This is a genomic window from Geothermobacter hydrogeniphilus (assembly GCF_002093115.1).
Classification (GTDB): Bacteria; Desulfobacterota; Desulfuromonadia; order Desulfuromonadales; family Geothermobacteraceae; genus Geothermobacter_A; species Geothermobacter_A hydrogeniphilus.
This window is the reverse complement of record NZ_NAAD01000005.1, coordinates 1-57,516: the sequence shown is the minus strand read 5'-3', so window position 1 is coordinate 57,516 and position 57,516 is coordinate 1. Positions and strand designations below refer to the sequence as shown.

Below are 57,516 nucleotides of genomic sequence, written 5' to 3'. Positions count from 1 at the left end.
GCGGCCAGTTCACAGGCCTTCCCCAGGGCGACGATAGAGGCGACATTATGGGTCCCGGCGCGCCGGTTGCGTTCCTGGTGACCACCATGCAGCAGCGGCGAAAGACGGGTCCCGTTCTTGATATAAACAGCGCCGACGCCCTTGGGGGCACCGATCTTATGCCCGGACAGGACCAGCAGATCAATACCGGCGGCCCTGACATCGATCGCCAGTTTACCGGCTGCCTGCACGGCATCGCTGTGCAGACAGACCTTGTGCCGCGCGGCAATGGCCCCGATTTCGGCAAGGGGGAAAAGATTGCCGGTTTCGTTGTTGCCCCACATCACCGAAATCAGGATGGTCTGATCGGTGATGGCGGACTCAAGCTGCTCAAGGTCAAGGGCTCCCCGCCTGTCGACCGGCAGAAAGGTTACCCGGCAGCCACGCTCCTGCAGATAGCGGCAGGTCTCTAGCACCGCAGGATGCTCGACCTCGGTGGTAATAATATGGTTTCCCTGACCGCGAAGCGCGTCGACCGTCCCCTTGATGGCCAGATTGTCACCCTCACTGCCGCAGGAGGTAAAGACGATTTCAGCGGCCCGGCAGCCAAGCAGTGACGCCACCTGCTCACGCGCCTGCTCGATGGCGCCGGCCACGGCGCGCCCGGCCCAGTGAATGCTGGACGGGTTGCCGAAATGGTCGCGCAGAAAAGGAAGCATCGCCTCCAGGACCTCGGGATGAATCGGCGTGGTGGCGTTATGGTCAAGATAGATCTGTTTCACCCGTATCCTCCGGGATAGACTTGACGGGAAAGGCTTTCAGGAAAAATTACCGGCGGATCTTTTCCCGGGCTTCGCGGGTGAGGTCCTCAAGAGTGATCGAGGAAAGAAAGGAACGGATGCGTTCACCCAGCCCCTGCCAGACATTGTGCGTGACACATTGTTCATCACACTGGCAGCTGCCATCGGCATCCATACAGGAAACCGGGACCAGAGTCTCTTCAACGCTGTCGATGATCTGATCAACCCGGATCTCGTCCGCCGGACGCGCCAGGCGGTAACCACCGCCGGGACCACGAACGCTGGTAACAATTTCTCCACGACGCAACTTGACGAAGAGCTGTTCGAGGTAAGGGAGTGAAATCGCCTCGCGGGCGGAAATATCCTTGATCGATACCGGGCCCTCTTCATGATGCAGGCTGAGGCTGACCATGGCGCGCACCGCGTACTGGGCTTTGGTCGAAAGTCGCATCCGGTTAAGACTCCATCATGAATTCTGCACCTGCCCGGCGGGATCAACGACCGCCTTGAGACGCTCCTGCTCAGCCGTCAAATCCTTGATCCGCTGTTCGAGAGTCCGGATCTGATCGAACAGGCAGGAAATCGCCTTGGCCTCGGGGTCGGGCAGTTGACCATGCTCCAGATCAAGCTTCGGCTCGGTCTTCTTGCCTTCTGAAATAACGATCTTGCCGGGGATTCCGACAACCGTGGAATTTTCCGGCACCTCTTTGACGACCACGGAATTCGAACCGATTTTGCTGTCGTCACCAACCTTGAAGGGACCCAGAACCTTGGCCCCGGAGCCGATGATCACGTTGTTGCCGAGAGTCGGGTGACGCTTCTCCTTGGCCCAGGAGGTTCCGCCAAGAGTAACCTGATGATACAGGGTGCAGTTCTCGCCGATCTCGGCGGTCTCACCGATCACCACCCCCATGCCGTGGTCGATAAAAAACCCCTTGCCGATCTGCGCACCGGGATGAATTTCAATCCCGGTGAAGAAGCGACCGAGATGCGAAATAAAACGGCCCGCCAGGTAGAACTTGCGTGTCCAGAACCAGTGGGCCAGACGATAGAAAAGAACGGCATGAAAACCGGGATAACAAAGCAGGATCTCAAGAACGCTCCTGACAGCCGGATCCCGCTCAAAAACAACCCGAAAGTCTTCTCGCAGAGTCTGAAACACGACGACCTCCCCTTCTGGCAATAAACGCGTGGCCAACCATTTGCGGAGACTGATAACATACCTGAGCGAAACTGTCAATTATTTAAAGGATGATGCGGGTGAAATTGGAAACAACCAACCGGAAACGATGAAATTCAGTCTTCGCAGCCAGGGAGGGTAAAAGAGAATCGGCTGCCGGCCCCGGGCCTGCTCTCCGCCCAGATACGGCCGCCATGCGACTCGATGATCTTTTTGCAGATCGCCAGGCCGAGACCGGTACCACGCCGGGCATCATCCTTGCCGACCTGGGTGAATTCTTCGAACAACCGCGGCAGCACCTGGCGCGGAATGCCTTTGCCGGTATCCTCGACAGAGACCCGAATCCCATCCGGTGCCTCACCAAAACTGACGCGCACCTCGCCGCCGTCCGGCGTGAATTTGATGGCATTGCCGAGCAGGTTGGTCAGCACCCGTTGAATATTATGTTCATCATAGCGGGCCCGACAGGACGGCAGGTCATTGAAATGAAGGGTCAGCCCTTCCCGATCGGCAATCGATGCCAGGTCACTGCAGACCTGAACAACGGTTTCACGCAGGTCACCGCTGCTCAGATCAAGGGCCATCTTTCCCGCCTGGAAACGGGACAGATCAAGCATATTGTTGATCAGATCGACCAGCCGCTCGCTGCTTTCATAGGCTGCCGCCAGAAATTCCCGCTGCTGCTCAGTCAGGTTGGCGCTTCCCATCTCCATCAGCAATGAACAGTAGCCATGCACAATGGTCACCGGGATACGCAATTCATGGGTCGCGGTATTTAAAAACTCGGCCCTTACCTGATCCATCTGCTGCAGCCTGTTGTTGGCTTTTTCAAGAATCGTTTTGGTTTCCTGCAGCTCTTTCTCAACCTTGCGTTTTTCAGTAACGTCCCGAAAGGCGACAATGACCAGGTCATCCAGCACCAACTGCTGCCGGGCGCTGACAGACAACAGGCGCTCAGCACCGTCACGCCGCCGGATGGAGACATCCATCCGCACCCGCCCATCCTTGACCCTGCCATTTTTCCAGGCCCCCAGGGCAAGCAGCAGAGTCCTTCTGTCAAGCAGGCTCTCCAGGCGGGCGCCCTGCAGTTCGTCCCGCGAATAACCAACGATTTCAAGGGCGCAACGATTGGCGAAAACCACGTCGCCGGCGGTATTGACGGCAACCAGCCCCTCGGAGGCATTTTCGAACAGCTGCTCATAGACCGCCTTGAGCTGCAATTCGTCTTCGAGCCCCTGCTTGGCGTTGCGCAACAGTTCCGATTCACTGCGCAGTTGCCTGAAGAACCGGGCGTTACGCAACGGGCCCGACGCGACATCGGCAATCAGTTGACAGAACTCGACTTCCTTGTCACTGAGTTCCCCTCCCTTGCGGTCAACCCGCAGGATCATCACCCCGATCACCCGGTTGCGGCTGTGGATGGGCAAGACCAGGATGGCGTTGAAACCGCGTCCCTTGAGTAGGGGACGAACCTTCTCAAGCAACGGATCATGATCAACATCCCTGATCAGCAGCGTCTGACCGCTCTGCATCACCTGTCCGATTTCGGGATACCTGGAGAGATCGATACGCAATTCACCTAGGCTGTCATCGTCACTGGAGGCGAGAATAAAACCGGCACTGCCGTCTTCCTGGATCACGGCTATGGAACAGCGGACCACGTTGGCGATGTGCCTGGCGATCTTGGTGACGATCCGCTGCAGGATCTGCGAAGTTTCAAGACTGGAGGTGATCGATTCGGATATGTCGAGCAGGGCCTGGTAGTCACGGGCCTGCTCTTCGAGGGCGTCAAGGGTACGCTTCTTGACCAGGTTCCCCTGCAGGCGAGCCAGCAGGTCACCGGTGTCAAAGGGCTTGGAGAGATAATCATCGGCGCCGACCTGAAAAGGATTGACAGCTCCCTGACGATCAGTCCGCGAGGTCAGCATCAGTATCGGCGTGGTACGGAATTGCGGCAGGGCACGCAACCGGCGACAGGCCTCGGCTCCATCAAGAACCGGCATCACCAGATCCATGACGATAGCGTCCGGCATCTCGGCCAGCGCAACGTCACAGGCCTGAATGCCGTTCTCGGCTTCAACCGTGACAAATCCGCTCTCTGCAAGCAGATCCGCCAACACACGGCGCATGAAGCGGTCGTCATCGACCACAAGCACCTTCGTCAACATCGCCATACCCCCCACTCCGTTCAGTCACATGGAACACGTCTACAACGATCAATTGATTATGCATTCTTCATACCAGTGCCAACCATGAAGAATACCTTAATTCATCAACAGTTAGCCTCCCTGCTCCGACCCGTCAAAAATAACAGTGACAATCTGCGACAAATGATAATGCATTTTTTGCTTAAGTACCCTGAATCAGTGAACTCCGGTTGGATGGAGAGTGCAGGTGCTTGGTCTGGATGAGGTTTCCAAAAATCTGAAGCGCACCCAAAGGTTCGCTGGTGATTATTGGAAAACTCAGACAGATCAATGACTTGTGCTATCCGCCGACAAGGGGTTCACTGATTCAGGTATATAACCGGGTTGGCATTTAAGGAAAAATTCAGAACATGAAATGATTCTGGTTGACGGCGCCCTGTCTCGAAGAACAGTAAAGAAAGATTTTTCTCCAACCACAAAGAATGTGCCGCGGCCATTCACTTCTGAATGGCCGCCGAATACCCGGACGGGAAAAAGCGAAAAGACGGCACCACGGTTAAATGGTGGTGAGAGAATAGAACAACCTACAGGAAAAGACGGTAAGCGGGATTGTTGCTTTCGTCAATGTAATGATAACCGAGATTGTCAAGAAAAGAATGGAAGGCGTCCTGCTCACCGGCCGGAATTTCCAGGCCGATCAAAACCCGGCCGTAGTCCCCCCCCTGGGTCCGATAGTGAAACAGGGAGATGTTCCAGTTGGCTCCCATCGCCGCCAGAAAACGACTGAGGGCCCCGGGAACCTCAGGAAACCAGAAGCGATAGAGAACTTCATCCCGAACCTGGTCGGAACGGCCACCGACCATGTAACGGACGTGGGTCTTGGCAAGTTCGTTGTCGGTCAGATCAAGGCCTGAGAAACCGGCCCCGGCCAGATCCCGGGCAAAGGAATCACGCTCTGCCAGATCACGCATCGAAAGGCCGACGAAAATCTGCGCCGCCTCCCTTCCGGCAAGACGGTAATTGAATTCGGTGATATTGCGTTCCCCGAGGACTTCGCTGCAGAAACGCTTCAATGCTCCCGGTTGTTCCGGAATCGAAACGGCAAAAATCGCCTCCTGGTTCTCCCCGATCAGGGTTCGTTCGGCGACATAGCGCAGACGTTCGAAATTCATGTTGGCGCCGGAATTGACAGCCACCAGGGTGGCTCCCCGCAGCTTCCGTTCGCGCACATATTTCATCAATCCGGTCAGGGCCAGCCCACCAGCCGGCTCGACGATGGAACGGGTTGCCTGGTAGACCGCCTTGATGCCGCTGCACAATTCGTCGGTATCGACTTCGATGATTTCATCGACATACTTGCGGCAGCAGTCGAAGGTCAGGTCACCGACTTCGCGTACCGCGACACCGTCGGCAAAGATCCCGACCGAATCAAGAGACACCTTGCGACCGGCCTCAAGGGAGCGGGCCATGGCGGCGCTGTCCACCGGCTCGACGCCGATAACACGGATTTCCGGTCGCAACGCCTTGATATAAGCCGCCATCCCGGCAATCAGGCCGCCACCACCGACCGGTACAAAGACCGCATCAAGACGCCCCGGATTCTGCCGCAACAGTTCATCGGCCACGGTTCCCTGGCCGGCAATGACCAGTTCATCGTCAAAGGGATGGATATACATCCGGCCGGTTTCAGAAATAAGCTGTCGGCAGTAATCGGCGGCTTCGGAATAGTTGTTGCCGTGCAGCACAACCTCACCGCCGAGGCGCTCAACCGCGTCAATCTTGATCTGCGGGGTCGTGGCCGGCATCACGATCAGGGCGGAAACGCCCAGTTTTCTCGCCGAATAGGCAACCCCCTGGGCATGATTCCCGGCCGAAGCGGCAATCACTCCCCGCTCACGCTGGTGTTCGTCAAGGTTCGCCATGCGGTTGTAGGCCCCCCGCAATTTGAACGAAAAGACCGGCTGCAGGTCTTCCCGCTTGAGCAGGACCGTGTTACCGAGCCGCCGCGACAGTTCGGGAGCCTCATCCAGAGGAGTCTCGATGGCGGCTTCGTAGACGCGCGAAGTAAGAATCTGTTTGAGAATTTTCTGCATGACAGCACCGCCGGGAATCAGGATAGCCTGAATTCACGGATTCAGGGTTAGCTCAAACTATCTGAAAACACCGCGAAATGCAAAATTTCCGCACCGATTGACGGCTTACGGAAACCGCTGCGGTTATTTTTTGCGCTTTCCAAGTGTATACAATTCTTTTATACTAGCGCCCCGTGCGGTTCATCCTGCCTTCCCATTCTGGCCCTTTTGGCTGTGCTCTGCGTTTCGCCTCCTCGGCTTAACTCCGGCCAGGCCGTCGTCGGCGCGCCTTGACCACAACCAAAATGACTCAGAATGGATTGACATGATGAACCACACGGGACACTTGCGCCACTTAAACGTCGGCAGCGGTCTCCTCTTCCGCTGCCTTTTCCAATGACCTCGACTCCGGGGACTATTCACGGTTTTGAGGAGTCACCTCGCAAAGGAGAGCAGCCATGCCGGATTTCTTCTATCAAGACCCCTTCCCTCTTGCCAAAGACGAGACCAGCTACTACAAGATCCCCGATTCAGAGAAATATGTTTCGGTTGAAAAATTCGCCGGGAAAGAGGTGCTCAAGGTCGACCCCGAAGCCCTGACCGTTCTGGCCAATACCGCCATGCGCGATGTCGCCCACCTGCTGCGCCCCGAACACAATGAAAGCGTGGCGAAGATCCTCCGGGACCCGGAAGCCTCCCGAAACGACAAGGGAGTGGCGATGGCCTTCCTGCGCAATGCCATGGTGGCCGCCCGGTTCGAGCTGCCGACCTGCCAGGACACCGGCACCGCCACCGTCGTCGCCAAAAAAGGCCAACAGGTCTGGACCGGAGCCAATGACGAGGAGATGATTTCCCGAGGCGTTTTCAAGACCTATACTGAAAACAACCTGCGCTACAGCCAGACCGTCGCCCTCGACATGTACAGCGAGAAAAACACCGGCACCAACCTGCCGGCGCAGATCGACCTCTACGCCACCGAGGGGGATGCCTACAAGTTTCTCTTCATCGCCAAGGGGGGCGGCAGCGCCAACAAGACCATGCTTTACCAGGAGACCAAGGCCCTGCTCAACCCCGAGAAGCTGGAAAAATTCCTGGTCGAGAAAATGAAAACCCTCGGTACCGCGGCCTGCCCGCCCTACCATATCGCCTTCGTCATCGGCGGCACCTCGGCCGATGCCTGCATGAAAACCGTCAAACTGGCAACCGCCAAGTACCTCGACGGACTGCCGACCGAGGGCAACGAGCACGGGCAGGCCTTCCGTGACACCGCCCTGGAAGCGAAACTGCTGCAGGCCGCCTATGATCTCGGTATCGGCGCCCAGTTCGGCGGCAAGTACTTCGCCCACGACGTTCGTGTCATCCGTCTGCCGCGCCACGGCGCCTCCTGCCCGGTCGGCATGGCGGTCTCCTGCTCGGCCGATCGCAACATCAAGGCCAAGATCACCCGTGAGGGTCTGTTCGTCGAACAGCTTGACCGCGATCCGGGCCGCCTGCTTCCCGAAGAAATGCGGCTGGCCAAACACGAACACGGCACCAAAATCGACCTCAACCAACCGATGACGGAGATCCTCGCCCAGCTGACCAAACTCAAAGTTGGTGACGCGCTGCTGCTCAACGGTACCATCGTGGTCGGCCGCGACATCGCCCACGCCAAGTTCAAGGAGATTCTCGATGCCGGGAAACCGCTGCCCGACTACCTGAAAAAACACCCGATCTACTACGCCGGTCCGGCCAAGACTCCCGAGGGACGCCCCTCCGGTTCCTTCGGACCGACTACCGCCGGTCGCATGGACTCCTACGTCGGTCTGCTGCAGGAGAACGGCGGCTCGCTGGTGATGATCGCCAAGGGCAACCGCAGCCAGCAGGTTACCGACGCCTGCAAAAAGCACGGTGGCTTCTACCTCGGTTCCATCGGCGGTCCGGCCGCCCTGCTGGCCGATCAGAACATCAAGAAAGTTGAATGCCTCGATTTCCCGGAGCTCGGCATGGAGGCGGTCTGGAAAATCGAGGTGGAGAACTTCCCCGCCTTTGTCCTGGTCGATGACAAGGGAAATGATTTCTTCAAACAACTCGGCCTGTAACCGACCGCTAGCATCCAAAGCTGAAGCAGAGGGGGACAGCATCCGCTGTCCCCCTCTTTTCTTTCCCGCCTTTCCCACCGGATTTTTACTTGCCCTGCCCCCTCTTCTGGTTTAGGGTTCGGTCAAACAGAATGGCTTAGCCAACACTCCTGATGCTTTTTTGCGAAAGCATCAAACAGGATGGTCAAAAGGTTCAAGAAAGGACAATTAAGTATGAGCCAGGTCAAAACCGGCGATCGGGTCAAATTTCAGTTCGTCGCCAAACTCAAGGACGGCACCATCTTCGATTCTTCGGATGAATGCCACGATGACGACTGCGACTGCGGCGGCGGGCCGCTGGAATTTACCGTCGGCGATGATGAAGTTTTTCCGGCCCTGGAAAAAGCAATTCTCGGCATGCAGGTCGGTGAACAGAAGACCGTGACCCTGAGCCCCTCGGATGCCTATGGTGAACGTGATGAACGCGGCGTCATCGCCGTGCCGCGAAGTGAATTTCCGGATGATTTCGAGATTGAAGAGTCGATGATGCTCGAACTGCTCGGCGAGGACGATGAAGCCTACCCGGCCTGGGTGGCGGAAATCGGCGAGTCGACCATTTCTCTCGACACCAATCACCCGCTGGCGGGAGAAGAACTGACCTACGAACTGACCCTGGTGGAAATCAGCCAGGCGCACTGACTGACAGGCCAACCGCCCGGATTGAATCGACAAAGGACGGATTCCACAACGGAATCCGTCCTTTGTCATTCTTGCGGCAAACCTTCCATCTGCCGCACCGCGGCAACGAATTTATCCGGCAGCCGAACCGGTTTTCTCCGAACATAATCGAAGGCAACAAGGTTGGTCGTCCCTTCGGCGGTCACCTCGCCGTCCCGTTCGATCCGGCAGGCCATGACCATTGAGGATCTGCCCAGTCTGGAGATCCGCACTCCGATGATCAGCTCGTCACCGAGAAACATTTCCGCCCGGTACAGCACATGGGCCTCCGGCAGAATGATGCCGCAGCCGCCGATATCCATTTCGCTGAATCCGCCGAGGCGGTCGAGGTAAGCGATGCGGCCATCCTGAAAATAATTCAGGACCACGGCATTGGAAACATGGCCGCCGTAATTGATATCGGCGACCCGGACCTTGTAGGGCATGGTGAAATGAAAATCGTGCATGGCAGCCTCCCGCTTCAACGCTGGCAATGACGGCAGAAAAAGGTCGAACGCTGTCCAATCCTGCAGGACTGGATATCCCCGCCGCATTCACGGCACTTTTCCCCGGCCCGCCCGTAAACCATGAGCTTCTGTCTGAAATATCCGGGACGGCCGTCGACCTGCTGAAAATCCTGCAGGGTGGTGCCGCCGGCGGCGATCGCCTCGGCTAAAACATCCCTGACAGCTTCCGCCAACCGGTCATAGCGGACCGCAGCGATGCTGCCGGCGGTACGGTCGGGTCGAATTCCAGCCCGGAACAGGGCCTCGCTGGCATAGATATTTCCGACTCCGACCACCACCTTCTGATCCATGATCAAAGTCTTGACGGCAATCTGCCGGCGACGTGACCGCTGATGAAGATAGCGGCCGTTGAAGTCAGCAGCAAAGGGTTCGGGACCGAGTCGGACCAGCAGCGGATGATCGGCAACCGGACCGTCACTCCAGAGAACAGCCCCGAATTTCCGCGGATCGGTCAGGCGCAGGCTGTTGCCGTCAGAAAAGAGGATATCGACATGGTCATGCCTGCCCGCCGCCAGACCGGCGGGAACAACCCGCAGCGAACCGGACATGCCGAGATGAAGCAGCAATGTGCCGGATGGAAAGGAAAAGATCAGGTACTTGGCGCGACGCGTTACCGCCTGCAGGGTCTGTCCGGCAAGATGTTCGGACAATTCCGGATCGATCGGCCAGCGGAGCCGGGCGGTTCGCAAGATGACATCGCTGACTGTTTTGCCGCACAGCAATGGCGCGATGCCGCGCCTGGTGGTTTCGACTTCCGGCAGCTCAGGCATGACCGTTTCGTCGCCGCAGGACACAAGGAAGGTCAGAAGAAAAACCGGTTCGGGACACGTTCAAAATCCTTCGGCCGCAAATCTTCGGGTCGGCCCTGAAAATCTTTTCGTTCAATGCGTTCACTGCCGAGATACTTCCAGCCTCCGGCGACCATCCCAAGCCGCACCAGCTCAAAAGACTCCTGGTACCCCGCGGCGGTTTTCAACAGTTGCTGAATCACGACCTCGGCCCGGGCATCCTGCTGCCGCTCATAAAGAATGGTCATCCGCTCGATGGTGCAACTGCCGGCGATCTCTTCGGCGGCATAGGAAAGATACTCTTCCCGGTCGGGGAACTGTTCGAGAAAAGGCGCATCCGGATGATAACTGTCATAGATAAATCCGAAGTTACCCTCCCTGAAGGCCTCGACCCGTTCTTCAACCAGCCTGCGCGGCAGGCTGTGGCAACCCCTCATAGTCATCCCTTTCTCGTCACGTTCCCCCGGGCTGAGCAAAAATGCCCGGATGCAAGGCATCCGCACCCACGCGGAATAAGGCATACCGGAAGGTACGTCGTTGGCGCGGGAGAAGGACAACGCTGCAGATGGACGTTTTGGCTCGGCCTGCTGTCTATTCCCGGATGCGGGGGTCCAGCGCGTCGCGGATCCCCTCGCCGAGCAGATTGTAGCCGAGAACCGTGATCAGAATCGCCAGCCCCGGAAAAACGGACAGCCACCAGGCGGTTCCCAGGGTCTGCTTGCCGGCAATCAGCATATTGCCCCAGGAGGGTGTCGGCGGCTGAACGCCGATACCGAGAAAAGAAAGTGCACTTTCTGTGAGGATGGCGCCGGCCACACCGAGGGTGGCCGAAACCAGCACCGGAGACAGGGCGTTGGGCATGACATGGCGGAAAATGACGCGGAAATCAGAGGCTCCGAGGGCCCGGGCGGCCTGAACGAATTCACGTTCCCGCAGAGAGAGGAATTCAGCCCGCACCAGTCTCGCCACCCCCATCCAGCCGGTCAGACCGATGATAATCATGATGTTCCAGATCGAAGGTTCCAGAAAGGCGATCACCGCCAGAATCAGAAAAAAGGATGGAAAACAGAGCATGATGTCGACAAAACGCATGATCACGGCATCCCACCAGCCGCCGTAATACCCCGCCAGCGCCCCGAGAGCAGTGCCGATCAGGGACGCGATCCCGACCGCCACAAAACCGACCAGCAGGGAAATACGGGCACCATAGAAGATACGGGCAAGCACATCACGCCCCAGGTCATCGGTCCCGAACCAGTGCTGCAGGCTCGGGCCCTGGAGACGCTCCGAGATCTGGATGGCGCCCGGCTCATAGCCGGTCAGCGGCGCGACAGCGGCCATGACGAACATCGCCAGGACAATCGCGGCCCCCAGCATCGCCATCCGATTGCGCCCCAGTCGGCGCCACATGATATCCTGAAAAAATCCATGAGCCATGGTTTGTATCCATTCACGTGAATCAGTGATTTCCTGTTGGATGGAGAGTCCGCCGACAAGGTACTCACTGATTCAGGGTTCAGTCAAAGCAGTACCGGCGGGCGGACTACTTCAATTCCTCATATTCTCGGGGGGTCAGAATCCCCAGCGCCTTCAGCTTCTCCAGCAACGCCTGTAATTTTTCTTCGGTTGTCCGTTGCCTGGCCGGCGGCGACACCGGAGAAGACTTATGCAGAGTCTCCGTGGATTCGACCAGCACCTCAGCCTCTGCCAACTCTTCGTCCTCGCTGTCGGATGCGCCATAAAATCGGTTGAGGGCCTCACGGATCGCTTCTTCGGACGCAATCGCCGGTCGAATTCTGCAACCGGTCATGAACTGCAGCGAATCGATGACCATCAGGTTGGTCGGATCACTCATGGCCACCAGCAGGTAAACGGTCCCGGACATCTCACCACGACGCACCGGCAGCACATTGAACTGACGCGCCTTCTCCTCGGGCAGCATGGCCACCAGTTCAGGCGGGATCTGCTCCTTCGCCAAATCGATGCGGGGGCAGTTGAGTTGATCGGCCAGAAAGGAAAGAAGGCGATTTTCGCTGATATAGCCGAGCTTGACCAGTGAGTTGCCAAGCCTTCCACCAAGATTGCGTTGATGAGAAAGGGCTGAGTTGAGCTGGAATTCATCGATAATTCCCGCGCGAATCAGCATTTCTCCAAGTTTGAGATTCTTTTTCGGCATGCAGACAACTCCTGCGATGGGCAACAGACCCGTTACGGATTCAGGTATTCCGCGATACGAATGACGACGCGACGGTTACGGGCCCGGCCCTGCTGGCTTGAGTTCTCGGCCAGGGGGTGATCTTCTCCGACTCCGATCACCTCCATCGGCGGAGCGGAGGCACCAAGCCGGTCCACAAGCGCCTGGCGCACAACCTCGGCACGTCGTTGCGACAGACGCCTGTTATAGGCGGCCGGACCGACACTGTCGGTGTGCCCTTCGATAATCACTCTTCTGTGCGGATAGTGGCGGATAAATGCGACACCACGCTCAAATTCCCGTTCGCTCCCCTCCTGCAGAACGCTTTCACCGGTACGAAAAAGTACCTGCAATTCGAGTTGCGGCGATACCTTGCGGGCAGAAACGGCCGTTTCCGGTACCGGCGGGCACCCACGGTCATCGACGTTGCTGTCATTGACGGTCCCCGGGCATCTGTCAGTGCCGTCAGGAACCCCGTCGCCATCACCATCAGGCGGACAGCCGTCGAGACCGACCGGCAGCCCCGGCGGGGTGTCGGGACAGCGGTCGAAGTGATCAAAAACCCCGTCACGGTCGGCATCCAGGGGACAGCCGTCAGCCCCGATCCTGACGGTGGAGGGGGAATCGGGGCAACGATCCACACTGTCGGGAACCCCGTCTCCGTCACGGTCGGCGACAGGAACTGTTGGCGATGTCACCGAAGCGGCACATCCGCTGACCAGAAACACCAGCAACAGCGATAGAAGCAATCGCGGCAAAACAGTTTCCTCCTCACTCCATTCATGAACGGCGGATGCGTGGATCCGCCATGGCATAACTGATATCGGCCAGTAGGTTGCCGACCAGGGTCAAAATCGCGCCAATAACCAGAACACCCATAATCAACGGGTAATCGCGCATCATCACCCCGTCATAAAAGAGCTTTCCCATCCCCGGGATGGCAAAGATCGTTTCAAAAATGACACTGCCGCCGATCAGCCCGGGAACGGACAACCCGAGGAGGGTGATCACCGGCAACAGGGCGTTGCGCAGGGCATGACGGTAAATCACCACCCGTTCGGAAAGACCCTTGGCCCGGGCGGTGAGGATATAGTCCTGCCGGACCACTTCAAGCATATTGGATCGCATGTAGCGTGAAAATCCCGCCAGGCCGCCGAACGCTGAAACAAAAACCGGCAGAATCAGATGATGAACCAGGTCCCAGATACGGGCGGAGAAGCTGAGATATTCATGGCCGAGGGAACGGATACCGGCAATCGGAAAGAGGCCGAGGCGAACACCGCCGTAATCCATCAGCAGCAGGGCCAGCCAGAAAGACGGCATGGCGAAACCGATGAAGACAAAGACCGTTGTCGCCCGATCAAACAGTGAATTTCGCCTGGTCGCCGACAGGATGCCGATGGGGATGGCAACGGCCAGGATCAGGATGATCGACAGCAGGTTGATGATAATGGTGATCGGCAGACGTTCCCTGATCTTCTCCATCACCGGTCGGTGATCGAGGGAAAAGGATTCACCGAAGTCGAGACGTGACAGGCGCCCGAGCCACTGACCGTACTGAACATAGAGCGGCTGGTCGAGACCGTACTGGGCCCGCAGCCTCTCCTGCAGCTCGGCACTGGCGTCGGGGTTGAGATCGGTCTGCATATCGGTCGGCTCACCCGGTGCCAGGTGGATGACGACAAAGGAGATCAGGGTAATGCCGATCAGCAGCGGGATCATCATCAGCAGGCGCTTGGCAAGAAATCTCAGCATCGGCGGTTCCCTTGAAGGCGGCGGTTGTCAGCGGGCATATTTCTGCTCCTCTTCAGGAACATACCAGCGAATGAAATTGTAGGTGATGCCGGCCGGCGCGGGCTCGATTCCACGCAGTCGGCGCGCCACCACCGGCAACGACTCGGCCACATAAAGAAACGTGTAGGGCTGCTCTTCGGCAAGGATTTCCTGGAAGCGGTCGTAGATCTTTTTCCGTTTTTCCTGGTCAAAGGTGCGTCTCCCCTCCTCCAGCAACCGATCCACTTCGGCGTTCCTGAAGTGGATGAAGTTCAACTCCCGTCCGCCGGTTTTGCTGGAATGCCAGATATTGTACTGGTCGGGTTCCGGGCCTCCGGCCCAGCCGAGGATACAGGCGTCGAAATTGCCGGCATGGATGAAATCCTTCAGAAAGGCAGCCCATTCGATCACCCGCAGCTTGACCGAGACACCGACCTCCCGGAAACGCTGCTGCATGATCTCACCCGTCTTGATGCGCAGATCGTTGCCCTGATTGGTGATGATGGTAAACTGCAGCGGCTGGCCGTCCTTGTCGAGAATGCCGTCACCGTCACTGTCATGCCATCCCGCCTCGGCCAGCAACGCCCGCGCTTTATCAGGATCATAGGGGTAGCGTTTTACATTGGGATTGTAAACCCAGGTATCCGGTTTATAGGGCCCGGTCGCGGCCTGACCGAGTCCCAGCAGGACCCCTTCGATGATTTCCTGTTTATTGATGGCGTAGGAAAGCGCCTGGCGCACCCGGCGATCCTTAAACAGCGGCCTTTCAAGATTATAGCCAAGATAGGTGTAGCTGAAAGCGAGATAGCGATATTTGTTGAAACGTCGCTCGAAGGCGAGAGTGTCTGTCTGGGTCTGGTACTGGATGGGAGACAGATCCATGTAATCGAGGTCCCCGTTGCGCAACAGCAGAAACTGGGTGGTCTGATCCGGGATGACCCGGTAGACAACGCGCTTCAGGAAGGGACGGCCTTCGAAATAATCGGGATTGGCCTCCACCACAACCTTCTCCCCCGGTTGCCACTCGGTGAAAACAAAGGGACCGGTTCCGATCGGATGTCGCGACAGGGGACTCTTGGTGATCGGCACCCCATCAAGCAGATGCTTCGGCAGAATCCTCATGGCCCAGCTGCCGAGCGCCGGAGCATAAGGCTTGTCGTAGGTGACCCGGAACGTGTAATCGTCGGGAGCCTCGGCATGTTTGACCTGTTTGTAGGATTCCGCGTAAGCGGTCGGCGTGTCGGGATCAATGTAAAGCCGGTAGGTGAACATCACGTCGGCCGAGGTGAACGGGGCCCCGTCGTGCCACTTCACCCCCTTGCGCAAATGAAAGGTGATAGTCAGGTTGTCGGGTGAGATATCCCAGGATTCAGCCAGTTCGCCTTCGAGTTTCAGATTTTTGTCGTAGCGCACCAGGCCGTTGTAGACCAGACCGTTGATTTCCGATGAGGCACTGTCGGTCGCCAGAATCGGCAACAGGTTGCTGGGCTCGCCGATCGATGCCTCGATGAAGGTGTCGCCATAGGCCGGTTTGGCATCCGCGTCCGACGCGGGGACAATACCTTCGTCTGGCTGACAGCCGGAAAGCATCGCCATCATCAGCAACGCCAGTAACACAGGTACTGATTTACGGATCATAAAATCAGTCTCCAGGCAACGCGATCAGCTTCGCTCCGGCCGGGCGGACAAGGACGAAACGCCGCGGATCAAGCTGCGGGTTGATTTCAAGCTGTCGGAACTGGACCTCCAGCAGAATATCACGCTGCGGCAATCGCAGGGAGATGCTGCGCGGGAAATTCTGCTCAGCTGAAAAATCTCCATAACCTATATCGAGCCAGACAGCACCGCCGCGCGACAGGCGGCAACGCACCAGCCGCAGTTGATTGTCGAACTGCAGTTCCTGCCGGCGGTCTCCGTCCCCTGACAGAAACAGCAACGGTCCCGCGGCATCAGCCTCCAACCGTTCAACATCCGCCAACAGAGGAACCTGGTAAAGAAGCAGATGCACCAGGTCTTCCAGACGCAACGGCAGATTGGTGAAACGCTGCAGGTTGCGACCGCTGGCCGCGCCCTGGTAAAAACGGTTCTGTCCCGGCACCAGCACCTGCAGCTGGCGTCCGTCACTGCTCAACAGCAGCATCGGCGTACCGAAAAGACTCAGGGTTTCAGCCCGCAGCCGGTTCGGCTTGCTGACCAGCAGAACCTGGGTCGCGCCGAAATTTCGCTGCGGACTTTCAACCCGCACCCTGGCCAGCCCCCGCAGGCTCTGCAGCCTGCGGGCACTGCTTTCAAGGTGTTGCAGCAATTCCCGGGCGCCGACATCAACAACCGGCGGAGCCGCCGGCCGGGGAACCGCACAGGCCTGCAGCAGAATCGGAACAAGACAGATCAGAACCAGGCGCACTCTGTCGGCCGAACTCATTGCGGCCTCACCTGCTGCAATTTCTCTCTCAGACCCGAAGTTTCCGGCGCTGCCTTGAGCGCGCGGGAATACATATCGGCAGCCTGATCTTTCAACCCGAGAGCGCGGTACACGTCCCCCAGATGCTCAAGAACAACCGGATCAGCGGCAAGTCCCTGCACCGCCTCCTCAAGACTCTGCCGGGCCTCCTGTAATTGTCCGAGACGGTAATAGACCCAGCCGAGAGTATCCAGGATATGAGGTGCCCGCTTGAGTTGCAACGCCTTCTGCACCAGGCGGAGAGCCTGCGGCAGGTTGCGATTTTCTTCAGCAAAACCGTAAGCGACAAAATTCATCGCCTCGACATGATCGGGGTCGACGGTGATAAGCTGCTGCATGGTCAGCATCGCCGCGGCGCGGTCTCCGCTCTGTTCTTCGAGTACACCACGATGATAGAGCAGATCAACGTCATCCGGAAATTTTTTCAGCCCCTCGTTGACAACCCTGAGCGCAGCGGCCCTGTCTCCGGCATCATTCTGGAGGGAGGCGAGATAATCGTAGAATTCAGCCCGCGCGCCACCTCGGTCAATCAGCTCCCTGAGCAGCTTGACAGCCCGGTCATTATGTCCCAGCTGATGATTCAGGTAACTGCGGTGATAAAGAGCATCTCCGAAAAGGTTCGAATCATCGGGCACCGCGTTGAAAGCCTCAAGGGCATCGGGCCATTCTTCCTGCTGCTCAAGCGCGGTGCCGAGATAGTAATGAATCTGCGGCAGGTCGGAGCGACGCTTGAGAATATAACGGAAGCTTTTCGCCGCCAGATCCCATTTCTTCTGTTCAAGATAGATCAGTCCGGCCTTTCTCCAGGCTTCGAGGTCATCCGGCTGGGCGACCTGTTGCCGGCGGAGAAATTCAAGAGCTTCGTTGAAACGTTGCTGTTTTACCAGGAGCCGGGCCAGCCGGTGATAAAGCGGCCCCTTGCGGGTGACCTCTCCCAGACCGGTCCGGTAGAGATCTTCGGCCCGTCCGTCATCTCGTTGTTTCTCCAGCAGATCACCATATTCGAGATAAACAACCAACAGGTGCGGGGCGATACGCAGGACATCCCGGTAATAATCACCGGCACGACTGCCGAGTTCCAGCTGCCGATAGGCACGAGCCAGATTGAGCCGCGCCGGAATGGAATCGGGCGCGACCTTGAGCATCTGCTCGAAGGTATCAATAGCCCGCTGCAGTTCACCGTTGCCGATATAGGCAAGGCCCAGGTGGAGATAGGACAGTTCCCGCTCGGGGGCGAGACGAACCGCTTCAGAAAGCGGCTTGATGGCCTGTTCGAACTGCCGTTGGGAGTAATAGATGCCGCCGAGCAGCAGATAGGCATCAACCAGGGAGGCATCCTTGACAAGAGCACTCTCAAGCGCCTGGATCGCCCCCTTCACATTCCTCTGTTCCAGGCGCAATCGCGCCAGGGAAACCGACAGGTAGGCATCATCGGGATCAAATTCCATCGCCTTGTCCAGAGAAGCTTCGGCCTGTTCCAGGGCTCCATCATCGCCGAGCAGGCGACTCTGGGCGAAGTAATAATAGGACCAGGCTTCGGGATGATGCAGGCGGGCCGCAAAGGGGATCGGCGTCGGACTTTCAGGGCTGGGACTGTCGATTCCGGCGGTGCATCCGGCCAGCAGGCAGAGAGAGGTGAACAGGCCGAGGAACAGAAGTTGTATGGGCATAACAGCAATGAGTCCGGAAAGTGGGGGGTGACAAGATTCGGGTGGCCAACGGCAGTCACTCCGGAACAGGCCTGAATCTAGCACGACAGATCGCTTTCGGTCAATTTATCAGGGTCCCGGAAAATCCCCTTTACAGGGACAGGAACTATGTTAACGTTTTAACAATATCAAGAGTTTATGCCATGTCTGCCGATTGTCCAGCCGATATCGGCAGATGATGCCGATGAACCGGACATAAAACAAAAGCAAGGGCATTGTTCTCCATCGGCTGCCCTTTCGGATTTTTTCGCGACAGGCAGAAAGAATCAGCTATAATTTCAAAATTGTTCAACTATTTCCAACCATCACGAGACCGGCCATGAAGAAAATGCAGCAACCGTCACAACTGAAAGAAGCCTGGGTGCTCTGTTTCCTGCTCGGCGTGGTCATGCTCAACTACCCGTTTATCCATATCTTCAATAAAGACGCCACCCTGTTCGGTATCCCCATCCTGATTCTCTATCTGATGGTCGGCTGGCCGCTGTCGATCATGGTGATCTTTCTCTTCACCCGACTGCTCGACCGCAACAGCAGCCAACCGGACAACAGGGACCAACCATGAGCTCTTTCGAACTGGTGGCCCTGGTATCACTTCTTTACCTGGCCCTGCTCTTCATGGTTGCCTACTATGCCGACCGCAAGCGGGAGCAGGGACAGAGCATCATTTCCAATGCCAACATCTATTCCCTCTCTCTGGCGGTCTACTGTACCTCATGGACCTTCTACGGCAGCGTCGGGCGCGCCGCTACCAGCGGACTCGACTTCCTGACCATCTATCTCGGCCCGACCCTGATCGCTTTTTCCTGGTGGTTCCTGTTGCGCCGCATGGTGCGCATCAGCAAAGAACAGAATATCGTCAGTATCGCCGACTTCATCTCCTGCCGTTATGGGAAATCGGCGTTCATGGGCGCCATCGTCACCATTTTCGCCGTGGTCGGCATCATGCCCTATATCGCCCTGCAGCTCAAAGCGGTTTCACAAACCTTCGACATCCTGACCATTCCAGCCTCCCAGCTCAGTCACGGATTCAATCATTTCCTGCCGCGCCTGCCCTCCTACATCGACACCGCCTTTGTCGTCGCTCTCTTTCTCGGCCTGTTCGGCGTCCTGTTCGGCGCCCGGCACCTCGATGCCTCGGAACGCCATGAAGGCCTGGTGGCAGCTATCGCGCTTGAATCATTGATCAAGATTGTCGCCTTTCTGGCTGTCGGAATTTTCATCACCTATGGCGCTTTTGACGGTTTCACCGATATCTTCACCCGTTTCGCCGAAAGGTTTCCAGATCGCCACCAACTGCTGCTGATCGACACCGAACAGATTCCCTATGTCAAATGGTTCAGCCTGACCTTCATTTCGATGATGGCCTTCATGTTCCTGCCGCGCCAATTTCACATCATGGTGATCGAAAACTCGGATGAAGAACACATCAAGAAAGCCATGTGGCGTTTCCCGGCCTACATTTTCGCTATCAACCTGTTCGTTATTCCCATCGCCCTCGGCGGCCTGCTGCTCAATAACGGGGACGCCACCAATGCCGATTACTTCGTCATCAACCTGCCGCTGCAGACCGGTCACCACTGGCTCGGCATGCTCGCCTACCTTGGCGGCTTTTCAGCGGCGGCCGGGATGGTCATGGTCTCCTCGGTAGCGTTGGCGACCATGATCCTCAATCACCTGATCATGCCGCTGATCCTGAAGTTCCAGATCGAAACCCGTGATTTCTCGGTAATGCTGATCAACATCAAGCGTTTCGCCATCCTCGCGGTAATCTTTCTCGGCTATCTCTACTACCGGATCATCGGCGAGTCCTATGCGCTGGTGAATATCGGCCTGATTTCCTTTATCGCCTCCACCCAGTTCGCCCCGGCTCTGATCGGCGGTCTTTACTGGAAACGGGCAACCCGCCGCGGCGCGGCTCTCGGACTGATCCTCGGTTTCCTGGTCTGGTTCTACACCCTGCTGATCCCTTCCTTCGTCCGGTCCGGCTGGCTGCACAGCGACATTCTCGAGAACGGGCTGCTTGGACTGAAATTTCTTCGTCCCCTGGAGCTGTTCGGCCTGTCCGGGTTCGATATCTGGTCCCATTCCCTCTTCTGGACCATGTTCTTCAATGTCGGCGCCTTCCTGACCCTCTCACTCTTTTCGCAACCGACCGAAAGTGAAGAAGAACAGATCGGCAAATTCGTTGATGTCTTCGATAAACGCCTGGAACCCCAGGAACGGCAGCGGATCAGCAAGGCACCGACCGTGGTCGAATTCATTGACCTGATGACCAAGTTCATCGGTGAGAAACAGGCGCATACGGCCATTTCAGAATATCTCGGCAATCGTGAAATCGATCTGCGCGGCAGCCTTTCGGAATTTGAGCTGCCGGGGTTGAAACATTTCACCGAGCGTACCCTGGCCGGTTCCGTCGGAGCCGCCCCGGCGCGCATCATTGTTGAAAACTACCTGGCAACCCGCGGCAGCGAGATGGAAGATGTTTTTGACATCTTCGGCTCGGTGACCATCAGCCGAACGGCCAGTCGCGAACAATTATCCATCCTCTATGAATCGGCCCGGGTGGTCGCCAGCGGAGCGCCACTGAAGAAAATCCTGGATGAAATCCTCGACCTGCTCGGCGATCAGTTCAAGTTCGACCTCTGCGTCATCCGGATCATCGACCATGAGAGCATGACCCTGACAGTGCGCAGTCAAAGGGGAATGAGTTCGGAACACCTCGGCCAGTCAGAACGGGAACTGACCATGGAGACCTGCATCGGCCAGACTTTCCTGACCAATTCCCCGGTGGTGGTCAACGACAGTGACTTCATGGATAAACAGGCAACAGCAGAGATCATCCACCGGGAGGGGATCAAAGCCTTCGCCCACGCGCCGATCACCATCGAAGGAGAACCGATCGGAGTACTGTCAGCCTTCAGCAAACAGGTCAAAGGCATTTTCACCGATGAATTCGTCGAGCTTTTCACCAGCCTTGCCGGCCAGGTCGGTGTTGCCTGGCGCAACAACCAGCAGACCGAGCGACTGATCGAAGCCCATGAGCAGCAGAAAGAGATGGAAATCGCCAAAACCATTCAGCTCGGCCTGCTGCCCTCCACCGTTCCGCAGCTGCCGGGAATTGTCCTGGCCGGCATCTGCGTTCCGGCCAAGGAAGTTGGTGGCGATTATTACGATTACCTGGTGCGCGACGATGGCTCCCTCGACCTGGTGATTGCCGATGTTTCCGGGCACAATATCGGCTCAGCCCTGTTGATGGCCGAAACCCGAACCTTCATACGCGCCCAGTCCGTCAGCCTGGCAAGCACCGACATGGTTCTGGAAGCGTTGAACGAATTTTTCTACGAGGATCTGGGACAGGCGGAACTTTTCATCACCATGGTGTTTCTCAAATACCAGCCGCAGACCCGTCTGCTCGAATATTCCAGTGCCGGCCACAATCCCCCGATCGTCTACCGGGCTGCCAATGGTGAAATCGAACGGCTTGACGCCGAAGGACTGATCCTCGGCGTGATCCAGGAGATACGTTTTGAACGCAAACGCCTGGAACTTCAGCCGGGCGACCTGCTGCTGCTGTACACCGACGGGATTACCGAGGCGGAAAACAGCCATGGGGATTTTTTCGGTGACGAACGCCTCTGCGCCATCATTCCCGAACTTGTAGACCTTGAACCGCAGCAGATCATCGATCAGCTCCTGGAACAGGTCAGGCTCTTTACCGGGGTGCATAATTTCCGCGACGATATTTCCCTGGTGGTGATGAAGGTCGAAGAAGACACGGGTACCGACTGACGGCATACAGCTGAAACAGCCCTTACCCGCTGAAGCAAAGCACAAATGAAAGCTTTGTGGTATGCTAGGTGGAGTGCGAAATGCGAGAGATAACCATTGAACAATACTACCTGAATCAGTGGGTTCCTGTTGGATGGAGAGTGCAGGTGCCTGGGCTGAATGAGATTTCCAGAAATCTGAAGCGCACCCACAGGTTCGCTGGTGATTTTGGGGAAGCTCAGGCAGATCAGTGACTTGTACTCACCGCCGACAAGGGACGCACTGAATTCAGGTACTAAGCAAGGAGAGATGCAATGATCGTTCAGATTGAAGAAAAAGACAATGTTGTGCTGATCCAGGTCAAGGAAGAACGCCTCGATGCCCACAACAGCGGTGAGTTGAAGAACCAGATGCTCAACCTCTTCGAGGAAGGCAAAAACAACCTGGTGGTCAACCTGGTCGACGTCCGTTTTGTTGATTCCTCAGGGCTTGGATCGCTGGTTTCCGGCTTCAAGAACGCCAGCGCCCGCAACGGCAGTCTCAAACTCTGCGGACTGCAACCCCAGGTCAAGTCGATGTTCGAACTGACCCGGCTTCACCGGGTGTTCGAAATTTTTCCGGACAGTGAAGAAGCACTGGCCAGTTTTGAATAGACCATTGACGGGCGGATCGACCGCAAAAACCGCTCCGCCCTTTTCCAGGCAATCATGACTGACAAGCTCGAAGTCGACATCAAGGTTCCCAACCAGACCCGCTACCTGGGGCTGATCGGCAAGATCGGCGAGGATATCGCCCGTACCCTGAAACGCTTCAAGGGGGACCGGGAGGAGCTTGCCTATCATATCAACCTGGTTCTGACCGAGGCGATCAGCAATGCCATCCGTCATGCCAACGACGATGATCCCGACAAGGAAATCCACATCTCCATCTACATCAAAGACCAGAAACTGCACATCAGAGTCTACGATCAGGGAGAAGGGTTCGACATCACCAGACTGCCGAGTCCGGAGCTGAAATACCTGGATGAGCACGGACGAGGGGTCTATATCATCCGCTCACTGATGGATGAAGTCACCTACAAACGATTGAAGGACGGTCACGTTCTGGAGATGATCAAATCCCTGCACTGACCCCCGGCAAAGAACGACATGCCACTCCCAGACCGGAGACGATCTCAATCAATCGGCTGAGGCAGTCGATGTTCCAGTCCCCTTCGGCCGGATTACGGTAGGCGACGAAACGAACTCCGGCGGCGACAGCCGCCTGCTGATCAAGCGACGAATCCCCGACAAACAACAGCCGTCGTGGCGGTGTCGCGAGCCGGTCGGCGGCCAGATGCAGCATGTCCGGCGCCGGTTTGGGCCGAGCGACATCCCGACTGGTCACAACCACCTGAAAATAATCCTCCAGGCCGAAATGACGCAGAATTTCAGGCATGCTGTTCCCCCGGTTGGTCGCAATGGCCAACGGCAGCCTTGCCGCCAGCAGCCGCACTGTTTCGACCATGTCCGGTTCCGGATGCATCAAATGCAGAAACTGCCGATAATCAACCCGCGAAGCCAGGGAAAGGGCCTCTTCCACCCGGTCCTCCCCCAGCAACTGCCGAAAAACTTCGGGACTCGCGGCCGTATGACAAAGGCGGGCACGCTCTTCCTGGTCAGGCAGCACCGGGGCCGCGCCAAGCTGCTGCAATACGAGATTGTAATAGGCCAGGTTGGCGTCATGACTGGAAAAAAGCACCCCGTCACAATCGAAGATGACCCCGTCAACCGCACTCATGCATTGTTCCTTCGCAGCACCATGATCAGTCCGACCAGCCCGAAGACAATCATCGGCAGCGACAACAGCTGGCCCATGGTGGCACCGCCCCAGAGAAACCCGAGCTGCTCATCCGGCTGCCGAAAAAACTCCACCAGAAAACGGAAACAGCCATAGCCGAGAAAAAACGTAAAGAAGGGAACCCCGGCGGGAGCATGTCTCCGGTGCAGCCACCACAGCAGACAGAAAAGCAGCACCCCTTCAAGCAGAAATTCATAAAGCTGACTCGGATGACGAGGCATCGGACCGGCCTGGGGAAACACCATGCCCCAGGGAACATCGGTCACCCGCCCCCAGAGTTCACCGTTGATAAAATTGCCGAGCCGTCCCAACCCGAGTCCGACGGTGGCGCTGGTGGTCAGGATATCGCCGGTCAGCAATATCGGCAACTTGCGTCGACGACAGAACAGCACCGCGGCGCAGATCACACCAAGCAGGCCACCGTGAAAACTCATCCCCCCCTGCCAGACGGCAAAGACCTGCAACGGGTGGTGCAGAAAATAGGGGGCGTTGTAGAAAAGCACATAGCCGAAACGGCCGCCCAGAATCACTCCGATCACAGCATAAAAGAGCAGGTCCGAAACGGCATCGGCATCCAGGTCAAGGCCGCGGCGTCGTGCCAGGGTCCGAATCAGGACGTAGGATGCCAGAAAACCAAGCAGGTACATCAATCCGTACCAACGCACCGCCAGCGGGCCGATGTGAACCAGCACGGGATCGATTTCAGGATAACGCAGCATGTCGACTCCGAGAGATGTGGGAAAAGGTGAAACCTGAATCAGTGAGTCCCGGGTGGATGAAGAGTGCAAGTGCTTGGCCTGAATGAGATTTTCAAAAATCTGAAGCGCACCCACAGGTTCGCTGGTGATTTTTGGGAAGCTCAGGCAGATCAATGACTTGTGCTGTCCGCCGACAAGGGACTCACGGATTCAGGTGAAAGCTATACTAGCGATTCACGATGCCGCGCGCAACGACTCAATCGGAGGCCACAAGGTTGCGCAGCATCGCGGCAGGAAAACCACAGGCTTCAAGCAGGGGCAACCAGTCGCGAGGGAGAGGCGCCTTCAGGTCGAGGGCCTGCCCTGTCACGGGGTGCGCCAGACTCAGCTTCCAGGAGTGAAGCAACTGCCCGGGGATATCGAGACCATGGAGACGGCCAACACCGTCGTAGCGGATGTCTCCGCAAAGAGGATGGCCCGCTTCGGAAAAATGGGCCCGGATCTGATGCATGCGACCGGTAACCAGTTCCACCTCCACCAGGGAAACCCCACCGGCAGCGAGGACCAGGCGATAGCGGGTCAGGGCCGGCTTGCCGCCGCGCGCAACCGAGCGCACCCTGTTGATGGCCCTGATTTTAGCGAGGTTGGATTTGAATTCACCCTGTTCATTTTCAAGCTTGCCGGAAACCAGGGCGAGGTAGGTTTTGCGGATTTTGTGATGCCGGAACTGCTCGCTGAGAGACCGGTGAGCCCGGGGATGAATCGAAAAAGCGATGACTCCGGACGTGTCACGGTCAAGACGCTGCACCATGCCGATCTCGGGTCGGCGGCCGGCCCCCTTGCCGCGACCGAGATAATCAAGAATGCCCTGGTAGAGAGTGCCCTGAAACCGGGACGGAGTCGGCTGGGTATCAAGCCCCGCCGGCTTGTTGAGAACCAGCAGGTTTTCATCTTCAAACAGGACCTGTCGCGCATCAATCAGGTGCTTTTCAAGCGGCAGGCCGTCCAGGAAAACCTCAACCCGCTGCCCGGTCCGGACAGATCGTGAACACTGGCTGACCCTGCGACCATCGACATGGACGGAACCGGTGGTCAGCACCTTTTTCCAGAAACCGCGACTGAATTGCGGCAGGACCGCCGACAGGTACTGGTCGATCCGCAGGCTGTCTTCCGCAACGGAAACAATACGCTTGAAATGCTGCCGTTGCCGCTCGCCCGGAACATCATTCTCTGAAAAATTCATGGCCACGAAAACTCCAGCGGATCATCGTTTCTGGATGCCGAGATTCTTTTTCGCATGCAGGCTTTGACAACCATCAACCCTGTGATAGATTAGGTACACATGATCAGCATATTCTGGGATGTACGACACGCTGTCTGAGGCCATGACCAACGAACAGTTCGGCAACCGCTCTGTCGGTTCGTGGTGAGCAAACCCATAACAATCGATGGGCAGCCTGAAGCGGATCGCGAGCCCGGCCAGTCAGTACAGGCTCATAGCCTGGGCGCGATCGGCATCCCGGAAAACAACAGAGGCCCCGTGGTCTGACCACGGAGCCTCTGCTGCGTTTGACTGCGAAACGGCACCAGCTATCTCAGACCGAGCCGTTATTAACCCGGGCGCGAAGCTCCTTGCCGGTTTTGAAAAACGGCGTCTTCTTGGCGGGAATTGAAACCACCTCGCCACTTTTCGGATTGCGTGCTTCGCGGGCTTCACGCTCGCGGACGGTAAATGACCCGAAGCCGCGAATCTCCACCCGGTCTCCCTTTACCAGGGCATTGCCGATGCTGTCGAAAATCGTATTGACGACCACTTCGGCTTCCTTCTTGTTCAGATCTCCGGCATTATAAGACAACCTTTCAATCAATTCACTCTTGGTCATGAAAACCTCCTATTCAATTCCAGTCCAAAGAAACTGCAGGCCGGACAGGCTGGAACGCGACAAGACCCGCCGCACCTGGGACGTACCTTCTTCGAAAAGATAATTCAGAACCCCTGATTGGACCCGGGGGGGATAGATAACTTGCGGCTTACCCTCAATACCGCCGAGCTTGCCGGCAATGGCAATGGCATCCTGGAGATTGCCGAGTTCATCAACCAGACCGGCCTGAAGAGCCTGGCGACCGGTGAAAATCCGACCATCGGCCAGAGCTTTGACCTTTTTCAGATCCATTTTCCGGCCTTCGGCAACCGCCGTCATAAACTGCTGGTGAACATCGTCGATCAATCCCTGCAGGACCTGTCGATCCTGCTCAGTCATCGGGCGGGTCGAAGAACCGATATCCTTCAGGCTTCCGCTTTTGACCACCTCACTCTTGAGGCCGATTTTTGCCAGCAGTTCCTCAAAATTGGTGAACTGCATAATGACGCCGATGCTACCGGTAATGGTCCCGGGATTGGCCAGAATGCGTTGTGCCGGAACCGCCACATAATAACCGCCGGAAGCCGCCACGGACCCCATGGAGACAACAACCGGCTTGACCTTGGCTGCTTTTTTGATCTCCTCGTAAACCTCCTGGGCAGGACCGACAGCCCCTCCTGGAGAGTTGATGCGAAGCACAATGGCCTTCACCGAGTCGTCGTCGCGGAAATCGACAATGGTCTCCATCAACTCACGGGAAGAGTCAATGACACCCTGCAGTTCGACCACCGCCACTTTTTCTCCAACCGGGAAGGCCGTCGGCCGACCGAGGAAACTGGCGATAACCAGCACCGAGATAAAAAAGAAAACAAAAACACAGCCGACCAGGAGAAGGGCCATTAAAAACGGATGTTTTTTCATACCGCCTCCCGGAAGAAATGGTTTGTTGTGATCATGACGCGCATTGCGCTTTCGGAATAAAAGATTCCAGAATCGGGACCCGGCGTACCGGCCTGATTTCGGCGAAGAACGCCATATTCACCATGCGAAAACATGATGGAGAAAGGGTTGTCCGCTCCCGCGGTAAAAACACCGCGGGAGCGGACAGGAGAATCAGTCTTCCTGATCCTTGTTGGATTTAAACGCCCCCTGCAGCAGGTCACCGAGATTGGAAGTCGCATTCTTCTGCGCGCCGAGGAACTCGTTGACCTCGGCTTTTTCCTTCTGCTCGTCAAGCTGCTTGATCGACAGGGCGATTTTACGATCCACCGTGTCAACATTGAGGACACAGGTTTCGATCTCGTCACCGACCTTGGCAAAGTCCTTCGGCGAATCGATCTTCTCGTGACTGATTTCGGAAACATGGATCAGTCCTTCGATCCCTTCCTCGACCTCGAGGAAGATGCCGAAATCGGTCACCGAGGTCACCTTGCCCCTGATGATGGTTCCCGGAGCGTAACGCTTCGGGATTTCACTCCAGGGATCAACATTGAGTTGCTTCAGCCCAAGGGAGAACCGCTCGTTCTCGCGATCAATATTGAGCACCACGGCCTTGACGGTATCACCTTTCTTGAACATTTCCGAGGGGTGCTTGACCCGCTTGGTCCAGGAAAGATCGGAGATATGCACCAGACCGTCAATGCCTTCATCAACACCGACGAAAATACCGAAATCGGTAATATTCTTGACCTGGCCTTCGATAATGGTGCCGATCGGGAACTTCTCGCCGATGACTTCCCAGGGATTCGGTTCGATCTGTTTCAAGCCGAGTGAAATCCGCCGGTTTTCGGTGTCAACCGCCAGGACCACCGACTCAACCTCGTCGCCGACGCTGAGAATCTTGTTCGGGTGCTTGACCCGCTTGGTCCAGCTCATCTCGGAAACATGAATCAGACCCTCAACGCCATCTTCGAGTTCGACGAATGAACCGTAATCAGTCAGGCTGACCACCTTGCCCTTGACCTTGGCGCCGATTTCGTACTTTTCGGCCACGGTCAGCCAGGGATCGGGAGCGATCTGCTTCAGGCCGAGAGAAACACGTTCTTTCTCCTGATCATACTTGAGGATCTTGACATTGATGGTGTCGCCCACCCCGAGAATGTCGGAAGGGTGCGCCACGCGTCCCCAGGACATATCGGTGATATGCAGCAGACCGTCGATGCCGCCGAGATCGATAAAGGCACCGTAATCGGTGAGGTTCTTGACAACACCCTCCATCACCTTGCCCTCTTCCAGCACCTTGAGGGTTTCAGTACGCTGGCTGGCACGCTCTTCTTCCAGCAACACCCGGCGCGACAGCACAATATTGCCGCGACGTTTGTTCAGCTTGATGATTTTAAACTTGAACGTCTCGTTGATCAGCTTGTCGAGATTGCGTACCGGGCGCAGGTCAACCTGCGATCCGGGCAGAAACGCGCTGACTCCGATATCGACCGTCAACCCGCCCTTGATGCGGGAAGCGATACGGCCATCGACAACAGCCCCCTCTTCCAGGGTCGCCCAGACCTTCTGGCGGTCTGCTTTCTCCTTGGAAAGGCTGATCAGTCCGTTCTCGTTCTCGGTGCTTTCGATGAGGACATCGAAAGTGTCGCCGACCTTGAGATCAGCGGCTCCATCCTCGCCGGCGAATTCGCTGGCTGGAATAATGCCCTCGGACTTGCCGCCGACATCGACGATGACCGCATCGGCATTAACCTGGACAACGGTTCCCTCGACAACGTTGCCGCGTCGGATCTCCCGGTCCTTGAGACTGTTTTCAAAGAGTTCAGCAAAACTCTCCTCTTCCATCCCGTCCAGTTCTTCGTTGTCCAACAGTTCGTCTTCCTGGTTAGTCAGTTCGTTATTCTCCACCATTAACCTACTTACCCCCTAAGGATTTTCTGCCGCCGGGCGGCAGTCCGGCAGTGCCTTGGCACCAGACCGCGAAGCGTGACGTTAGCATAAAGCAAACGAAAAAACAAACTCTTATTTGCCCTGAACAGACCGCCTGTGAACTGAGCCAAGGTCAGGTTCCGGCAAGGGTTTCAAGCCGTGCCACAACCTGTTCGATCAACCAGGACGGCGTCGAAGCCCCGGCGGTCAATCCCACGGTCTCGACCCCCTCCAGCCAACCGGGTTCAAGGTCGTCGGCGGTCTCGATATGCCTGGTATTATCCTGCAGTTCCCGACAGATCACCGCCAGCCGGGTGGTATTGGCACTGTTGTGACCGCCGACCACCAGCATCAGGTCAACCCGGGCGGCAAGACTCTTGGCCTCCTGCTGGCGAACCGAGGTCGCATCGCAGATGGTGTTGTAGACGCGGACCTCTTTGGCCTTGCGCAGGCAGACACCGACAATGGCATTGAAATTGTCGAAGGACTGGGTGGTTTGCGCGATCACCCCGATCTTGCTCGAACGCGGCAGTTGCTCGGCCGCTTCAGGGTTGGCGACTACGCTGACCCTGCCTTCCTCACCATAGGAGACAATTCCCTGGACCTCCGGGTGTTCCTCTTCGCCGACCAGCACCAGGTGGTAGCCGTCCGCGCTCAGTTCGGCGGCGAACTCCTGGGCTTTCTTGACGAAGGGACAGGTCGCGTCAACCACCTCCAACTGCCTCCGGGCAATCTTCTCCATCTCCCCCCGGGTTACGCCGTGGGAACGGATGATAACCGCTCCATCCCCGGCCGGGGGAACCTCGTCGACCACCCGAACACCCTTCTCTTCCAACTGGCGCACCAGTTGCGGTGAATGAATAATCGGCCCGAGAGATGAGAGATGATCATGCTCTTCGGTCGCGTCGAAGGCCATCCGGGTGGCGCGTTTGACCCCGAAGCAGAAGCCGGCACTTTTGGCAAGAATGATTCTCATGATTTCAATTCTCTCGCAATGCACCCAGTCCGTGCAACCGGCGCCGCTCCATGACCAGGTCGAACATGCGCCGGAAAACCGCGTCGACATCCAGCCCGGTGGTATCGATCAGCACGGCATCCTCGGCTCGAATCAACGGGGCGATGCTGCGGTTCATATCGGCCCGGTCCCGTTCGGCAACATCCCGGATGGTCTGTTCCAGGTCAACCGCGTGCCCTTTGGCGCGCAGTTCAAGATAACGCCGTCTGCCCCGCTCTTCGGTTGTGGCCTGAAGAAAGATCTTCACCTCGGCGTCGGGAAAAACCACGCTGCCGATATCCCGCCCTTCGAGCACCACGCCGCCGCCGGCCCCAAGCCGCCGTTGCTGTTCGACCAGCGCCTGCCGGACGGCGGCCACGGCGGCAACCCGGGCGGTCAGCAGGCTGACTTCGGGAGTACGGATCGGCTCACTGACATCTTCACCATTGAGAAAAACCCGCAAATCCCCTTCACAACGGCGAAAATCGATCTCAAGAGACCCACAGAGCGACTCCAGGCCCACGGCGTCATCCACCCTGATCCCGTTGCGAAGGGCCGCCAGGGCAACCGAACGATACATGGCCCCGGTATCAATGTTGAGATAATCGAGACGTTCGGCCAGCCGTCGGCTCAAGGTGCTTTTGCCGACCCCGGAAGGCCCGTCGATGGCAACAATCAACTCCCGTCGCTGGTTGAACTCAGCCATGACGCACCTTTTCAAGCCGCTCCCAGAAGTCGGGAAAAGACGTGGCGGTGCAGGCGGTGTTGTCGATCCGGACCTCGCCGGCGGCACGCAGTCCCGCGATCGCCATGCTCATGGCGATACGGTGGTCACCATGAGAATCAACCCGGCCACCGGACAGCGTCTCCCGACCGTGAATCACCATGCCGTCCTCCCGCGCCTCAAGATCGGCGCCGAGCTTACCGAGTTCCGTGACCATGGCGGCGATACGGTCGGTCTCCTTGACGCGCAGTTCACGGGCGTCGCGGATCACCGTGACGCCTTCCGCCACGGCCGCGGCAACGCTGACAACCGGGAATTCGTCGATCGCCCGCGGCACCAGGTCGCCGCCGATCTCGATCCCGCGCAGATCACTGTGCCGCACCAGCAGATCGGCCACCGGCTCGCCGCTGACCTCGCGGCAATTGAGCGGTTCGATACGACCGCCCATGGCCTGCAGAATGTCAATCACCCCGCTGCGGGTCGGGTTGATGCCGACATTGCGGATCAGCAGCTCGCTGCCGGGGGTAATCAGCGCCGCCACCAGAAAGAAGGCCGCCGAGGAGATGTCACCGGGGACAGCGACCTCGCGGCCGGACAGACGCGGCTGCGGCTGGATGGTGACGCCACCGGCAAAGGTCCGCAGGTCGGCACCGAAGAAGCTGAGCATCCGCTCGCTGTGATCGCGGGAGAGGTGCGGTTCATAAACCGTGGTCGGCCCGTCGGCGTAGAGTCCGGCCAGCAGCAGCGCTGACTTGACCTGGGCGCTGGCAATCGGCGAATGATAGTCGGTACCGATCAGGCTGCCCCCCTGGATCGCCAGCGGGGCGCGCTCACCACCATCCCGGCCCTGAATGCGAGCTCCCATCAGGGCCAGCGGAGCGGTCACCCGTTTCATCGGCCGCCGCCGCAGGTACTGATCACCGGTCAGCACCGAAAAGAAGGCCTGACCGGACAGCAGGCCGGTCATCAGCCGCATGGTGGTTCCGGAATTGCCGCAATCCAGCACATCCTCCGGCTCCGTGAGACCATGCAGGCCGTGGCCGTGAATCAGCAGCGCCCCGTCAGCCCGCTCCTCGATCCGGACCCCCATCGCCCGGAAGGCGTCGAGAGTGGCATGGTTGTCCTCACCATGCAGGAACCCGCGAACCAGGGTTTCACCCTCGGCCAGGGAACCGAGCATGATCGAACGATGGGAAATCGACTTGTCGCCGGGAACGGTAATTTCACCACTGAGACGGCTCGCCGAGGTTATATTTCTGTGCTCAACCATAGTTGATCCAACCTATAAGATAGCATCACGTAACAGCTTGGATTTCAAGAAGAAATCATACAGTTTCTGACCTTCTCCGGAGCGGATATCCTCTTTCAGTTCGGCAAGGAAACTTTCATAACGCTCCATCATTTCGAGCAACGCCTCGCGGTTGGTCAGGGCGATATCACGCCACATGGTCGGATCGGAAGAGGCAATGCGGGTGAAGTCCCGAAATCCGCCGGCGGAATATTCGAGGATATTCTCCTCGAAACGATCATAGGACCCGACGGCATTGACCAGGGTGTAGGCGATCATGTGCGGCAGATGACTGATGGCGGCAAGAATGCGGTCATGCTTTTCCACCCCCATCACCACCACCTCGCTGCCGGCGACCTGCCACATCCGCCGCACCGTCTCCAGGGCCGCCGCGGGGGTGGACGGCGTGGGCGTCAGAATACAGCGTTTGTCCCGATAGAGACTGGAGAAGGCCGCCGTGGCGCCACTGTTTTCCGTCCCGGCAATGGGATGCCCGGGGACGAAGGCGATGCCGGGCGGCAGCAGCGGTTCGATCTGGCGGATGACATCCCCTTTGACGCTGCCGCCGTCGGTCAGGATCGACCCCGGTTTCATGGCGGGCAGCAGCTGTCCGGCCAGGGTGCCGAACGTCTGTACCGGCGTGGAGAGAAAAACCAGGTCGGCCCCCTGAACCGCCTCGACCGGATCGAGACAGTAGCGATCGACAATCTCCAGCTCAAGCGCGGTTTCAAGGTTTTCAATACTGCGTCCGGCACCGACAATGTCATCGACAACACCGGCATCACGCAACGCCAGGGCGAGAGACCCGCCGATCAACCCGACCCCGATCACCGTCAGTCTACCGATATGAAAATCCGTCATCTCTTTGTCCTTGAATCAGCCTGCGGGTAAACCGGCGGCGGGGTCAGCGTACACGCGGATAGGAGCCGAGTACTTTGAGGAACTGGCAGTACTGACGCAGGTCTTCGACCGCCTCGCGGATAATGACATCTTCGATATGTCCTTCGAGATCGAGGAAGAAGATGTATTCCCAGGCCTTCTTGCGCAGCGGGCGACTCTCGATTTTGCACAGGTTGATGCCGCGGCTGCTGAAGGGCTCCAGCATCCGGTAGAGAATCCCCGCTTCATCCTTGACGCTGAACATGATCGAGGTTTTGTCATTGCCGCTGCGGGACGGCGTATTGCGGCCGACAACCAGGAAACGGGTGAAATTGTTCGGATTATCCTCGATTTTATGCTTCGCGACCTTGAGACCGTAGAGACTTCCGGCCTGCTCGCTGGCAATGGCCGCCGCGCTCTCGTCATCAGCCACCAGCTGCGCCGCGAGGGCGGTGCTGGCGACATCGACCAGGGAGACATGAGGCAGGTTCTCCTCCAGCCACTCCCGGCACTGGGCCAGCGCCTGCGGATGGGAGATCACCTTGCGCACCGCCGCCAGGTCACCACTGATCGACAGCAGATCATGGGAAACCTCCAGCAGGATCTCGGCAATGATCTTCAGATCCGATTCGAAAAACATGTCGAGGGTATGGTTGACAATCCCCTCGTTGGAATTCTCCACCGGCACCACGCCATAGTTGGCCCGGCCGCGCGCCACCTCGTCAAAGACAGCGGGAATACTTTTCTGCGGCACCAGCCTGGCCGACTGGCCGAACTGCTGCATGGTCGCGACGTGGGTGAAGGTTGCCTGGGGACCGAGAAAAGCAACCTTCAGCGGTTCCTCCAGGGAAAGCGAGGCCGAGATGATCTCCCGGAACACCCGCCGTACTCCATCATCGGGAAAGGGGCCGGCATTGTCATGAATCAGCCGGTCGTAAATCGCCTTCTCGCGGCTCGGCACATAGAAATCGCCCCGGGCGCCCTGCTTGGCTTTGCCGACCTCGACGACGATACGGGCCCGGCGATTGAGCAGGTCGAGGATCTGGTCATCGATGACATCGATCCGGCGGCGGAATTCCTTGAGCTTGTCCTCAGTCACACCCGGCTCCTTGAGAGGGCCGCCATCCGAATTTTCCAGGCAGACCCCCAGCTTGAATAGTACCTGAATCAGCGAATCCCTTGTCGGCGTACAGCACAAGTCATTGACCTGCCTGAGCTTCCCAAAAATCACCAGCGAACCTGTGGGTGCGCTTCAGATTTTTGGAAATCCCATCCAGACCAAGCACTTGCGCTCTTCATCCAACAGGAACTCACGGATTCAGGCAGGATCGAAACCTTAGCCGATCGGCCGGAAAAAATCAATTGTTACGCTTGCACCCGGATCCACCGGCTGTTTTGTGGACCGAGGGTGGCGGAACGGGTGGAGATGCGCGGCGCCGCGCCGTTTCGAGCGCAGACGTAGCCGCGCTACGTCGAGCACCGAAGCGGCGACGGCAACAACGCAGATTCACCCGCAACGACAGCCGAATCCCGAAATTGCCGGTGGATCGGGGTTGCATTCGGCGACAACCGACCGTTAAACTACGGAGCGATTTGACAACCCGTGACGGCCGTGTCATTCACCGGCCTATCCCCGACAGGAGACGTTATGCCGATTTCAGAGAAAATCCAGACCTTTATCGATCGTTCTTCGTGGATCCGCCGGATGTTCGAGGAAGGCGCCCGACTGCGCGAGATTCACGGTGACGAGAATGTTTTCGACTTCACCCTCGGCAACCCGACCGTCGAACCCCCGCCGCGCTTCAACGAGCAGCTGCGCCGGATGGCCACCCATCCCGAACCGGGCATGCACCGCTACATGAACAACGCCGGCTACGACCGGACCCGCGCCGCGGTCGCCGAGCGTCTGAGCCGAACCAGCGGTCTGCAGGTCGATGCCGGGCAGGTGATCATGACCTGCGGTGCCGGCGGCGCCCTGAACGTGGTTCTCAAGACTCTGCTCAATCCCGGCGACGAAGTCATCATCCTGACCCCCTATTTCGTCGAGTACAAGTTCTACATCGACAACCACGGCGGCATCGCGCGCGAGGTCTGGACCCGGCGCGAGGACTTCCAGCTCGACCTCGACGCCATCGAGGCGGCGATTTCCGAAAAAACCTGCGCCCTGATTATCAACTCACCCAACAATCCGACCGGGGTCATCTATCCGGAAGCGGACCTGCGGCGGCTCGACGCCCTGCTCAAGCGCCGCCAGCAGGAAACCGGACGCGCGGTGGTGGTGATTTCCGATGAGCCCTACGCCCGCATCGCCTACCAGGGACAACAGGTCCCCAGCCTGTTCGCCTGCGTCGACAACGCGGTGATCGTCACCTCGCATTCAAAGGACCTGGCACTGCCGGGAGAACGGATCGGCTACCTCGCGGCCAGCCCGAAGCTGCAGGACTGCCAGCTGTTCATGGCCGGAGCCGTATTCTGCAACCGGGTCCTCGGCTTCGTCAACGCCCCGGCCATGGCCCAGCGGCTGGTTGCCGATCTGCAGGACGAAAGCGTCGCCATCGCTCCCTACCAGGAAAAACGGGACCTGCTGTTCGACCACCTGACCGCTCTCGGTTTCAAAATGGTGAAACCGGGCGGCGCTTTCTACCTCTTCCCCCTCTCCCCGATCGAGGATGACGTCGCTTTTGTCACCCGCGCCCAGCAGCACAATATCCTGCTGGTGCCCGGCAGCGGCTTCGGCGCTCCCGGCTATTTCCGCATTGCCTACTGCGTCGAACAGGAGGTCATCGAACGCAGCCTTCCCGCCTGGAGCAGGCTGGCCGCGGACCTGGGTATGAAACCGGACTGATTCCGGGGTAAACTCCCCTTCCCTCCCGGACGATAAGCTGAATCAGTGAGTTTCTGTTGGATGGTGTCCACCGACAAGGGGCTCACTGATTCAGGGAGAAAAGCGGCAGGAGCCTGACGGGGCGGCCGGACCTTATGACGACCGGGAGCAGACCATGGAAGTGAATCTCTACTGGACCAGGGAACTGAGCGTGGGGGTCGACCTGATCGACCGGCAGCATCAGCAACTGTTTGATTATGTCAACCAGTTGCTCGCAGCCTGCCTGACGAAGAAAGATAACGCTGAACAGTCGGGGCGGATGCTCACCTTTCTGCACAACTACGCGAATGAGCATTTCCGCGCCGAAGAGGCGCTGATGGAGGAACATCACTACCAGGCACTGGAGATGCACCGACGCCAGCATCTGGGATTCTGCCGCAAATTGCAGCAGCTCGAAAGGCGGCTGCTCGACAATCCCGCCGAGCAGGAACTGGCCGCCGAAATCAACGAGATGGTAATCGACTGGCTTTACGAGCACATCTGCATGGAAGACCGGGCGCTGGGAAACTTTATCCTTAATCAGTGAGCCCCTTGTCGGCGGATAGCACAAGTCATTGACCTGCCTGAGCTTCCCAATAATCACCAGCGAACCTATGGGTACGCTTCAGATTTTTTAAAATCTGATTCAGGTTCCTGCGTCAGGCTTCCGCCTGAGATGTCGCCGGACGCAGGTCACGCAGACGCAGCTGCACGCTGCGGCGCCCCTTCCACTCATTGATGCCGGGGGTGAACAGGAGGTCACAGGGGCCGCTGAACTCCTCGATCCGCTCGGCCATCCTGAAGGCAATGCAGTTGCAGCTGTAGCCGCCCTGGCGGGCGACGCAGCGCAGGTGACTGCCGTCCCCGATCGTCTCCACCCGGTGGAGATCGACATTGCGGGCCAGCAGCACCGGCTCCGGATTGCCCATGCCGAACGGAGCCAGCGATTCCAACTCGGCCACCAGTTCCGGCCCCAACTCATCGAGACCGATCTCCCCTTCGTAGAGCAGCGTCGGCATCAGGTCTTCCATGGTCAGAATATCGCGGACCCGGGCCTCGAAACGCTCGCTGAACGCATCGAGACGATCCGCCGCGATACTGAAACCGGCGGCATATTCATGACCGCCGAAACCGAGCAGATCATCAGCACAGCCCTGCAGGCCGCGGTAGAGATGAAACCCGCGCACCGATCGTCCCGACCCCTTGCCGGAATCCTCATCCAGAGCGACCAGCAGGGTCGGTCGACCATAACGCTCCACCAGCCGGCTGGCGACGATGCCGATCACCCCGGAATGCCAGGCCGGATCGGCCAGCACGATGGAAAACCGCTCCTCGGCATCCTCCAGTTGCGCCACCGCGTCGGCAAAGGTGTCCTTTTCAATCTGCTGACGCTGCCGATTGAAACCGTCAAGCTGCTCCGCCAACTCCCGCGCGCGGTCCGCATCGTCGGTCAGCAGCAGTTCGACACCGAGAGCGGCATCTTCCAGCCGTCCAGCGGCATTGAGCCGCGGCGCCAGCCGGAACCCGACCGCCCCGGCGGACACCTCGCGCACCCCGGCCACCTCCTTGAGCGCCCGGATACCGGGCCTCGGCCCCTGGTCGAGGCGTTGCAGACCGCTCCGGACCAGGGTCCGGTTGAGACCGGTCAACGGCACCAGGTCGGCCACCGTACCGAGCGCGACCAGATCGAGCTGCTGACGCAGGTCCGGCTCCGACCGCTGCGCGAACCAGCCCCGTTCACGCAACGCCTTGCGCAACGCCACCAGCAGCATAAAAGCGACCCCGACGCCGCACAGGTTCCGGTCGGGAAATGAGCAGCCGGGCTGATGGGGATTGACCAGGGCCAGGGCGGATGGCAGGGAATCCGGGGGTTGATGGTGGTCGGTGATGATCAGGTCGAGACCGAGGTCGGCCGCCAGATCCGCCTCGGCATGGGCGGAGATGCCGCAATCAACCGACACCACAACCCGGGCGTCATTGCCGGCAGCGGACCTGAGAGCCTCGGCCGAAAGTCCGTAACCGTCCTTCAGTCGCAGCGGGATATGATATTCAACCCGGCCGCCGAATAATTGCAGGGTCTGCGTCAGCAGAGCGGTCCCGGTGATGCCGTCAACATCATAATCACCATGCACGCTGATCAGCTGCTGCTGTTCGATCGCCATGACCAGGCGCTCGACCGCGGCACCGACCCCCTTGAGCAGGAAGGGATCGGGAAGATTGCTGAGTCGGGCCTGCAGGAACAGCCGACCTTCTTCGGGTGTTTCGATAGAGCGTGCGGCCAGCACCCGAGCCGCCCAGAAAGAAACCCCCAGTTCCCGAACGAGGATTTCCACCCGTTCCCGGTCGCATTCACGTCGCAGGCTCCATCGCCGACTGTCAATTGGCTTCATCGCGGCCCCACCCCCGCAACGGGAGATTCACGCAACGGTCGCAACAGAACACGACCGAGCAGGTCATCCCGACCCCGGTCGTAGATCCGCGGCGAAACCTGACTGACATCAGTCGTTCCCCACCAGTTACCGCCCAGCCGGACATCTTCCGGGACTTCCTCGCCGAGAACCACATCGTAATCCCGGTTGGCGATAAAATTGTTGTTCTCGATCCGCAGGTCCCGGGGGTGGGCCGTGATGAACACCCCGCGGCGATTGTTGCTGATCTGGTTATTGCGGATGACCGGGGAGCCGAAATGAAAACGGATGCCGGTGTCGTTGCCGACAATCCGGTTGTGATCAATGAGAATATTGCTGGAATGAAAACGGATGGCCACCAGGTTGCCGCTGAAGACGGAATCCTCGATAGATACAGTCGATTCCTGAATATGCAGGGCACTGTCGGCGCCGCTGAAAACGGCGTGGCGGATACGGGTCGAAGGGCTGCTGCTGATGTTGATCCCCCCCCAGCTGCCGGCCGGGGCATCGGCCACGGACGCACGAAAGCGGATCGGGCGGGAGGCTGTCCCTTCGGCCCGGAAGTCACCACGGATCACCAGTTCGCTGCCGGGGAAATGGGGATGGTCACGCCAGCGGTCAAGTTCCGGGGGCGCGGGATGAAAAACGATGTCACTGCCGGGAGCAATCACCAGACTGCTGCCGGCAACTAGCTCGACATCGCCGTAGATGTCGATCCGGCCCTGCCAGAACTGTTCACCGGCCAGCCGGCCGCCGTCAATACGTTTCACCGAAGGCAGGCAACCGGTACAGAACACCACCAGAAACAGAACCGCCGGAAGCAGGCGTACAGCGACACCGGATGGCCCGTTTGAAGCTATGCCCGGCTTGATCATGAGAGGATCCGGTTAAACGGCCGGGATGACTCCCGGCCGTGTGACCTACTTTGCCCCCTCAGCATTCGGCTGGGGAATCGGCGGATGGGATTTGAGGACTTCCATATCCCGGCGAACCTGGTCGGCCCCCTGGCCGGTGGGGTTCAGGTCGAGGAATTTCTGCCAGGCCTCGATGGCCCTGGGAAAATCCTTGAGATCATAGCGGTAGACGACCCCGAGGTTGTAATAGCTCTGGGAATGGTTGGGGTCGATGACAGTCGCCTTCTCGAAATTATCAATGGCGCGATCGTACCAGCCGAGCTGGCGGAACATGATGCCCTGGTCGGTCAGGACATCGGGATCGTTGCCGTCGATTTCGAGGGCCTTGCCGTAGGCTTCGATCGACTTCATCGGCTGCTGGGTGTCGAAATAAATGTTGCCGAGTTGTACCCAGGCGTTACGGTTGGCGGGATCCTTGGCCACCACCGCTTCGAGCATCTTGATGTTCTGCCCCTGGTTGACCACCGGAGCGGAAGCCGGCGGCGGCGCACTGCTCACCGAACGCTGCCTGCCACGTCCGCCGATGTTGCTGCCGATCACTCCCACCAGGATGCCGATCACCAGCGCTACCCCCATCAGGATGATAGTTTCCTTGTTTTTCATCAGGCGTTTCCTTTGGCCGCGGCCTTGCCCTGTTTGGCGTTCTTGTAGTCCTGCCAGAAAATCAGCAGCGGACTGGCGACAAAGATCGAGGAGTAGGTACCGATCAGCACCCCGACCAGCAGGGCGAAGGCGAAGTTATGGATGACACCGCCGCCGAAGATAAACAGGGCGGCCACCACCAGCAGAGTGGTGCCGGAGGTGAGGATGGTCCGCGACAGGGTCTCGTTGATGCTGCGATTGACAATCACCGGGAAGGGTTCCTTGTGGTAGCGTCCCATGTTCTCCCGTATCCGGTCGTAGACGATGATGGTGTCATTGAGCGAATAACCGATGATCGCCAGAAAAGCGGCGATAATCGGCAGGTCGATCTCCTTGTTGAAAACCGAAAAAGCGCCGAGGGTGATCATCACGTCATGCACCAGCGCCAGCACCGCTCCGACAGCGAAGCGGAATTCAAAACGCAGGGTGATGTAGATCAGGATCGCCACCATGGCGAAAAGCACCGCCTTGAAGCCTTTTTCACGCAGATCCTTACCGACCTGGGGGCCGACCATTTCAACCCTGCGAACCTCCGCCTTGCCGGCACCGTAGCTGGCCTCAAGAGCCTGCTCGACCCGGTGGCCAAGTCCCTTGAGTTCACTGCTGACGGCCTGCGCGCGAACGAGGAACTCGTTGGCGTCGTCACCGAACTGCTGCACGCTCATGTTGCCGAGACCGAGGTCTTTCAGGGCGTCCTTGATATCAGACGCATTGGTCGTCTGCTGGAACTTGATCTGCACCAGGCTTCCGCCGACAAAGTCGATACCGTAATTCGGTCCGCCCTTGACAACCAGCGAGATCAGGCCGATCAGGATCAGGATGACCGAGAAACCGATCGCCAGCTTGCGACGGCCGACAAATTCAAAATTGACATCAGGTTTGATCAGTTGCATCGCCGCCTCCTCAGATTCTCAGGCGCTTGACCTGGCGGCGGTCAAGGAAGTAGTCAAATATGAGCCGGGTCACGAAAATAGCCGTGAACATCGACGCCAGGATGCCGACCGACAGGGTCACGGCAAAACCCTTGACCGGGCCGGTGCCGAACTGGAACAGCACCAGCGCGGCGATCAGGGTGGTGATGTTGGCGTCGACAATGGTCATGAAGGCCTTGCCGTAACCGAGATCAATGGCGTTGCGGGCGCTCTTGCCGAGCCGCAACTCTTCACGGATGCGCTCGAAGATCAGCACGTTGGCATCGACCGCCATACCCACGGTCAGGACGATACCGGCGATTCCCGGCAGCGTCAGGGTGGCGCCGAACAGGCTGAGCATGGCGAGAATGAAGACCAGGTTGAGCATCAGAGCGATATTGGCCACCAAGCCCGAAAGGGAATAGTAGATCAGCATCGACAGCACCACCAGGATACCGCCGATGACAACCGAACGGATGCCCTTGCTGATCGAATCGTGACCGAGGGACGGCCCGACGGTCCGGTCTTCCAGGATTTTGACCGGCGCCGGCAGGGAACCGGCCCGCAGGATGATTGCCAGGTCCGTGGCCTCCTGCGAGGTAAAGGAGCCGCTGATCTGGGCGCTGCCGCCGGAGATCCGTTCTCGTATCACCGGGGCTGAGTAGACGGTATCGTCGAGGACGATCGCCATCCGCTTGCCGACATTGGCGGCGGTCACCTGGTCAAAACGCTTGGCACCGACGGCGTTGAAATCGATGGCGACATAGGGCTCGTTGAAACGGCTGTCGATACGCACCTGGGCGTTGGAGAGCAGATCACCGGTCATGATGGTCTTGCTCTTGACCACGATCGGGAGCTCGGTCACCGCACCGGTCCGCTTGTTGACCTGTCGTTCGTAAAGCAGCTCGGTACCGGGCGGCAGTTTGCCCTTGACCGCCTCCTGGGGGTCAACGTTTTCCGCCACCATCTTGAACTCGAGACGGGCGGTCTTGCCGAGCAGAGCGATGGCCCGTTGCGGATCCTTGATGCCGGGCAGTTGGATGAGGATGCGGTTGCCGCTCTGCATCTGCAGGGTCGGTTCGGAAACACCGAACTGGTCAACCCGGTTGCGCAGGGTTTCCAGGGCCTGCCGGACAGCATATTCACGGATCCGTTCGATTTCGCTGTTGCTCAATCGATAATGTTTCTGAATATAGCCGCCGCTGTCACTGAGGGTCATCGGCTCCAGGGTCGGAAACCGGTCCGCCATCAGCGCGTCGACCTGCTTGCCGGCCTCATCATCGTAGACGGTGATCGCCAGGCGCTCTCCGGGCTTCCGTTCTACCCGCTTGAAGACGATATCCTTTTCCCGCAGCAGATTTTCAACCTGGTCGGCAATACTGTCGAGCCGGCTTTCAACCGCTTTGTCGACTTCGACGCCGAGCACCAGGTGCATCCCGCCCTGCAGGTCAAGACCGCGCCGAATGGGATCAAAGCTCTTGCGCCACCAGTCGGGCAGGCTGTCACCGAAGAAGGTCGGTGCGAGAGACGCCGCTGCGAGCAGCAGACAGAACAGGACCAGCAGGCCCCGCCATTTCAGACTCCTGGACATAGCAGAAGGAACTCCTTTCAAAATTGCTGGCCGGACCCAACCCCGCGGCAGGCTCGGCGATGCACATCAATGCGCAGGCAGGGTCGTCCTAGTTGCCGGGATTCTGTCCGGGAGCGGCGACAATGGAGCTGCGGTTGAACTTGACCTTGACACCGGTGGCGATCTCCACCGTGACGATATCGTCCTGCAGGCCGGCAATACGACCATGCATGCCGCCGGCGGTGGTCACCTGGTCGCCAACCTTGAGGCTTTCAACCAGCTGCTTGTGCTGTTTGGCCCTTTTCTGCTGCGGACGGATGAGCAGGAAATAGAAGATGGCGAACATGATGACCAGCATGATGATCCCGCTGTAGGGGTTCTGCTGACCTGCGGCTCCTCCACCGTTGGTGGCCATGGCGTATGCGGTTGATGCAAACATTTCATTTTCTCCTTGGTTGAATTGGTTCTCTGGTTGTAAGCCTTCAACCCGCCATCAGGCGGGTACCGTTTGTTCCCTTTGCGCGTAGAAGTCGCGGCGAAAAACCGTGAAGCTCCCCTGTTCGATCGCGACTCTCGCCGCAGCCATTAAATTGAGATAATAGTGCAGGTTGTGGTGAGTATTCAATACCGATGACAGAATTTCGTTCGCCCGAAACAGATGACGCAGATATGCGCGGCTGTAATGGCGGCACACATAGCAGTCACAGCGGGGATCAATCGGACTCTCGTCCTCCCGGTAACGGGCCTGCTTGATACTCAGTTTTCCGCTAGAGGTAAAGAGGACCCCGTTGCGCGCGTTGCGGGTCGGCATCACGCAGTCAAACATGTCAACACCGCGGGCGATCCCTTCCACCAGGTTCTCCGGGGTGCCGACCCCCATGACGTAGCGCGGGGCATCTTCGGGCAGCAGCGGCAGGCTGTAATCCATCACCTCGTACATCAGTTCGGTCGACTCCCCCACCGACAGGCCGCCGAGTGCATAACCCTCGAAACCGATCTCCCGCAGCTCTTCGGCGCTCTGCCGGCGAAGATCCCGGTACATGCCGCCCTGGACGATACCGAACAGCGCCGCGCCGTCATCAGGGCGACGCGCCTGCCGGCAGCGCCTGGCCCAGCGTCCGGAACGAGCTGTGGAGTCTACCACATATTCGCGCTCGGCGGGGTGCGGAATACACTCGTCGAAAGCCATGATGATATCAGCACCGAGCGCCTCCTGGATGGCGATCGAACTCTCCGGGGTCAGCAGGTGTCGGCTGCCGTCGAGATGTGACTGGAAAGCGACCCCTTCTTCACTGATCTTGCGCAGCTCGCCGAGGCTGAAAACCTGGAAACCACCGCTGTCGGTCAGAATCGGCCCCGACCAGTTCATGAAATCATGCAGTCCCCCGAGCCGCGCGATCAGCTCGTGCCCGGGGCGCAGGTAGAGGTGATAGGTGTTGCCGAGGATAATCTGCGCCCCGATCTCGTCGAGGGCCTCGGGCAGCATCCCCTTGACCGTCGCCTGGGTGCCGACCGGCATGAAAACCGGGGTTTCGATCACGCCGCGGCGGGTGATCATACGTCCACGGCGCGCTCCGCAGCCGGGATCGCCGGCGAGAAGTTCAAAAGAGAATGGCTTCAACGTCCTTTGCATCCCCGCTAAAGAATCAACATGCAATCGCCGTAACTGAAGAACCGGTAACCGTGCTGCACCGCCTGGCGATAGGCGGCGAGAACGAAATTGCGGCCGGCAAAGGCCGACACCAGCATCAGCAACGTCGATTTCGGCAGATGAAAATTGGTGACCAGGCCGTCGATGACCCGAAAACGAAAACCGGGGTAGATGAACAGGTCGCTCATCCCGTCACCAGCGGCCACCGTACCGTCTGCGGTAACCGCGTGCTCCAGCGCCCGGGTGGTGGTGGTCCCCAGCGCGATGACCCGCCCCCCCGCGGCGCGGGTGCGGGCGATGGCATCGGCGGTCTGTCGCGGGATGGAATAAGCTTCACTGTGCATCCGATGTTCGGCAATATTTTCACACCGCACCGGGAAAAAGGTACCGAGACCGACGTGCAGGGTCAGGCTGCAGACCTCGACCCCCCGGCCCTTCAACTGGTCCAGGATCTCGGGAGTGAAATGCAGTCCGGCGGTCGGCGCGGCGACCGCCCCTTCGGTCCGGGCGAAGACTGTCTGGTAACGTTCCGCGTCAGCGGGAAGCGCCTCGCGGCGGATATAGGGCGGCAGCGGGATCTTCCCCAGCCGTTGCAGAGCATCGGAGAAGGATCCGTCGCAGTCAAAACGCAGCCGCTGCAGCGGGGCATCTCCGCCATCGAGAATTTCGGCCCTGAGCCCCTCGCCGAGGTCCAGGCAAACTCCCGGCCGCGGGGTTCGCGAGCACCTGGTCAGACAGAGCCATTCGGGCGGTTCTGTCGACAGCTGCCGAACCAGGAACACCTCGATGCGGCCGCCGCTCTGTTTGTTCCCCTGCAGGCGGGCCGGGATGACCCGGGTGTCATTGAGGACCAGGCAGTCACCTGGACGGAAATAATCAACGATATCGGGGAATTGCTGGTGGCGGATGGCGGTGGCATTCCGGCTCATAACCAGCAGCCGCGACCCGTCCCGTCGCGCGACGGGATGTTGGGCGATCTGCTCTTCGGGGAGTTGAAAATCGAAATCTTCCAGGCGCATGTTGATGACGGCTCGCTCCTCGGTCCGACAAGGGCAATACGGACCGGGATTCTTCATTTCCGGAACGTTTTTTCGATCCGGTCAAAAAACACGTCAATCAATCATACTTGCCGAGCAAAGTCAACGCCCTTGCCGGCGAAACCGCACTGATCCCCGAACCGTCCTTCCCGTATCGGCAGGAGGAAAAATCGTGACTACGATTTAACGGCCGAAAGAATACCAACACCGTTCGGCAGCTCCAGCGGCCGCCGTTCAATCTGCCTGAACCCGGCCTCGTTCAGCAGTTCCGTCAGTTCCGGTTCGCTGTAGGACTGCCCTTCCGGGGTGCCCAGCAGCATGTTAAGGGAAAACAGGGCCGGAAAGAGCGGCCCCGTCCGGTCTGCCTGGAGGATAAACTCCTGCACCAGCAGCAAGCCTCCCGGTTCCAGGGCGGCGGCGGTCTTCTGCAGCAGGCGAACACAGCCCCGCCTCCCCTCCCCGTGCAGAATGTGCGACAACCAGGCGACATCACAGCCCGCCGGAATCGGATCGACGGTAAAATCCCCCGGCACGAAGTCGATACGCGACCCCATGTCAAACCGGGTCAGGGTCTGTTCGGCAAACGGCCGGGTGGTCGGCAGGTCAAAAATCGTGGCGCGCAACTGCGGATTCCGCCGGCAGAAATGAATGGCGTAGGTTCCGGGACCGCCGCCGAGATCGAGCAGCTGCTGCCGGCCTGAGAGGTCGATGGCGGCGGCGACGCGGGGAGCGAGCAGCATCCCCAGGTCGAACATGCCGAGCAGAAAATTCTCCCGCTGCTCCTCATCGGCGTCGTGGGACACCCGGTCGCGAATCGGACCGCCGGACCTGACGGCCTCGTCGAGACGGGCCCAGCCGGACATGAGGTGGTGGTGATGGGCGATGATGTGCCCCAGGTATTCCGGGGACGCCGGGTCCAGGTAACGGGTGGCGGAGGTAGTCATCGCGTAGCGTTCAACATTTTTCTCCAGCAGTTGCATGGCCGTCAGGGCATCCAGCAGCATGACCAGGCCGCGCTCCGGAATCCCCTTCTCTTCCGCCAGTTCGGCGACGGTTCGCGGCTGCGCCGCCAGGGCCGGGAACAGCCCGAGGCTGACTCCCGCGTGCAGGGCGCAGGTGCTCCAGTAGCCGCCGGAGAGGTTCAGCAGTTCCGCCGGGTCCCAGTCAAAACTATCCATGTGGGCTCCTGTTGTGGAGGAAAAAAGGGGACCGAAAAGTGATGAATGATGCTTTCACAAAAAAAGCATCAAGAGTGTTGGCTAAGCAAAAAACACCAGCAGCAAGGCGCACGTTTGTCAAGCAATGAGGCGTACTTACGTACGTCGAAGCAGCGAGGCAAGCGCAGCACCGCAGCTGCTGGTGAGTTTTTGCGACGCCATCATGATTCAGTTGTCGAACAGGCCTTCCGGTGAATCGGTCGAAGCGAGCTTCTTCACCTGTTCGGGGCTCAGCACGGCAAAGGCATCCTTGACCGCCCGCAGGTGACGGACCTTGAGATCCCCTTCCAGCTTGGCGATTTTGCGAACCAGCTGTTCCGCGGCATCCAGGCTCCAGTCGCCATCGAGCAGATCATCCAGGTCAAAACGGGCGATCTTGACTTCAGCGGCGGTGCGCAGGTTGTCGCGCCGGCAGTCCGCCTGGATCTGCTTCAGACGTGCGACCTGATCCGACTGCAGACCGAGTTCCTCGATCCGGTCGAGGTAGAAGACCCGCCGCATCATGGCTCGCATCTTCTCCGGCTGCATGGGCATCCTGCCGGTCAGCATGCAGGTCATCATATCGAGACGGGCGGCGAGCGATCCGGGCTGATGCCTGCAGGAAGAACACTGCATGCCGTGCATCGTCTTCTGCATCTTCATCTTCATCGACTTCATGTTCATCGAGGAATGATCCATCCCCGGCCCGCCATGGCCGGGACCTTCGTCAGCCAGACCAGGACCGGCCAGCAGGGAAAGCAGGATAAGTCCGCTCAGGGAAAGAAAGAATTGTTTTTTCATGGGAAGCTCCTTTGTCGGATGCCGGGTTCAGGTGCATTGCTAAATGTAGCACATGATTTGCGGTTTGCAGGCCGACCATCGCCTCGTTTTCCATGCAGCCTGTCAAGCTTGCCGGTCCGAAGTGAAAACTTGCGTGTTTGAGAACGGAATTATGCTCGTCTACAGGCTCACAGCCCCGAATAAGAACTCGACAGTCATTAAACAAATGGCCGCATAAAATATATTACGACGGACAGGAAAAAGGCCATATACCCGATTATCAGAAATTTTGCCGTAAATAGTGCTGTGTTATTCGTACTTTCATGCGTTACGTAAATTTTGTATGCAATCAAATTGGCCAATGACCCGAACAGGCTACCGAAACCACCGGTATTGCTCCCCCACAGTAATGCCTTCCAGTTTGTTGTGAACTTTGCGAAAAGCAATGTTGCCGGGACATTACTGATAACCTGGCTGGCCAATGCAGAAAATAAAAAGATATGACCGGAATGACTAATCTCACGGCCAATCAGTATTTTCATATTTTCAGCCAAACCGAAAAAGAACAAGAAACTGAATAAAAGTGAATAATCTATATTGAAAGTTTCCCTGTCAGCCAACAAGACAAAAGCAATAATAATTGCACAAAAATAAGGATGAATAACACGGAAGACAACAGCAATCACGACAAAAAGAAACGCAATATAGATATAAGATAGTTTTACATCAACCTTAATATCTGTAGAATTTTGTGGTTTTTTTTCGGCATTTATAAGACATGCAGAAATAGACAATATTACCAGGAAAAAGAATGAAAATGGGGCAATTGTTGTTGAAAATGTTACCGGACCTATATCGTAAAACAAATAAATGAAAAGGTTCTGCGGATTGCCAATTGGCGTTAAAGCTGACCCTGCGTTTGCAGCCAGAACTTCGAATATTACAAGAATATCTTTACGACTAATATTAATTGTTAACGTCAAAGGGACAATCGCAATAAGAGCAACATCGTTCGTAACAAGCATTGACATAAAAAAAGTCATCAATACAAGCTTTAGAGGAATGAATTCTCCCTTTTCTATACTTCTTGATATTCTTGATATAAAACCACTCCGCTGAAGTCCGTTAACGGAAACAAAAAGCACGAACAAGATAAACAGAACCTGAAATTCCTGGTTCGAATACACCGGAACATGTCCGGTATAAATCGATGTCAATATCAACCCGACGCCGGAAACAATTAACAACCATTCTTTCAGAATGAAATCAATCAACATAGTTCGGCCGATCAGGATTCGTGGTCATCCTCCGGCTGAATCGAAATCTCCTCCGGGACATCGTCCGGTGTAAACCAGTGGTTCCTGATAAACTCGGCAGAGGTAAATTTTTCCAGTGGACGTTTGAGAAATTTTCCTTCCGCAGTGGCGGCCACGGTGCCGTCGGGCAGATAAAGCTCGCCGGTCCCCTCGAAGATTCGACCGTTGTTCCGGGTGATGCGACCAACAGCTTTCAGTTCGACATCATAGGGAACCGGTTTCTTGTACTTCACGTTCAGTTCGATGGTGACCCCGAAAGCCAGGGAGTCGGTAAGCGGCATGATCGCCCGACCGATGGTCTCGTCCAGAATCGCCGCGGTGATGCCGCCGTGGGTGATCTGCGGGTAGCTCTGGTGAACCTGACGCGGGGTGAAAACGGCAATAACCTCGTTCTCTTCCGTCACATGGAAACGGGTTTTAAGACCGAAGTCATTCTCTACCCCGCAAACCATGCAGCCGCGCGAAATATTCTGAGTTTGCTTGATTTTATACGTCATAGCCCTTTTTCCTCCGGGGTGATGGGGTGTAGATGGTGATGGAGACGCGTGCCGAGGGGATCACACCTTGCCGGTCTCCGTTCGCGTAAACGGTAAATACCCAACGGCCTCTAGGAGACTGTCGGACTATACAGGCTGAAGCGAAAATTCGGGCGTTTGAGCACAGATTTCGGCTCAATTGCAGCCTCATAGCAGTGGCTATGGGGCAAAATGGAGCTGGGATATGGGCCGAACGCGCGGATTTGCAGCCAGTCTATGGATAGTCCGACAGCCTCCTAGAGTACATCAAAGCCCGGCCGGTTTAAAGACTGTCCATCCGTTGCCCTCCCCCCCCTCGGAGATCAACGAGACGATTCGCCGCGCAACAGCTTTAGGCCGGACCTCAACAATCCCTGCAGCAATCCTGAACCCGGGTGGTCATGCCGGATGAAGAGCGCGGGGGCTTGACCTGAAAAAAACGAGGCGCACCCGCAGGGTCACCGGGTATTTCCGGAAAAGTGCAGGCGGGTCAATGAGTTGTGCTGTTTTCCGGCAGTGAATTGATGCTTTCGCAAGAAAGCAAACATGTTGTTGGCTAAGCAAAAAGCGCCAGCAGCAAGGCGTACGATTGTCGAGCAATGAGGCGTACTTACGTACGTCGAAGCAGCGAGACAAGCGCAGTAACGCAGCTGCTGGTGAGTTTTTGCGACGCCATCATGAATTCGCTGATTCCGGACAATGATCAACTTCAAACTCAAGCGTCGAATGAAGGATGGAAAATCTCTGCGCAAGTTCAGTCTTCAGGGCGGTCTTTATGATGTCCGACCTGCCGAAATCATCAATGACTACATGAGCCTCCAGGGCATTTTTGTGTTCATCGAGCTGCCAGAGATGAACATGGTGGACGCTTGCAACCCCCTCGACACGCGCCATCGCATCGATCACCTCTTCAATAGAAATATCCTCCGGCGCACCCTCCATGAGGATATGGATGGTCCCGGGCAACATCGTTGCGGCCTGATAAAGCACATAACCGGCGATAAGCAGGGTCAGCGCGGTATCCGTCCAGTACCAGCCATAGAGCAAAATGAGGCTGCCGGCGCCAATCACCCCGACGGAGGCCAGCACATCAGAAACATTGTGCAGGAAGGCGGCGCGGATGTTCATGCTGTGCTTCGACATGCTGTAAGTCAGAATCGCCGTGGCCACATCGATCACCAGGGCAATACCGGCCACAATAACCACCGTCCACCCTTCAATGGCCTGCGGTTCATAAATACGCCACAGCCCCTCATAGATCAGGTAGAGCCCCAGAATCACCAGCGTGACGAGATTGATCAGCGCAGCGATGACCTCGGCCCGCTTGTAACCGAATGTCCTGAAATAGTCAGGCGGCTTTCTGCTGATTTTGCGCGCCGCCCAGGCAATCAACAGCGCCGCGGCATCACTGAAGTTATGCAGAGCATCGGCGATCAGCGCCAGACTGCCGGAGACGATGCCGCCGATCACCTGCGCCAGCGTCAACACCATGTTGATGGCGATGGCCCAGCCAAGACGGCGATCACCCATGGTGTCAATGTCGTGATGGTGGTGATTGTCTCCCATGGTCTCTCTTCCCGGTGGATTCTTGTTCTACTAATTAACCCTGAATAATATACCCAGAAAACAAAAGTCATTAATACCAGAGAGCAAAATGTCGAAAAGATATATGCCAACTTGCAAGCATGACCCCACTGGTTCTTGCAATTTGAATCTGCCACCGGCATCCGGTGATGCGATTGAAGACAGCTGGCAGGGTGTCTGGTAAACTCAATATCGATAACAGGGGTACCATAATCCAGGCCATTGGTGAAGGGGCCGGTACCGGTTGTGCCTGTGAACAGAGAGCAACGATCTGTCCTGGTCGCAATCCGCTGCGCCGGAGATCGTCTTGCCGGTTCGTTAGACCGGTTTTGTTTTTCTTTTTAAGGTTTTCACTCGCTCAAAACGCTGGACTTCAGTCCAGGTCTTTCCGATGTTGTTGACAGGGGATCCCCCCATGACCACGAGCCTTTTCAGGGCTTTGTGGTTCACAGTTTCAGGAGTTGAACCATGTCCAGTCCGCTGTCAGTCCCTGCTCCTGTCATGCTTATTTCGCACCTGATCCGGGTTCTGTTGCCGGTTCTGGTCATGCTGCTGATTCTGTCGGCCCCGGCCCTGGCGCAGACCAGTGCCGCCGAACACCGAAGTCATCATCCCGGTGCTGCCACTCCTGAGGCTGCCGATGCCGGTATGAGTATGGGTATGGACGGAAAGGGTAAAAAAGGCGGCGGTATGGGCGGCGGCATGGGCGGCGGTGGCATGAAAGAGATGATGAAGGCGATGGCGCGCCCGAAGTCCACCGAACTGTTTCCGACGTTGATAAGATTGCCGCAGCTCAGCACTGAGCAACGAGCCACCCTGCTCAAGCGGGCCCGTCAGAGGGAAGCTGAGGGGATTGCTCAATTGCACAAGGGGGTCGGCGCCTTCACCCGGGCTCAGGGACAGGATGATCAGGCTGCCATGCTGGCTGAGGCTGAGGCGATTGACGAAGGCCTGACCCGTTTCCGCAGTGGACTCGCAGTGCGACGGGCGTTGAGTGAGGGCACATCTCCACCACGAGTGGCTTTGCAGTGGTATAAATCCCAACTCAACCTGTTGCCGCCGGCAACCATGCGTCCCGGTTTTCAGCTCTTCGGGATGCCCCCCTTTTCCCTCTTTATCTGTCTTTTTTCACTCCTTGTCGGTGCAACACTGGTGTTGATCTACCTGGCCAAGGTTCGTCGTACCTCGGAGTTGCTGGCGCGGTTGACAACTGAGGGGGCAGGCCCAACTGCACCGGCCGAACCGACCCGCCACACGGTGACACCGGTACCGGAATCCGCTGAGAACGACAGTGCTTCTGCGGCAACCGTCCCGCTGCCGGAACAAGGGGGGATGAACCTGAAAAAGGGGAAGCTCTGTCGGCTGAGAGTGATTCGGATCTACCAGGAAACTCCTGAGGTTAAAACCTTCCGGATGGTTGCTTGCGACGGCAGTGCCATCCCTTTCAGTTACCAACCGGGCCAGTTCCTGACGGTCACCATCCCCCATGGACAGACAACAATTAAACGCAATTACACGATATCTTCATCTCCAACCCAGGGCTATTACTGTGAAATCACAGTCAAGCGTGAAGAACAGGGAATCGGTTCACGGTACCTGCATGATGTGCTGAAAGAGGGGGACACCCTTGAAGTACAGCCTCCGTCAGGTCGCTTTATTTTTACCGGCAGAGAGGCTGAAAGTATTGTTCTGATCGGGGGCGGAGTGGGAGTGACGCCGATGATCAGCGTGGTCAGGGCAATGCTCGACATCGGTTGGGGGGGAGAGCTTTATTTTATTTACGCCTGTCGCAGCCCGGAAGAATTTATTTTTGCCGATGAAATGACCCTTCTCAAGCAGCGCAATCCCAACCTGAAAAGTTTTATCGTTGTCAGTGAACCTGGTGACGCCAAAGGTGATTTCTACCCGGGAATGCTGAACGCAGAACGGCTGGCCGAATGGGTGCCGGACATTTCCTCAAAGAGGATACATCTCTGTGGTTCGCCACCGATGATGGCGGCGCTCAAAACAATGCTGGCTGACCTCGGGGTGCCGAAGGAGCAGGTTAAATTTGAGCTTTTCGGACCACCTTCGTCCGGCGCCGGCGGTCAGACCGGGGCGGTGGAGGACAACCCTGCCGACCCCGCCGATGCCCCGATCCTCAGTTTCAAAAGCTCCGGGAAATCGATTCGAATGCAGGCCGGTGAGAGCGTACTCGAAGCTGCGGGCAGAGCCGGCGTAGAGATAGATTCGTCCTGCCTGGCAGGCAGTTGCGGAATGTGCGCCGTCAAACTCCTCGACGGGAAGGTTGATATGGCCAATGACGATGGCCTGCACCCGGATGACAAGGCCCGGGGCTTCATTCTCGCCTGCCAGGCCAAAGCCCGTACTGACTTGACCATTGAGGCCTGAGTGCAATGAAAGAAAAAGAAAAAATTATTGCCTCAGCGCTGGTGGTTATTATTCTGGTCCTCTGGGCGGGGGCGTTGTTCCATGTTTCGCCTCGCTTTGCCGGCAGTCTTGCCGGAGGTATCTTCGGCGTCACTGGTGGACTGTTGATGCTGGTTCCTCTCGTCTACACGATCATTAAACGTGTCAAATCACTCAAAACGGCCACCACCCGACGTGTGCCGATGCGCACCCTGCTGGCCTGGCATATCTATGCCGGGCTGGTCGGCCCTCTGCTGGTGCTGATCCATACCGGACACAAATTTGAGAGCTTTCTCGGACTGTCGCTGACCCTGCTGACCCTGATCGTGGTGCTGAGCGGGTTTGTCGGACGTTATCTGCTCGCTCGCGTCGGTCAGGGATTGCGTGAGAAAAAGGCCCGGCTGGAGACGTTGAATGCGGCCTATGACCAGATGGTGACTGCGTTGGCGACTGAACCTGAGCGGTTGGCGGCGATCCGGCCGTTTGCAAGCTTTCGCCGCCGGTTGGCCGCCGTTCTGCTGACCGCGGATGACTCAAACAGCCGGCAGCCTGCTGTTGAGCCGTTGAATGTGGTGCGCCATGTCGAGGCTATTGCCGATGTCGAGCAGGCCATCCTGCTGCACGATCAGTTCAAAAAATGGTTTTCGCGCTGGTTGAAATGGCATCTTTGCGTGTCGCTGCTGCTCTATCTGCTGCTTTTTTTTCATGTCTGGGCAAGTCTCTACTTCGGCTTGAGATGGTTTCAATAGAGGATGAAAAAAATACCAACGACATGGCTCCTGTTCTCGGCCCTGGTGATACTGACAGTCATCTGGCTGCTGACTCCGGAAAATGCTCTGTTCAAACAGGCATCCAGCTGGCAACAGCTGACATCGCCTGGTGAACTCTCTGCTGCCCACGCCTGGCTGGAAAAGGATTGCAGCGTCTGTCATTCTGCCTTTGGGGGCATCCGCGACGCCGACTGCATTGCCTGTCACGCCCTTGATCAACGACTGCTCGGCTGGCCGGAAAATATTTTCCATGCCGACCTCGGCAATTGTACCGGGTGCCACCCGGAACATCTTGGCCGAGCTCTGCCGCCGACTGTCATGGACCACTCCCGTCTGGCATTGCTTATCCTTGATCGTATCAAAAACACCGCGCCGACAAGCGAAGACCAGGACCTGCTTATCGGGCAGATCTCCATGTGGCTGCAGCATCAGTCCTCGCAGCAACCCTCAGTTCAGAAGGCCGGGGTCAGCGCCGAAGAGAGGCTGTTGAACTGCTATGCCTGTCATGCCGGCAGTGATATCCACTCCGGTTTGTTCGGAACAGACTGCGTTGAGTGTCACCAGACCCAGGCCTGGACCATCCCGCGGTACCGGCATCCACTGGGACGTTCCACTGCCTGCATGGAATGCCATAAGGCCCCGAAAAGTCACTTCAGAGGGCACTTTAAAAAGATGCCGGGAAGGGTGCAGGACTGCTACATGTGTCACCAGACCCCTTCCTGGCTCGATATCGGTCATCCGCCCTGGTATCGACAATGGATGAAGCAACTCAAGAAAGATAAGCAGGACGATCTTTTCGATGAAGCGCCTGAAACCTCACCGACTCAGGGATAGACCGCGAAACGTGGTCGGCGGCAAGTTGTCGATTTTGAACAACAACTCTATCCACCGGAAATGATGTCCCCCTGATCCAGTTGCCGATTTTCAGGTAAACTTTAACGATTAAGTTCAATTCCAGGTCGAAACGTTCGTCAACAACAAGGAGAACCCGTATGAAGAAGACAGTTTTTTGCAGCCTGATGACGATTTTACTGCTGGCGTTCATGGCCGGTCCCGGTTTTACCAAGGACCGACCCGGCCACCGGGGGCCGAGTGGTATGGACCACTCAGAAGCGGACATGATGGGCATGAAAATGAAAGGGATGCAGGGCATGCCCTGCATGATGGCGTCGACCTCGCCCGCAGATCACCTGGACAAGATGGTCTGTATGCTCACCGGCAAGATGCCTATGAAATCCGGCAAGATGCATTCGATGATGAAAAAAGAATTCTTCCTCGACCGGGTTGAAGAGCTTGGACTGCAGAAAACACAGATCCAGCAGTTGAAGGACCTGCAGTCTGCCTGTCGTCGTGACAATCTGCGGACTGCCACCGAGGTGAAAATCAGCCGTTTTGATCTGGACGATCTGCTTGAGGGGGACTGGACGCTGGATGCCGTAGAACAATTGATCCGCAAGATAGCGAAACTGGAGGGAGATATGAAGGTTCGGCATCTGGCTGCGGTCAAGGACGCACTCGCTGTGCTGACCGCCGACCAGTTGGAAAAACTGGCTGCTGGGGATTCACCGGAGTCGTTGTTTGAAAAATAAATTCTCGCGACGGTAGAACTGCCGGCGGAGTCCCCGCGACGGGACTCCGCCGTTGTCTTGCTGTCATTCAGTATCAAGGCAGTCGGGACGGTCTGCCGGAGTGATGTTTTTCCCGGTCTTTGTCGCACCCGGGTAATGCTTTTTCATTCACCCCTGGGGTCGGGATTGCAAGTTGGCAAGTTTGGCTCTCAAGGTTGTCATCGCCTCCGCGACCCTGTTGTCCTGCAGGGCCCTCACCTTCAGCCCCCCACCGTGAAGCCCCCTGAGGTGGGCACTGGTCTCCCTCTCTTTGGGGGGAGCTATTCTCCCTTATCCTCAACGACCACTGGAAAGGTAAGTGACAGCGCATTGCCGCTCTGGTAGTGAACGAGGACCGCCTCGGCAACTCCCCGGGCCTCCCTGAAGCCCTGGATTTCGTATGTGTTGTCGATCGTGGTCTCGCCGGGTACCTTAAACTGTACGAGCCTTGTCCAGATGTATTGCAGTTCGGGCAGGGTTCTCCTGGTGATATTCAGGGTATATTTCCCCTTTCCCGAAAAATGACTGAAAACCTGGTAGATGTAAACGTACGGCCCGTCGCAATAAGCCCGGTATCCGTCCAGCCCCCAATAGTAGGATTGTCCGTCTATGACGAACGGGTTACCGGTGTTGTTGATGGGCTCATTGTCCAGGCGGTCCCAGCCGATGTTGTCCGGGCAATTGTAGTTAACCATGACCCGATAGGGAAAGGACATGTCGCCAGGATGTGCCTGCCTCCACGCCTGGATACGCTCTTCTCTGGATTGGTGTCTTGTCGCCAGGCCTGATACCTCGCCTTCGACCGTTTCATAGGGCATTTTGTTATAAAACACGTCATCCGGCAGTACGGCCTCTTCTGTCAGTCCAAGTGCTTCCACCAGCAACTTTCTTGGTTGCTGGTTTTGCGACGGTGAGGTGTGGTAATCGGGGCAATAATAGTACCTGCGCCCGGTCGGTTCCGCGGCCCATTTCTGCTCGAAGATGACACGATTCAGGTACTGATCAGAAAGCCTGGCGACGATTGCCTCTTCCTGGTCTTCCACTTCAAGCAAGGCGGTTGCCGGGATGGCGGCCGGATTTGAGACCAGGACCATCTCTCCTGCAACATTCCGGATTGTGTAATCGCGACCGCCAAACCGTACCGTCCTGACACCCCACTTCAGGTAGTCCTTGATCTGGCTGAACGGGTAATGTGCCTTGCTCGCGTGCCGCGGAACCCTCACCTCAAGGGGACCGTCTGGTATCGAGACCTGGCGGGACGCTTCCGGTTCGGGTGCGCTGCAAACCGCTGTCCGCTTGAACAAAATCTTCTCCAGCCTGTGCTGTTCTGCCCGGTTGGCAATGATTCGATCTCGTACGGAGAAGCAGACCGTTGCCGTCAACAACGCGAGGGCTAGCATACTGCCCATGAAAAACAGCCTCTTGCCGGACGTTTCCCTTCCGTCATTCTGTTCCTTCAGACGGAGCCCTGCGGCAATCAGCAACAAGGTGAGGGACAAAAACCAGAGGAAGGCACCAAATCCGTACCCATAGATCGCTGCAGTGGCGCCCCCTTCATTCAGTGGGTAGCTGGTAAACCTGAGAGTGTCGAGGGAAATGATGAGCGCCAGCAGGGGTGTAAGACGTGTTGTCCCTCCTCGCAGCAGTCTGGCAACAGCGGCAAGGAAGAAAATATTAGCGTACCAGGCAAAGGTCAGGTTGAGGGGACCAAGCCAGCCGCAGAGCAGGGTATTCAGACCCGAAAGTAATCGTCCAGAATAGTCCGAGAAAGCAGGGAAAGCGAGTGAGCATGCCCAGCTCGCCAACGCTAGAACTGTCACCAGGAATGAAGGAGCTCTTCCGTGTAGACTCATAGATTTTGTCCGGAGTGAATTTCACCGGTAGGTATAATCCCCTTAGGGTCGGGATTGCAAGTTGGCAAGTTTGGCTCTCAAGGTTGTCATCGCCTCCGCGACCCGGTTGTCCTGCAGGGCCCTCACCTTCAGACGTCTGACTGCCGAACTCAAGGTGCTG

52 protein-coding genes and 1 other RNA gene (1 of these 53 only partly in view) are annotated in these 57,516 nt (G+C 57.7%); 13 read left to right on the top strand and 40 right to left on the bottom strand.

Translation table 11 applies throughout. The annotated features are described in order from the left end of the window. From nifS to ilvA, 5 genes are all read right to left on the bottom strand, one after another. Positions 1-761: the 5' portion of a cysteine desulfurase NifS gene (gene nifS / locus B5V00_RS05800; protein WP_085009825.1), read on the bottom strand. It extends 406 nt beyond the left edge of the window; 761 of the gene's 1,167 nt are visible here — the first part of the coding sequence; its start codon is at positions 759-761; its stop codon lies off the left edge, out of view. A 46-nt stretch (positions 762-807) separates the two neighbouring features. Next, a complete protein-coding gene (locus B5V00_RS05795; protein WP_085009824.1) occupies positions 808-1,230 on the bottom strand; it encodes an Rrf2 family transcriptional regulator in 423 nt (140 codons plus the stop codon). A gap of 15 nt (positions 1,231-1,245) precedes the next feature. Next, on the bottom strand, positions 1,246-1,941 hold the full coding sequence (gene cysE / locus B5V00_RS05790) for a serine O-acetyltransferase (RefSeq protein WP_085009823.1): 696 nt from the start codon (positions 1,939-1,941) through the stop codon (positions 1,246-1,248). Between the two features lie 134 nt (positions 1,942-2,075). Continuing rightward, positions 2,076-4,133 (bottom strand): hybrid sensor histidine kinase/response regulator, encoded by a 2,058-nt coding sequence (locus B5V00_RS05785; protein ID WP_085009822.1) that lies wholly within the window; start codon positions 4,131-4,133, stop codon positions 2,076-2,078. Between the two features lie 557 nt (positions 4,134-4,690). Beyond that, positions 4,691-6,199: a threonine ammonia-lyase, biosynthetic gene (gene ilvA / locus B5V00_RS05780; protein WP_085009821.1), complete on the bottom strand. Its 1,509-nt coding sequence runs from the start codon at positions 6,197-6,199 to the stop codon at positions 4,691-4,693. 437 nt (positions 6,200-6,636) lie between these two features. On the opposite strand from ilvA, the gene B5V00_RS05775 reads away from it, so the two are divergent. Further along, positions 6,637-8,259, top strand: coding sequence for a fumarate hydratase (locus tag B5V00_RS05775; protein WP_085009820.1), 1,623 nt, complete (start codon positions 6,637-6,639; stop codon positions 8,257-8,259). A gap of 213 nt (positions 8,260-8,472) precedes the next feature. Next, positions 8,473-8,937 (top strand): FKBP-type peptidyl-prolyl cis-trans isomerase, encoded by a 465-nt coding sequence (locus B5V00_RS05770; RefSeq protein WP_172399633.1) that lies wholly within the window; start codon positions 8,473-8,475, stop codon positions 8,935-8,937. 65 nt (positions 8,938-9,002) lie between these two features. Here B5V00_RS05770 and B5V00_RS05765 read toward each other — a convergent pair whose 3' ends face one another. The 10 genes from B5V00_RS05765 to B5V00_RS05720 all read right to left on the bottom strand — a co-directional run bounded on the left by B5V00_RS05765 (position 9,003) and on the right by B5V00_RS05720 (position 18,368). Then, complete coding sequence (locus tag B5V00_RS05765) at positions 9,003-9,422, bottom strand: acyl-CoA thioesterase (RefSeq protein ID WP_172399632.1); 420 nt, start codon at positions 9,420-9,422, stop codon at positions 9,003-9,005. Positions 9,423-9,436: 14 nt separating this feature from the next. Further along, a complete protein-coding gene (mutM, locus tag B5V00_RS05760; RefSeq protein WP_085009817.1) occupies positions 9,437-10,252 on the bottom strand; it encodes a bifunctional DNA-formamidopyrimidine glycosylase/DNA-(apurinic or apyrimidinic site) lyase in 816 nt (271 codons plus the stop codon). Positions 10,253-10,284: 32 nt separating this feature from the next. Beyond that, the gene (locus tag B5V00_RS05755) at positions 10,285-10,713 is read right to left on the bottom strand and encodes a YchJ family metal-binding protein (RefSeq protein WP_139800673.1); all 429 of its coding nucleotides are present in this window, start codon (positions 10,711-10,713) and stop codon (positions 10,285-10,287) included. Positions 10,714-10,861: 148 nt separating this feature from the next. Beyond that, the gene (opp4C, locus tag B5V00_RS05750; protein ID WP_085009815.1) at positions 10,862-11,707 is read right to left on the bottom strand and encodes an oligopeptide ABC transporter permease; all 846 of its coding nucleotides are present in this window, start codon (positions 11,705-11,707) and stop codon (positions 10,862-10,864) included. 106 nt (positions 11,708-11,813) lie between these two features. Continuing rightward, entirely contained in the window at positions 11,814-12,446 is a 633-nt protein-coding gene (locus tag B5V00_RS05745) for a GspE/PulE/PilB domain-containing protein (protein WP_085009814.1), read from the bottom strand. Between the two features lie 32 nt (positions 12,447-12,478). Next, positions 12,479-13,222, bottom strand: a complete 744-nt coding sequence (locus B5V00_RS05740) for an OmpA family protein (protein WP_216355457.1) — start codon at positions 13,220-13,222, stop codon at positions 12,479-12,481. Positions 13,223-13,244: 22 nt separating this feature from the next. Next, on the bottom strand, positions 13,245-14,219 hold the full coding sequence (locus tag B5V00_RS05735; protein WP_085009812.1) for an ABC transporter permease: 975 nt from the start codon (positions 14,217-14,219) through the stop codon (positions 13,245-13,247). 27 nt (positions 14,220-14,246) lie between these two features. Beyond that, positions 14,247-15,875 (bottom strand): peptide-binding protein, encoded by a 1,629-nt coding sequence (locus B5V00_RS05730; protein ID WP_085009811.1) that lies wholly within the window; start codon positions 15,873-15,875, stop codon positions 14,247-14,249. Positions 15,876-15,879: 4 nt separating this feature from the next. After that, positions 15,880-16,659, bottom strand: a complete 780-nt coding sequence (locus B5V00_RS05725) for a LolA family protein (RefSeq protein ID WP_085009810.1) — start codon at positions 16,657-16,659, stop codon at positions 15,880-15,882. After that, positions 16,656-18,368, bottom strand: coding sequence for a tetratricopeptide repeat protein (locus tag B5V00_RS05720; protein WP_085009809.1), 1,713 nt, complete (start codon positions 18,366-18,368; stop codon positions 16,656-16,658). The genes B5V00_RS05725 and B5V00_RS05720 overlap by 4 nt, the downstream gene beginning before the upstream one ends. Before the next feature lie 358 nt (positions 18,369-18,726). Between B5V00_RS05720 and B5V00_RS05715 the strand changes: the two genes are divergently transcribed. The 4 genes from B5V00_RS05715 (at position 18,727) to B5V00_RS05700 (ending at position 23,305) form a co-directional block, all read left to right on the top strand. After that, the gene (locus B5V00_RS05715; protein ID WP_085009808.1) at positions 18,727-18,969 is read left to right on the top strand and encodes a hypothetical protein; all 243 of its coding nucleotides are present in this window, start codon (positions 18,727-18,729) and stop codon (positions 18,967-18,969) included. Then, a complete protein-coding gene (locus B5V00_RS05710; RefSeq protein WP_085009807.1) occupies positions 18,966-22,196 on the top strand; it encodes a SpoIIE family protein phosphatase in 3,231 nt (1,076 codons plus the stop codon). Before B5V00_RS05715 ends, B5V00_RS05710 begins: the two co-directional genes overlap by 4 nt. A 293-nt stretch (positions 22,197-22,489) precedes the next feature. After that, entirely contained in the window at positions 22,490-22,828 is a 339-nt protein-coding gene (locus tag B5V00_RS05705) for an STAS domain-containing protein (protein WP_085009806.1), read from the top strand. 54 nt (positions 22,829-22,882) lie between these two features. Then, a complete protein-coding gene (locus B5V00_RS05700; protein ID WP_085009805.1) occupies positions 22,883-23,305 on the top strand; it encodes an ATP-binding protein in 423 nt (140 codons plus the stop codon). On the opposite strand, the gene B5V00_RS05695 is transcribed toward B5V00_RS05700, so the two are convergent. The 3 genes from B5V00_RS05695 to B5V00_RS05685 form a co-directional block, all read right to left on the bottom strand. Further along, positions 23,289-23,954 carry an HAD family hydrolase gene (locus tag B5V00_RS05695; RefSeq protein ID WP_085009804.1) on the bottom strand — a complete coding sequence of 222 codons (666 nt, stop codon included), beginning with the start codon at positions 23,952-23,954 and terminating at the stop codon, positions 23,289-23,291. The genes B5V00_RS05700 and B5V00_RS05695 overlap by 17 nt on opposite strands. Continuing rightward, the gene (gene lgt / locus B5V00_RS05690; RefSeq protein WP_085009904.1) at positions 23,951-24,730 is read right to left on the bottom strand and encodes a prolipoprotein diacylglyceryl transferase; all 780 of its coding nucleotides are present in this window, start codon (positions 24,728-24,730) and stop codon (positions 23,951-23,953) included. Before lgt ends, B5V00_RS05695 begins: the two co-directional genes overlap by 4 nt. 238 nt (positions 24,731-24,968) lie before the next feature. Next, complete coding sequence (locus B5V00_RS05685) at positions 24,969-25,955, bottom strand: RluA family pseudouridine synthase (RefSeq protein ID WP_245803914.1); 987 nt, start codon at positions 25,953-25,955, stop codon at positions 24,969-24,971. Positions 25,956-26,062: 107 nt separating this feature from the next. Here B5V00_RS05685 and ssrS point away from each other — a divergent pair. Further along, a non-coding RNA gene (gene ssrS, locus B5V00_RS17625) (6S RNA) lies at positions 26,063-26,242 on the top strand. A 65-nt stretch (positions 26,243-26,307) separates the two neighbouring features. Here the strand turns inward: ssrS and B5V00_RS05680 are convergent. From B5V00_RS05680 to pheA, 8 genes are all read right to left on the bottom strand, one after another. Next, positions 26,308-26,595, bottom strand: coding sequence for an integration host factor subunit beta (locus B5V00_RS05680; RefSeq protein WP_085009803.1), 288 nt, complete (start codon positions 26,593-26,595; stop codon positions 26,308-26,310). Between the two features lie 9 nt (positions 26,596-26,604). Further along, positions 26,605-27,495, bottom strand: a complete 891-nt coding sequence (sppA, locus tag B5V00_RS05675; protein WP_085009802.1) for a signal peptide peptidase SppA — start codon at positions 27,493-27,495, stop codon at positions 26,605-26,607. 192 nt (positions 27,496-27,687) lie between these two features. Further along, positions 27,688-29,427 carry a 30S ribosomal protein S1 gene (locus tag B5V00_RS05670; protein WP_085009801.1) on the bottom strand — a complete coding sequence of 580 codons (1,740 nt, stop codon included), beginning with the start codon at positions 29,425-29,427 and terminating at the stop codon, positions 27,688-27,690. Positions 29,428-29,578: 151 nt separating this feature from the next. After that, complete coding sequence (gene ispH / locus B5V00_RS05665) at positions 29,579-30,421, bottom strand: 4-hydroxy-3-methylbut-2-enyl diphosphate reductase (protein ID WP_085009800.1); 843 nt, start codon at positions 30,419-30,421, stop codon at positions 29,579-29,581. A gap of 4 nt (positions 30,422-30,425) precedes the next feature. Next, the gene (gene cmk, locus B5V00_RS05660; RefSeq protein WP_085009799.1) at positions 30,426-31,145 is read right to left on the bottom strand and encodes a (d)CMP kinase; all 720 of its coding nucleotides are present in this window, start codon (positions 31,143-31,145) and stop codon (positions 30,426-30,428) included. Next, the gene (gene aroA / locus B5V00_RS05655) at positions 31,138-32,433 is read right to left on the bottom strand and encodes a 3-phosphoshikimate 1-carboxyvinyltransferase (protein WP_085009798.1); all 1,296 of its coding nucleotides are present in this window, start codon (positions 32,431-32,433) and stop codon (positions 31,138-31,140) included. Before aroA ends, cmk begins: the two co-directional genes overlap by 8 nt. A 12-nt stretch (positions 32,434-32,445) precedes the next feature. After that, positions 32,446-33,312 carry a prephenate dehydrogenase gene (locus B5V00_RS05650; RefSeq protein ID WP_085009797.1) on the bottom strand — a complete coding sequence of 289 codons (867 nt, stop codon included), beginning with the start codon at positions 33,310-33,312 and terminating at the stop codon, positions 32,446-32,448. A gap of 43 nt (positions 33,313-33,355) precedes the next feature. Continuing rightward, positions 33,356-34,429, bottom strand: a complete 1,074-nt coding sequence (gene pheA / locus B5V00_RS05645; protein WP_085009796.1) for a prephenate dehydratase — start codon at positions 34,427-34,429, stop codon at positions 33,356-33,358. A 549-nt stretch (positions 34,430-34,978) separates the two neighbouring features. On the opposite strand from pheA, the gene B5V00_RS05640 reads away from it, so the two are divergent. Together B5V00_RS05640 and B5V00_RS05635 are read left to right on the top strand one after the other, a co-directional pair. Next, positions 34,979-36,175: a pyridoxal phosphate-dependent aminotransferase gene (locus B5V00_RS05640; RefSeq protein WP_085009795.1), complete on the top strand. Its 1,197-nt coding sequence runs from the start codon at positions 34,979-34,981 to the stop codon at positions 36,173-36,175. A gap of 154 nt (positions 36,176-36,329) precedes the next feature. Continuing rightward, positions 36,330-36,740, top strand: coding sequence for a bacteriohemerythrin (locus B5V00_RS05635; RefSeq protein ID WP_085009794.1), 411 nt, complete (start codon positions 36,330-36,332; stop codon positions 36,738-36,740). A 112-nt stretch (positions 36,741-36,852) separates the two neighbouring features. On the opposite strand, the gene recJ is transcribed toward B5V00_RS05635, so the two are convergent. The 13 genes from recJ to B5V00_RS05570 all read right to left on the bottom strand — a co-directional run bounded on the left by recJ (position 36,853) and on the right by B5V00_RS05570 (position 50,699). After that, positions 36,853-38,583 carry a single-stranded-DNA-specific exonuclease RecJ gene (gene recJ, locus B5V00_RS05630; protein ID WP_085009793.1) on the bottom strand — a complete coding sequence of 577 codons (1,731 nt, stop codon included), beginning with the start codon at positions 38,581-38,583 and terminating at the stop codon, positions 36,853-36,855. After that, the gene (locus B5V00_RS05625; protein WP_085009792.1) at positions 38,580-39,476 is read right to left on the bottom strand and encodes a right-handed parallel beta-helix repeat-containing protein; all 897 of its coding nucleotides are present in this window, start codon (positions 39,474-39,476) and stop codon (positions 38,580-38,582) included. The genes recJ and B5V00_RS05625 overlap by 4 nt, the downstream gene beginning before the upstream one ends. A gap of 45 nt (positions 39,477-39,521) precedes the next feature. Then, a complete protein-coding gene (locus tag B5V00_RS05620; RefSeq protein WP_085009791.1) occupies positions 39,522-40,118 on the bottom strand; it encodes a tetratricopeptide repeat protein in 597 nt (198 codons plus the stop codon). Beyond that, positions 40,118-41,050 (bottom strand): protein translocase subunit SecF, encoded by a 933-nt coding sequence (secF, locus tag B5V00_RS05615; protein WP_085009790.1) that lies wholly within the window; start codon positions 41,048-41,050, stop codon positions 40,118-40,120. The genes B5V00_RS05620 and secF overlap by 1 nt, the downstream gene beginning before the upstream one ends. A gap of 10 nt (positions 41,051-41,060) precedes the next feature. Continuing rightward, positions 41,061-42,659, bottom strand: coding sequence for a protein translocase subunit SecD (secD, locus tag B5V00_RS05610; protein WP_085009789.1), 1,599 nt, complete (start codon positions 42,657-42,659; stop codon positions 41,061-41,063). Positions 42,660-42,747: 88 nt separating this feature from the next. Beyond that, positions 42,748-43,077 carry a preprotein translocase subunit YajC gene (yajC, locus tag B5V00_RS05605; protein WP_085009788.1) on the bottom strand — a complete coding sequence of 110 codons (330 nt, stop codon included), beginning with the start codon at positions 43,075-43,077 and terminating at the stop codon, positions 42,748-42,750. 54 nt (positions 43,078-43,131) lie between these two features. Next, complete coding sequence (tgt, locus tag B5V00_RS05600; protein ID WP_245803913.1) at positions 43,132-44,259, bottom strand: tRNA guanosine(34) transglycosylase Tgt; 1,128 nt, start codon at positions 44,257-44,259, stop codon at positions 43,132-43,134. Between the two features lie 17 nt (positions 44,260-44,276). Beyond that, the gene (gene queA / locus B5V00_RS05595; RefSeq protein ID WP_085009786.1) at positions 44,277-45,308 is read right to left on the bottom strand and encodes a tRNA preQ1(34) S-adenosylmethionine ribosyltransferase-isomerase QueA; all 1,032 of its coding nucleotides are present in this window, start codon (positions 45,306-45,308) and stop codon (positions 44,277-44,279) included. Positions 45,309-45,502: 194 nt separating this feature from the next. After that, the gene (locus B5V00_RS05590) at positions 45,503-46,504 is read right to left on the bottom strand and encodes a methyltransferase (protein ID WP_085009785.1); all 1,002 of its coding nucleotides are present in this window, start codon (positions 46,502-46,504) and stop codon (positions 45,503-45,505) included. A gap of 207 nt (positions 46,505-46,711) precedes the next feature. Continuing rightward, positions 46,712-47,323 carry a hypothetical protein gene (locus B5V00_RS05585; RefSeq protein ID WP_085009784.1) on the bottom strand — a complete coding sequence of 204 codons (612 nt, stop codon included), beginning with the start codon at positions 47,321-47,323 and terminating at the stop codon, positions 46,712-46,714. A gap of 197 nt (positions 47,324-47,520) precedes the next feature. Then, positions 47,521-48,579 carry an SLC13 family permease gene (locus B5V00_RS05580; protein WP_085009783.1) on the bottom strand — a complete coding sequence of 353 codons (1,059 nt, stop codon included), beginning with the start codon at positions 48,577-48,579 and terminating at the stop codon, positions 47,521-47,523. Positions 48,580-48,590: 11 nt separating this feature from the next. Then, entirely contained in the window at positions 48,591-49,115 is a 525-nt protein-coding gene (locus tag B5V00_RS05575; protein ID WP_085009782.1) for a PaaI family thioesterase, read from the bottom strand. A gap of 693 nt (positions 49,116-49,808) precedes the next feature. Then, positions 49,809-50,699 carry a cation diffusion facilitator family transporter gene (locus tag B5V00_RS05570; RefSeq protein ID WP_085009781.1) on the bottom strand — a complete coding sequence of 297 codons (891 nt, stop codon included), beginning with the start codon at positions 50,697-50,699 and terminating at the stop codon, positions 49,809-49,811. 486 nt (positions 50,700-51,185) lie between these two features. Between B5V00_RS05570 and B5V00_RS05565 the strand changes: the two genes are divergently transcribed. The 4 genes from B5V00_RS05565 to B5V00_RS05550 all read left to right on the top strand — a co-directional run bounded on the left by B5V00_RS05565 (position 51,186) and on the right by B5V00_RS05550 (position 55,485). Further along, the gene (locus tag B5V00_RS05565) at positions 51,186-53,108 is read left to right on the top strand and encodes a 2Fe-2S iron-sulfur cluster-binding protein (RefSeq protein ID WP_085009780.1); all 1,923 of its coding nucleotides are present in this window, start codon (positions 51,186-51,188) and stop codon (positions 53,106-53,108) included. Positions 53,109-53,113: 5 nt separating this feature from the next. Further along, a complete protein-coding gene (locus tag B5V00_RS05560) occupies positions 53,114-53,875 on the top strand; it encodes a hypothetical protein (protein WP_085009779.1) in 762 nt (253 codons plus the stop codon). A 3-nt stretch (positions 53,876-53,878) separates the two neighbouring features. After that, positions 53,879-54,730 carry a cytochrome c3 family protein gene (locus B5V00_RS05555; protein WP_085009778.1) on the top strand — a complete coding sequence of 284 codons (852 nt, stop codon included), beginning with the start codon at positions 53,879-53,881 and terminating at the stop codon, positions 54,728-54,730. 158 nt (positions 54,731-54,888) lie between these two features. Then, positions 54,889-55,485: a hypothetical protein gene (locus B5V00_RS05550; RefSeq protein ID WP_085009777.1), complete on the top strand. Its 597-nt coding sequence runs from the start codon at positions 54,889-54,891 to the stop codon at positions 55,483-55,485. A 299-nt stretch (positions 55,486-55,784) separates the two neighbouring features. Here the strand turns inward: B5V00_RS05550 and B5V00_RS05545 are convergent, their stop codons facing one another. Continuing rightward, positions 55,785-57,356: a hypothetical protein gene (locus tag B5V00_RS05545; protein WP_085009776.1), complete on the bottom strand. Its 1,572-nt coding sequence runs from the start codon at positions 57,354-57,356 to the stop codon at positions 55,785-55,787. Between the last annotated feature and the right edge of the window lie 160 nt (positions 57,357-57,516).

Excerpts from the sequence above, each read along its gene's own strand:
- B5V00_RS05580 (WP_085009783.1), bottom strand. The coding sequence starts at position 48,579 with ATGTTGATTGATTTCATTCTGAAAGAATGGTTGTTAATTGTTTCCGGC.
- B5V00_RS05720 (WP_085009809.1), bottom strand. The coding sequence starts at position 18,368 with ATGCCCATACAACTTCTGTTCCTCGGCCTGTTCACCTCTCTCTGCCTG.
- B5V00_RS05635 (WP_085009794.1), top strand. The coding sequence starts at position 36,330 with ATGGAAGTGAATCTCTACTGGACCAGGGAACTGAGCGTGGGGGTCGAC.
- B5V00_RS05795 (WP_085009824.1), bottom strand. The coding sequence starts at position 1,230 with ATGCGACTTTCGACCAAAGCCCAGTACGCGGTGCGCGCCATGGTCAGC.
- B5V00_RS05640 (WP_085009795.1), top strand. The coding sequence starts at position 34,979 with ATGCCGATTTCAGAGAAAATCCAGACCTTTATCGATCGTTCTTCGTGG.
- B5V00_RS05585 (WP_085009784.1), bottom strand. The coding sequence starts at position 47,323 with ATGAAAAAACAATTCTTTCTTTCCCTGAGCGGACTTATCCTGCTTTCC.
- B5V00_RS05650 (WP_085009797.1), bottom strand. The coding sequence starts at position 33,312 with ATGACGGATTTTCATATCGGTAGACTGACGGTGATCGGGGTCGGGTTG.
- secD (WP_085009789.1), bottom strand. The coding sequence starts at position 42,659 with ATGTCCAGGAGTCTGAAATGGCGGGGCCTGCTGGTCCTGTTCTGTCTG.
- B5V00_RS05575 (WP_085009782.1), bottom strand. The coding sequence starts at position 49,115 with ATGACGTATAAAATCAAGCAAACTCAGAATATTTCGCGCGGCTGCATG.
- B5V00_RS05745 (WP_085009814.1), bottom strand. The coding sequence starts at position 12,446 with ATGCCGAAAAAGAATCTCAAACTTGGAGAAATGCTGATTCGCGCGGGA.
- B5V00_RS05735 (WP_085009812.1), bottom strand. The coding sequence starts at position 14,219 with ATGCTGAGATTTCTTGCCAAGCGCCTGCTGATGATGATCCCGCTGCTG.
- aroA (WP_085009798.1), bottom strand. The coding sequence starts at position 32,433 with ATGGTTGAGCACAGAAATATAACCTCGGCGAGCCGTCTCAGTGGTGAA.
- recJ (WP_085009793.1), bottom strand. The coding sequence starts at position 38,583 with ATGAAGCCAATTGACAGTCGGCGATGGAGCCTGCGACGTGAATGCGAC.
- B5V00_RS05570 (WP_085009781.1), bottom strand. The coding sequence starts at position 50,699 with ATGGGAGACAATCACCACCATCACGACATTGACACCATGGGTGATCGC.
- B5V00_RS05560 (WP_085009779.1), top strand. The coding sequence starts at position 53,114 with ATGAAAGAAAAAGAAAAAATTATTGCCTCAGCGCTGGTGGTTATTATT.
- B5V00_RS05725 (WP_085009810.1), bottom strand. The coding sequence starts at position 16,659 with ATGAGTTCGGCCGACAGAGTGCGCCTGGTTCTGATCTGTCTTGTTCCG.
- B5V00_RS05765 (WP_172399632.1), bottom strand. The coding sequence starts at position 9,422 with ATGCACGATTTTCATTTCACCATGCCCTACAAGGTCCGGGTCGCCGAT.
- B5V00_RS05590 (WP_085009785.1), bottom strand. The coding sequence starts at position 46,504 with ATGGATAGTTTTGACTGGGACCCGGCGGAACTGCTGAACCTCTCCGGC.
- B5V00_RS05555 (WP_085009778.1), top strand. The coding sequence starts at position 53,879 with ATGAAAAAAATACCAACGACATGGCTCCTGTTCTCGGCCCTGGTGATA.
- ispH (WP_085009800.1), bottom strand. The coding sequence starts at position 30,421 with ATGAGAATCATTCTTGCCAAAAGTGCCGGCTTCTGCTTCGGGGTCAAA.
- B5V00_RS05695 (WP_085009804.1), bottom strand. The coding sequence starts at position 23,954 with ATGAGTGCGGTTGACGGGGTCATCTTCGATTGTGACGGGGTGCTTTTT.
- B5V00_RS05545 (WP_085009776.1), bottom strand. The coding sequence starts at position 57,356 with ATGAGTCTACACGGAAGAGCTCCTTCATTCCTGGTGACAGTTCTAGCG.
- B5V00_RS05680 (WP_085009803.1), bottom strand. The coding sequence starts at position 26,595 with ATGACCAAGAGTGAATTGATTGAAAGGTTGTCTTATAATGCCGGAGAT.
- B5V00_RS05775 (WP_085009820.1), top strand. The coding sequence starts at position 6,637 with ATGCCGGATTTCTTCTATCAAGACCCCTTCCCTCTTGCCAAAGACGAG.
- B5V00_RS05705 (WP_085009806.1), top strand. The coding sequence starts at position 22,490 with ATGATCGTTCAGATTGAAGAAAAAGACAATGTTGTGCTGATCCAGGTC.
- B5V00_RS05625 (WP_085009792.1), bottom strand. The coding sequence starts at position 39,476 with ATGATCAAGCCGGGCATAGCTTCAAACGGGCCATCCGGTGTCGCTGTA.
- B5V00_RS05700 (WP_085009805.1), top strand. The coding sequence starts at position 22,883 with ATGACTGACAAGCTCGAAGTCGACATCAAGGTTCCCAACCAGACCCGC.
- B5V00_RS05620 (WP_085009791.1), bottom strand. The coding sequence starts at position 40,118 with ATGAAAAACAAGGAAACTATCATCCTGATGGGGGTAGCGCTGGTGATC.
- B5V00_RS05785 (WP_085009822.1), bottom strand. The coding sequence starts at position 4,133 with ATGGCGATGTTGACGAAGGTGCTTGTGGTCGATGACGACCGCTTCATG.
- opp4C (WP_085009815.1), bottom strand. The coding sequence starts at position 11,707 with ATGGCTCATGGATTTTTTCAGGATATCATGTGGCGCCGACTGGGGCGC.
- B5V00_RS05565 (WP_085009780.1), top strand. The coding sequence starts at position 51,186 with ATGTCCAGTCCGCTGTCAGTCCCTGCTCCTGTCATGCTTATTTCGCAC.
- B5V00_RS05770 (WP_172399633.1), top strand. The coding sequence starts at position 8,473 with ATGAGCCAGGTCAAAACCGGCGATCGGGTCAAATTTCAGTTCGTCGCC.
- B5V00_RS05755 (WP_139800673.1), bottom strand. The coding sequence starts at position 10,713 with ATGACTATGAGGGGTTGCCACAGCCTGCCGCGCAGGCTGGTTGAAGAA.
- secF (WP_085009790.1), bottom strand. The coding sequence starts at position 41,050 with ATGCAACTGATCAAACCTGATGTCAATTTTGAATTTGTCGGCCGTCGC.
- B5V00_RS05730 (WP_085009811.1), bottom strand. The coding sequence starts at position 15,875 with ATGATCCGTAAATCAGTACCTGTGTTACTGGCGTTGCTGATGATGGCG.
- B5V00_RS05550 (WP_085009777.1), top strand. The coding sequence starts at position 54,889 with ATGAAGAAGACAGTTTTTTGCAGCCTGATGACGATTTTACTGCTGGCG.
- B5V00_RS05715 (WP_085009808.1), top strand. The coding sequence starts at position 18,727 with ATGAAGAAAATGCAGCAACCGTCACAACTGAAAGAAGCCTGGGTGCTC.
- mutM (WP_085009817.1), bottom strand. The coding sequence starts at position 10,252 with ATGCCTGAGCTGCCGGAAGTCGAAACCACCAGGCGCGGCATCGCGCCA.
- ilvA (WP_085009821.1), bottom strand. The coding sequence starts at position 6,199 with ATGCAGAAAATTCTCAAACAGATTCTTACTTCGCGCGTCTACGAAGCC.
- B5V00_RS05710 (WP_085009807.1), top strand. The coding sequence starts at position 18,966 with ATGAGCTCTTTCGAACTGGTGGCCCTGGTATCACTTCTTTACCTGGCC.
- yajC (WP_085009788.1), bottom strand. The coding sequence starts at position 43,077 with ATGTTTGCATCAACCGCATACGCCATGGCCACCAACGGTGGAGGAGCC.
- sppA (WP_085009802.1), bottom strand. The coding sequence starts at position 27,495 with ATGAAAAAACATCCGTTTTTAATGGCCCTTCTCCTGGTCGGCTGTGTT.
- B5V00_RS05670 (WP_085009801.1), bottom strand. The coding sequence starts at position 29,427 with ATGGTGGAGAATAACGAACTGACTAACCAGGAAGACGAACTGTTGGAC.
- B5V00_RS05685 (WP_245803914.1), bottom strand. The coding sequence starts at position 25,955 with ATGAATTTTTCAGAGAATGATGTTCCGGGCGAGCGGCAACGGCAGCAT.
- cmk (WP_085009799.1), bottom strand. The coding sequence starts at position 31,145 with ATGGCTGAGTTCAACCAGCGACGGGAGTTGATTGTTGCCATCGACGGG.
- queA (WP_085009786.1), bottom strand. The coding sequence starts at position 45,308 with ATGCGCCTGGAAGATTTCGATTTTCAACTCCCCGAAGAGCAGATCGCC.